Here is a 57,671-nt window from a genome sequence, read left to right as displayed (position 1 = left end):
TTGGTAATGCAGCAGAACATGCATCTGCAATTATTATGGCGTATAAAAATAAAGTGAATATCGCCGTTGAAATTGCAGTAGGTTCTACATTACAAATCGCCATGTTTGTTGCTCCTGTGTTAGTACTTCTTTCGATGTTTTTTGCACAAAAGATGCCGTTAGTATTTACAATACCAGAGCTTGTTTCCATGATTACAGCTGTTTTCTTAACTATTGCTATTTCAAATGATGGGGATACAAACTGGTTTGAAGGAGGCACTTTATTAGCTGCGTATGTCATTATGGGAATTGGTTTTTATTTATTATGAAAAATAGGGATAACAATGTGTTTGAGGGAAAACAATAAATACAGTAATTTATATACCTTTACGTAGGAAGGAGCCTGACAGGTGAAACGAGTGTACAGCATATGTCTTTCAACTATGGTCTCGTTTATTTTATTATTTCCTAACAGTAGTTTTGCAAAGACGACAGTAGAAGTAAAAATGCCTTCATCTGTTTTAAATATTTCAAAAGATAATACATTTCCAAATGATGCACAAGATTTACCACGTTTACAGCCGAGTAAGTTTGCTCAAGAATTATTGAAAACAACAAATATTAAAATTGAAAACCCAGATTTAATTCGAATGTTTAATGAAACGACAATTTCGAATGCACCGCTTGCAGTAGGGTACCGAGCGAAAATTTATTTAGGGCAATGGGCATTAAATTATGAGTCAATAGACACATCGATTAATTGGGAATATAAGCAAGTAAATCGAAATGTATATGATAATCGCGGAGGGGATCGCTTATACCCACTTCGCTATAAGCAAGAAACCCAAAAGACAATCGAAGGTGATTTAACAGCAGATATGAAAGATACTACAGATGTGAAAAAAATGATGCTTCTAAAAGCGCTTGAAAAAGTACAATTGCCACTTTCATTTAAAACAACCATTGGTTATGGTACCGGACATGAGCGTGTTTATAATATTAGTCCAAGTCAACTTGGATATTTATATGCGTATACACCAGCAGTAAATGAAAAAGGAAAAGTAACATTTGGAGAAGTCTACCTTGTGTTAAAAGGGAATCAAAAAAAGCTTGTCGTGAAAAATATTACATCTCAAGGAATCGGAGCTGCAATTCCAATTCATGATCATTTATTTTTTAAATTTGTTTCTTCATCGCATGCACAATGAAATAAAAAACGTCAGCCTATAAGCTGACGTTTTTTATTTATAACATAATGTTTGATGTTTTTGATAAGAAATCTTCTTTTGGATAGTAGCTGTTTTTTACAAGAACATTCGGTCCAAGGCATTTCACAGCAGGACAATGGCAACTTAATGATTTTGCTGTTTTTGAGTCACACCATTTGTCGTAAGCTTCTTGTAGTGTATTTGTTTGTACATTACCTAGAAGCGGGACATCACCGAAGTCGGTCACGATAATATTTCCATCGAAAATATTTACGTTCAAACGAGAACGACCATCTGGATCATTGCGGACAGTTACATTTTTACTTTCATGTAATTTCGTTAGTGTAGCTAAATCGTGTTCATTATCGCTACATGCATAGAAAGGTAATGTTCCGAATAACATCCACACATTTTTATCACGGATCTCTAATAAATGTTCAACTGCATTTCGAATTTCTTCTTTTGTTAAAATTTCAAGTGTGCTAGCGAAGTCACTCGGATACATCGGGTGCACTTCATGACGTTTACAGCCCATTTCTTCAACGATTTGACGGTGAATATGTTCAATATGTGGTAGAGTTCGTTTGTTTAACATAGTTTCGGCTGATACGAGTACACCTGCCTCTGATAGAGCTTTACTATTTGTAATCATTCTTTCAAATAATTTAGCGCGCTGTTCATAAGTAGGCTTACGCTCCATCATTGCAAATCCGCCTTCAACGAAGTCATCGATTGTTCCCCAGTTATGTGAAATGTGCAATACATCTAAGTAGGGAATAATTTGTTCGTAACGCGCTAAATCTATAGTTAAGTTTGAGTTAATTTGAGTGCGAACGCCTCGTTCATGGGCGTATTTTAAGAGTGGTGTTACATAGTTGTCGACGGATTTTTTTGAAAGCATAGGTTCTCCGCCTGTAATACTTAAAGAACGTAAATGAGGAATCTCATCTAATCGTTTTAATAAAAGCTCCATCGGAAGCGGGTTTGGATCTTTCGGCTGTAATGTGTAACCAACAGCGCAATGCTCGCAACGCATATTGCATAACGTCGTCGTTGTAAACTCAACGTTTGTTAATAGTAGTTTGCCGTACTCTTCAAGGTCCATATACGCTTCCCATGGATCGTAAGAAGGAGTAATCGGCTTCATTATTTGTGATATCGTCATATGAAATACTCCTTTGACTATTGAAATAACAATTTGTCCATTCTCTATAATAGAAGAATATGTGCTTTTTATAAAGTGAAACTTTTTTGTGAAAAAAGAGAGAGGGCTTACATTATAATGAATTACTGCGACAAAATTGATGAAATTACATGCCCATAGCAATCATTTTTGCGGTATAATAAAAGCAACTCGAATTAAAAGGAGAGTGCCTTCATGGGAAAAGCAATTCAAGGTAAAGATTCACAACTAGTATATTTGAAAGAACGTTTAAATATGTTCATTGAAGTAATTGATACGATTGAACCAGAAGAGGTAGAATTAGAAGATGTAGATCGTCTTCTTGCAATGTTAGATGAATTAGAACTGAAATGTGAGCAATTTAAAAAAGACGAATAATATATTAAAAAGGCTGCCACTACAAAATTGGCAGCCTTTTTCTGTACGGATAATAGAAGGAATATAGAAAAAAAGGTATAATCAAGTTGTGAAAAATTTCATTTAACCTTTAATGGCGTGAAATAAAGTGAAACTTTACTCAGTGGGGAGTTCATTCCCCACTGAGTATTAGCCTTCACCAATCGGGCGTTTACGGGCAGTTGATCTCCAACCTAACTTCTTTGCTCCACCTGAATTTTGAGGTGGGAGTCTTACTGCCCGCAAATAGCGGGATAAATAAACAGCTGAAGAGTATAACAATGGAATTTTCATTTCATAACGTTTTGGTAGCGTTCACAATTGAGGGGGAAGTAACAATGGAAAAGCTTCAAGAAAGCATGTATCAACTAATTGTTGAAACGTCAACGAACTTACCGAAAGATGTTCGTCGCGCAATTCAACAAGCGAAAGAACGAGAAAATGCAGGGACTCGTTCAGCGATGGCACTTGGCACAATTACGAATAACATTAAAATGGCAGATGATAATATCTCGCCAATTTGCCAAGATACAGGGATGCCAACGTTTAAAATTTATACACCAGTTGGTGTGAATCAATTAAAACTGAAGGAAGCTATCTATAGTGCGCTTGAGCGGGCGACAAAAGATGGTAAACTTCGTCCAAACTCTGTTGATTCTCTTTTTGGAGACAATAGCGGAAACAATTTAGGACCAGGTACACCTGTTATTAAGTTTGAACAATGGGAAAAAGATTACATTGATGCACGTTTAATTTTAAAGGGCGGCGGTTGTGAGAATAAAAATATTCAATATAGCCTGCCTTGTGAAATAGAAGGACTTGGACGAGCTGGGCGTGATTTAGAAGGAATTCGTAAATGCCTTCTTCATGCAGTATATCAAGCGCAAGGTCAAGGGTGTAGCGCAGGAGTAATCGGCGTCGGTATCGGGGGAGACCGCACATCAGGTTACGAATTAGCAAAAAATCAATTATTCCGTACATTAGATGATGTAAATTCAGTTCCAGAATTACAAAAGCTTGAAGAGTACGTATTAGAGAATGCAAATAAGCTTGGCATTGGTACGATGGGATTTGGCGGAGAAACAACTTTATTAGGTTGCAAAGTTGGAGTATATAATCGTTTGCCAGCAAGCTTCTACGTATCTGTTGCATATAATTGTTGGGCATATCGTCGTCTTGGTGTAACAATTCATCCTGAAACAGGTGAAATTATGGATTGGTTGTACCAGGAAGGTGAAGATACACTTCAGCAAGATGCTGCGCAAGAACAAACAGAGCAGCGTGAAATCGTATTACAAGCTCCAATTACAGAAGAGCAAATTCGTGAACTTCGTGTTGGTGATGTTGTTACAATTAACGGCATGATGTATACAGGACGTGATGCGATTCATAAACATTTAATGGATAACGATTGTCCAGTAGATTTAAAGGGACAAATTATTTATCATTGTGGTCCAGTTGTAGTGAAAGATGAAAATGATAATTGGCAAATTAAAGCGGCAGGTCCAACGACAAGTATTCGTGAAGAGCCATATCAAGGCGACATTATGAAAAAGTTCGGTATTCGTGCTGTAATTGGTAAAGGCGGTATGGGTGCTAAAACATTAGCAGCTTTAGAAGAACACGGTGGTGTGTACTTAAATGCAATTGGTGGTGCAGCGCAATATTATGCTGAATGTATTAAAGAAGTGAAAGATGTTGATTTCTTACAATTCGGTATCCCAGAGGCAATGTGGCATTTACGTATCGATGGTTTTAAAGCAGTTGTAACGATGGATTCTCATGGTAAAAGTTTACATGCTGATGTTGATAAAACATCACTTGAAAAATTGGCGAGCTTTAAAGAACCTGTATTTAAGTAAAGAGAAGTGCATCTCGAATTATTCGAGGTGCATTTTTTGGCATATATAGAAAAACATGTTCAGCATGAAAGAAAGCAGGGAAACAGAAACTACAGGTACGATTATATATGGAAAGGAGACTATTTATGAAATATAAATGGTTATATATAGGTCTCATTTTTTCAATTATGATGGCACTTGTTCCAGTTTCAACATTTGCTTATACGAATACATCACATAGCTGGGGAATCCCACGTCCTAAAAATGAAACGGTGCCAGATGCAGGGAAACTATATACAGAATTACTACAAAAAAATGGTGGGTTTTATTTAGGAGATACGAAGAAAAAAGATATTTATTTAACATTTGATAATGGATACGAAAATGGATATACAGGAAAGATTTTAGATGTATTAAAGGAGAAAAAAGTACCAGCAACTTTCTTTGTGACGGGACATTATATAAAAACACAAAAAGATTTATTATTAAGAATGAAAAATGAAGGACATATTATTGGTAATCATTCTTGGAGTCATCCAGATTTTACAACAGTAAATGATGCAAAACTTCGTGAAGAATTAACGAGCGTAACGGAAGAGATTAAAAAAGTAACAGGGCAAAAAGAAGTGAAATATGTACGCCCTCCGCGAGGTGTATTTAGCGAAAGAACGTTAGCTCTTACGAAAGAAATGGGATATCATAACGTGTTTTGGTCGCTTGCGTTTCTTGATTGGAAAGTAGATCAGCAAAGAGGATGGCAATACGCTCATAATAATGTAATGACTATGATTCATCCAGGATCTGTTTTGTTACTTCATGCAATATCAAAAGATAATGCAGAAGCACTTGCGAAAATCATTGATGATTTGCGCGAGAAAGGGTATCATTTTAAAAGCCTAGATGATTTAGTAAAAAGCAATCAACCGTAAGCATGTATGCTTGCGGTTTTCTCATGCTATAATGATGTGTAAAAAGGATGGGGAAACGTATGTGGAGCGAACATGTTACGTTAGAATATCCGTACCATTTTGAGGAAGTACTAAAGCGTTTATCTTTCGACCCGTTAAACGTCATTCAATTAGACGAGAAAGTAATTTATGTCCCGCTTTTTATAGACGAAGAACAGATTGTTGTTCGTTTGCAAGGGATTGGTACTGTTCAAAATCCACAGTTTTGGATCTCTAGTCAGGCAGGAGATCAAGAGAAAGTAATGAAACGAATGAGGTCCATTTTTCACTGGAATGAACCGTTTCAAAATATACAAAATCATTTTTTAAACACATCATTACGTCCACTATTTGAAACATATGCTTATACTCCAATTATTTTAGAATTCGATTATTTCGCTTGTCTTCTTCGCTGTATTATTCATCAACAAATAAATTTGAAATTTGCTACTGTGCTAACAGATCAATTTGTAAAACGATATGGGACAGAGAAGAACGGCGTTTTCTTTTTCCCAACACCAGAAAGAGTAGCGAACATTTCAATAGAAGAATTGAGAGAGCAGAAGTTTAGTCAGCGAAAAGCCGAATATATAGTAGGATTAGCAAAACATGTTGTAGGCGGTACATTAGATTTAGCAAGGATAGAAAACGAAACAGAAGAAGAAGTATCAGCACAATTGTTACCAATAAGGGGTATTGGAGCATGGACAGTGCAAAACTTTTTAATGTTTGGGCTTGGTCGGAAAAATATGTTTCCAAAAGCAGACATTGGAATTCAGCGCGCAGTACAAGGTGTATTTCAATTAGATAATAAGCCTGATGATGCATTTTTAGAAAAAGTGAAACAAGAGTGTGAACCATATTGCAGTTATGCAGCGTTATATTTATGGAAAAGTATAGAGTAGAGGTGTAATAATGATACAAGAGCAACAAGAGAGTAAGTTGGAAGTTGGTCAAACGTTTCCTGTGACAATTAAACGTCTTGGGATTAACGGAGAAGGCGTTGGTTATTTTAAGAGACAAGTTGTTTTCATTCCAGGGGCATTACCAGGAGAAGAAGTTGTTGCTGAAGCAACGAAAATTCAGCGTGGCTTCGCTGAAGCGAAAGTGAAAAAAGTTCGTAAATCATCACCACATCGTGTGAAAGCACCATGTTCAGTATATGAGGAGTGTGGTGGCTGTCAATTGCAGCATCTAGATTATAAAGAACAATTAAATCAAAAGCGTGATATCGTTGTACAAGCATTCGAGAAGTATATGAATGACAGTCTAGAAGAGAAAATTCGCCCGACGCTTGGTATGGAAAATCCATGGCATTATCGTAATAAAAGTCAATTGCAAGTGGGGCGTAAAGACGAAAAGGTTATTACAGGGTTATATAAGCAAAACTCACATCAGTTAATTGATATTTCTCATTGCATGATTCAACATAAAGCAACGAATGAAGCGACAAAAGTTGTAAGACGTATATTAGAAAAATTAAATGTTTCTATTTACAATGAGAAAAAACAAAAAGGTTTAGTACGCACAATTGTGACACGTACTGCAGTTCAAACAGGGGAAGTGCAAGTCACACTTATTACAACAAAAGAAGAATTACCAAATAAAGATCAATTTATCGCAGAAGTACAAAAACAAATGCCAAGTGTTAAATCAATTATGCAAAACGTAAACTGGCGTAAAACATCTGTTATTTTCGGTGATAAAACATTTAAATTAGCTGGAAAAGAAGTAATTCAAGAAACACTAGGTGATTTATCATTTGAATTATCAGCACGCGCATTCTTCCAATTAAATCCAGAACAAACGGTTGTTTTATACGATGAAGCGAAAAAAGCAGCTGCTTTAACAGGAAACGAGAAGATTGTGGATGCGTATTGCGGTGTCGGTACGATTGGACTTTGGCTTGCGAATGATGCAGCGGAAGTACGTGGTATGGATGTAATTCCAGAAGCGATTGAAGATGCAAAGAAAAATGCAAAACGCCACGGATTCACAAATGCAAAGTATGAAGCTGGTAAAGCGGAACAATGGTTACCAAAATGGGTGAAAGAAGGCTGGAGTCCAGATGTCATTGTTGTCGATCCACCGCGTACAGGTTGCGATGATAAATTACTTGAAACGATTTTAAAAGTGAAACCGAAACAAGTTGTTTACGTGTCTTGTAATCCATCCTCATTAGCACGTGATGTGCAAACATTAATGAAGAGTTATGAAGTGGAGTATGTGCAACCAGTTGATATGTTCCCACATACAGCTCATGTAGAAAATGTAGTGAAACTTGTTAGAAAGTAACATTCAATAAGGATATGTCCCTCACAAAGCAGGAGCTATGTGAGGGTATATTTTATTTAGCGAATGGAAGTAAGGAGAATACGATGAACAATTATAAATTGACGATTCAATATGACGGTGCGCGTTATAAAGGGTGGCAACGTCTTGGGAATAATGACAATACGATTCAAGGGAAAATCGAAAGTATAATATCTGAAATGGTCGGAAAAGAAACTGAAATTATCGGCTGTAGTAGAACGGATGCTGGTGTACACGCTTTGAACCAAGTAGCTAACTTTCAAAGTGATGAGAAGTTAGTAGAACATAAAGTGAAAAAGTATTTAAATCAATATTTACCAAATGATATTAGTATTACGAGTGTAGAAGAAGTACCAGATCGTTTCCATGCTCGTTACAATTCTAAAGCAAAAACATATCTTTATAAAATTTGGAATGAAGAGCATACGAACCCATTTATGCGTAAATACAGCATGCACGTGAATAAACAATTAAATGTGAAAAGCATGAAAGAAGCTGCGAAACATTTAATTGGTTCACATGACTTCACTGCTTTTTCAAATGCAAAGTCTAAGAAAAAATCTATGGTTCGAGAAGTGTATACACTTGATGTTTCAGAAGAATCAGGATTTGTACAAATTAGAGTAAGTGGTAACGGATTCCTTCATAACATGGTGCGGAAAATTGTTGGAGCATTAATTGAAGTTGGATTAGGACAATTAGAGGCGGACGCAATTCCAAACATTTTAGAGGAAAAACAACGTAATCAAATTAATTGTCTTGCTGAGGCGAGTGGATTGTACTTGGAGAAGATTGAGTTTTAGAAAAGATATGAATAAGAAAAAAGCACTCATTTGAGTGCTTCTTCTTTTATGCTGATGCAGTAGTCTTATCTTTTCGGAAAATCCCCATTAATCCGCCGATTAATAATAAAACACCTGGTAATAAGTAAACAATAGAAATACAAATAAATCCACCAATGGCAGCGATAGTCATCATAATGCCACCTACTTTAGCTTTGCTCTTAACCATAACACATCCAACAATCCCCAATATTGAAAGAGCTACAGCAGCCCAGCCTAATCCAATAATTTGATTAGCTCCGTCAGCTTCAACTGCTGCTCCTATGCCTCCGATAAATAAAGCAATGAATGCACATAAAATCCCGAATATACCACCAATTAATCCTAATACAAATTCTGCTGTTCTTTTCATAGTAACCGCCTTTTAGAAAATATTTATTAGCTTTTTCATCCAACTCACAATTTGTTAGTTCAACAAAATGAACTACATGTTATTAACATAAGTGAAGTTTATATAAACAATCTTCAAAGATGTTGAAATGTCAGATTTAGAACTTACATGATAACAAATATAATGAAAACAAAATGTCGAAATTTGTCGATTTTACTAAAGTACATTTTTTCAGTATATAACTAATTTTGAGTTAAATTTCAAATCATTGAGATAAAGAGAGTAGAATGAAAAAACACGAGAGCGGTAACCGTCTCGTGTTTTTTATGATAATTAACTTTGTTCGTTTAAGAAGATTTTTCTCTTTTCATACGTAGCTTCAAATTCCAAAAAGCAGCAAGCATAATAGCTGCAAAGGAGCCGCTAATTGTGGCTAATAGCTTTGCATAAGGAAAGCTGCTCATATCAATGAATAGCATTATACATAGAATGGTAGGGAAAAGACCTAAGTAGTGTAATAACTTCAACTTCTTATCATTACTCATATACATTGCCCCTCTCTAGCATATTATACGTTTATTATGACATATTTTACCAGTTTCTTTACACTTGGAGAAAGATTCATTTCATATGTGTAAGTGCAATTTTTTAATTCGATATTGTAAGTTTTGTCTACTCAATCCTAAAAATTTTGCGGCTTGTGAGATATTACCTTTATTTTCTTTAAGAATTTGATGGATATATTTCTTTTCCATTTCTTCGATTATACGTTTTAAATTTTGTGGCGTATCAGTATTGTGACTAGTTAGTGGAGTCTGCATATTGAGTTCCTTTTTTGCTAGTTCGCGAAAGTGCGTTGGCATATGGAACGCTGTAATGATATCTTCATCTTCTATTAAGTTCATGGATCCTTCAATTATATGTTCTAGTTCTCTCACATTACCAGGCCAATCGTATTTATAGAAGAAGTTATTTACGTTTAAATCTACATCTTTTACGCTAAGATCAAATTGGATATTGTATTTTTCAATAAAGTGTTGAACAAGATATGCAATATCTTCTTTTCGTTCCCGTAAAGGTGGAAGACATAAAGTAACAACGCTTAATCGGTAATATAAGTCTTGCCTTAATCGATTGTACGCTATGGCTTCAAGAGGGTCTTCATTAATAGTTGCTATAATACGAACATCAATTTCTTTTTCTTGCGCGCCCCCAATTCTTCGTATTGTTTTTTCTTGTATAGCACGCAATAATTTAGCTTGAAGTGCTGGGCTTAATGAGTTGATTTCATCTAATAATAAAGTTCCCCCATTTGCCTCTTCAAATAAACCAGGTTTATCTATTGCTCCTGTAAAAGCACCTCGATTCGTACCAAATAGTAGGCTTTCCATTAAGGTTTCTGGTATGGCGGCACAGTTTTGCGAAATAAATGTCTTTGTTGAACGCTGGCTTTCATTATGGATGCTTTGCGCAAATAGCTCTTTACCAGTCCCTGTTTCTCCGACAATAAGTATGGAGGAGGATGTACGTATTACTCTCTTTGCTTCTGCAATGACCGATTGAATAGCTCTAGAATCACCAATTATGTGATCAAAGGTAAACTTAGTATTTTGTTTTCGAGAAAGGTTCGTTTTCATTGTTTGCTTTAAATGACCAATCTCTTTTGAAATTTCAATAGCGCCTTTAATTTTTCCATTTTCTATTATAGGAAAAGTATCGTTAATCGTCGTAATTTCTTGTCCTTTATTGTTAAAATAAGTTTGTTTTATATTTTTGTTTGTTTTTCCAAGTTTTAACGCCTCTATAAGAGTACTATTTTTATTTTCTTCGAATGCAAATACTTCTAAAGGATTTTTATCTAGCACATCTAAGCGGTCCATTGATTCAATTTCCATCATTTTGCGGTTATAGATAATCGTTTTACTTTCCTCATTAATAATATGAATCCCGATATCGAGTTCATTGAGTAAAGTTTCATATAGCATATTCATTTCAATAATCTTTTTAAAATTGATTTCTTCTGTATGCATGCATTATCTTCTCCTCGTTATACCCTAATGAAGACTGACTTTTTATAATTTTATTAAAATTCTTATAAAATCGCAAAATTTTTTTGCTATTTTCTGCTTAAAACTTTTCAAATGATAGAAAAATTTTGCGGTTATGCCGTTTTTTTTTGTGCGAAATCCTAATTTTACATAGATATTGAGGTTGGTACGTATCTTGCATGAATAGTAGTTGAAATCTCTAAATTTAAAGAGTAGGGGGATTATGAATCTTTATAGGTTATGCAACGTTTCAGTGCCAATTAATAAAAGGGGGAGTTTATAAAGTGAAGACGGTTATAGAAGGCGTGTATAGTCCTTGTTACGGGAAAGTAGAGAAATTATTTGTTACTGAAAGTTCTTACGTATATGAGTGGGAAAAATTAGCGTTAATTGAAACGATAGATAAACAGAAAGTAGAAATTAAAGTGGGAATCAGTGGTTATATTGAATCATTAGAAGTGGTAGAAGGACAAGCTATCGCTGATCAAAAATTATTAATAACAGTGAGGGATGACCTTTTAATAACAGGTAGTGATTAATAGTAGTAATATGTATTTTGCACTTTTTAATAATTATTTTTACTATGAAGGGTTTTAAAAACGCTTACATTAAAAGGGTTTACTAAGTGAAAAGGGGGGATTTATATGATGGATCAAAACCAGGGATTAAAAAGGGAATTGAAAAGTCGGCACATATTTATGATTGCACTCGGAGGGGTTATTGGTACTGGGCTTTTTTTAGGATCCAGTTATACAATTCATGAAGCTGGACCTGGAGGAGCGATTGTAGCGTATCTTGTCGGTGGATTTGTTATGTATTTAACGATGCTCTGTCTTGGGGAGTTAGCAGTCGCGATGCCGGATGCAGGATCGTATCAAACATATGCTACAAAACATATTTCACCTGCAGCGGGTTATGTAGTGGGATGGATGTCGTGGCTAAACTGGACGGCTACGATAGGCATTGAACTAATTGCAGTTAGTATTTTGATGAAACGATGGTTTCCTGATGTACCGTCATGGATTTGGTGTGTAGTGTTCGCAGTGTTGCTCTTTGCTATTAATGCATTATCTTCAAGAAGTTTTGCGGAAGTTGAATTCTGGTTTGCAAGTATTAAAGTAATTACAATCATTGCATTTATTATTTTGGGCGGGGCAGCAATGTTTGGTTTTCTAGATATGAAAGGAAATGAACCAGCGCCGATGTTTTCTAGCTTTACTGATTATGGTGGATTGTTCCCAAATGGATTATCAGCCATTTTAATTACGATGATTGCAGTTAATTTTTCCTTCCAAGGAACAGAACTAGTTGGTATTGCAGCTGGTGAGAGTGAAAATCCAGAGAAAACTATCCCGAAGGCAATTAATAATACAGTTTGGCGCATACTTATTTTCTTTGTACTATCTATTTTTATTCTTGCGGGACTATTTCCTTGGCAGCAAGCAGGAGTTATAGAAAGTCCATTCGTAGTTGTATTTGATAAAATTGGTATTCCTTATGCGGCTGATATTATAAATTTCGTTATTATTACAGCGGTACTATCAGTTGCGAATTCAGGATTATATGCAACTTCCCGTATGCTATGGTCTATGTCTAATCAAGGAATGATTAGCCCGATTTTTGGTAAGTTATCTAAAAACGGTGTTCCTATTTATGCATTGATTGTAAGTACGTTTGTAGGGTGTCTCTCATTACTATCAGGTATTTATGCGGAAGATACAGTTTATTTATGGCTTCTTTCTATTGCTGGGTTTGGAGCGATATTAGTTTGGGCATCTATTGCTTTATCTAACCTATTAGCTAGAAGGAAATACGTGAAGCAAGGGGGAGATATTAAGGATTTGAAATTTAAAACACCACTGTATCCATTTGTTCCAATTCTTGCTTTAGTATTAAATTTAACAGTAATTGTAGCTATGGCTTTTATTCCAGAACAAAGAATGGCATTATATTGTGGTATTCCATTTATGATCGTTTGTTTACTGTTTTACCGTGCTACAAGAAGTAAGAAAAGTAAAATAGAACATATCGAAAAGATGAATACAACAGAATTAGAAAGTTTATAGTTGAAATTTAATTTATAATAACAAGGAATTTAGAGACTGTAGAATTGTAAACAGTCTCTTTTTTTGTAAAAATAAAGCTGGAAACATACTACGTATGCAAAGGGGAATTAGCAATGAATCAAGAAGTTTCACAGCTATTAAAACAGATTGATTTACGAAAAGACGAGCTACTAGAACTTACAAAAGCTTTAATTCGCTTTGAAACACCAGCACCACCAGCAAGAAATACAAATGAGGCGCAAGAATTTGTGGCAGAGTTTCTAAAAAAACGAAATTTTAGTATTGATAAGTGGGATGTATATCCGAATGATCCGAATGTTGTTGGAGTGAAAAAAGGGATAGCAAGTGAGTCACATAAAAGTCTCATTATTAATGGACATATAGATGTTGCAGAAGTATCAAAGGACGAGCCGTGGGAAACAAATCCATTTGAGCCGTTTATAAAAGATGGTTGGTTAGTTGGGAGAGGCGCGGCAGATATGAAAGGTGGACTAGCTGGAGCCTTATTTGCTATTCAGCTTTTAGAAGAAGTGGGAATTGAATTACCTGGAGATTTAATTTTTCAATCGGTAATTGGCGAAGAAGTAGGAGAAGCAGGGACACTTCAATGTTGTAAGCGTGGTTATGATGCTGATTTTGCAGTAGTAGTTGATACAAGTAATTTACATATGCAAGGGCAGGGAGGCGTAATTACTGGATGGATTACAGTGAAAAGCCCGCAAACGTTTCATGATGCAACACGTAGACAAATGATTCATGCTGGAGGCCGTTTGTTTGGCGCAAGTGCGATTGAGAAAATGATGAAGATTGTCCAAAGCTTACAAGAATTAGAGCGTCATTGGGCAGTCATGAAAACATATGAAGGCTATCCATCTGGAACAACAACAATTAATCCAGCTGTTATTGAAGGAGGACGTCATGCGGCATTTATTGCGGATGAGTGCCGATTGTGGATAACCGTACATTTTTATCCAAATGAAACGCATGAACAAATAATAGAAGAAATAGAAGAGTATTTAGGAAAAGTGGCAGCAGCAGATCCATGGTTAAGCGAGAACCCACCACAATTTAAGTGGGGCGGAGAATCAATGATTGTGGATCGTGGCGAAATTTTTCCTTCTTTAGAAGTAGATAGCGAACATGTTGCTGTAAAAACGCTAAGTTCAGTACATGAATCTATTTTATCTAAAAATGCAATTTTAAATATGTCAGCAACGGTAACTGATGGCGGATGGTTTAGTGAGTTTAACATTCCAGCTGTTATTTACGGACCAGGTACATTAGAAGAAGCTCATTCAATAAATGAGAAAGTTGAAGTTGAGCAGTTAATTGAATTTACAAAAGTAATAACAGCGTTCATATATGAATGGTGTCATACAAAAAAATAGATTAGTATGTTGAAATTGTACAGGTATGTACTTGTACGCTTTTTTAGTGAACTATTTCAGAGTTGAACATAAACAACTGAAATAGTTCTTTATTTTTCTATGTTTTTCGTTTTATTTCAATTAATTTCTCTTTAGCTAATTCAACGGCAATCGCATCATCTAAATAGCCGATTGGAAAAAGATAATCGGGGATAATGTCTGTTGATAAAATGAAATATAGTAAGGCACCCCCAATAATTGCACGCTCTTCGGTTGAAATGGTTTCTGTACAAAATTGTTGGTACATATTTGTTAATTGCTCAATGAAAGGACCAGCACTATCAATTTGTTCTATTTTACTTTTGAAACTCTCGTGAATACGTTTTTCGCCTTCTGTAGTTTGAGCATAGCGCTCGTAATTTTCAAGTTCTTGTTTCACACGAGTTGTTGTGTATTCGAAGTCGAATAGGTTAGAGGATTGTAATGTTTGCTGAATTGTATCGAGAGATGTGTACATATCTGCTTTTTCCTTATTTATGTGTGGAGAGTCAGGGTACATTTCATCAAGTAATAATTGCGGTGGAACTTGTAGACAGTTTGCGAATTTTTGTAAATGGTTTTGCTTCGGTTGTTGTTTGCCATTAATTATTCTTGAAATTGTTGCAGGATCAATATTTGTAAGTGTTCCTAGTTGGCGCATAGATAGAGCGCGCTCCTTTAACAGTTTCTTTATTAATTTACCGAGCCGCTCATTTGGATTTTCATTGGGCATAATGTAGGCACTCCTTTTCTATTGTCTATCGTTGAAAAAATGTTGAGCATTTATTACAAGTATATGAAACAGACAGGCACAGTTGCTCAACATTTTCATAATATGCAATGAAAAGTGAGAAAAGGGGTGACTGCATGATGAGTACGGCAGGTTTATTTTCAATTTTTTTAATCGGGATTGCGTCTAATTTAGATAATGCAGGTGTTGGGATTGCATATGGCATTCGTAAAATTCGAATTTCGTGGCTTAACAATTTTATCATCGCATTTTTTGGATTTTTATTTACTTTACTAGCTGGATTTTTTGGGAATTGGATCGCATTATTTATTTCAGAGTTCACAGCAAACATTATTGGAGCAATCGTTTTAGGAATAATCGGGGTGTTTATTTTATGTCAGCCTTTCTTGAGTCAAAAAGATACCGTAGAATCTAAAGATAGTAGTGTACTTATGGGGGTTTTACGTGATCCAGAAAAAGCAGATTTTGATGGTTCTAAAACAATTAGTTTTTCTGAAGCAATTGTTTTAGGAGTTGCATTGTCCATAAACAATATTGCAGGTGGATTTGATGCTGGAGTAACAAATTTAAATCTTTGGCTTACGGCATGTATTTCTGGAGTTTTTAGTTTTATTTGTATTAGTGGTTTTACGTATGTTGGTAAAAGATTTTTAGCTGAATACTTAGGGAAATGGGCAACTATAATTGCAGGTGTGTTATTAATTCTTATTGGAATTGATCAATTGTTGTAAGAATGATAGGGAAAACAGTATTCGAGTATTTCCTTGGAAATACACTAAGAAATTGCATATATCGACGTGAAATCTTTTCACGGTAATGAAAGATTGTAAGTATTATACAAATCTTTGTGTGTAAAAAGGTTTAAAAAAGTAAAAGCACCTGCATAGGTGCTTTTTAGCGTATATCTTCAATTAGTTGTGCACATTCATCATCATGCATACTGTACTCACTTAAAACTTGAATACAAAGCCATTTCAGTTCTTCGATACTATGCTCAAGTTCTTCGGGAAGTACATGGTAAATGTCTTCAAGTCCCATTCCGAAATGAATAAGTTCTAGTACTTGATCATCGATGTTCCGATCCATTAATAGTTCAAGCACTTCTAAATTGAATATGTATCGGTGAGCTTCATCGAGTGAAACAACTTTTAGTTTCAAACTTTCTACAATACTCAATATGAAAAGAAGAATTGTTTTTTCGAGAACAGGTTGTTTCTCCATTTGAAATATGAGTTTCATCTTTTACACCTCCACATACAGCGCTAGGTTGTACTATATTATTCAGGAGGGGGGAGCAAATATGCATAATAAAGAGAACTTTTATTACTGTTTTTTGAAGTGTGTTGATGCCTAGTAGAACGGATTTTTGTGAAATAAAAAATCCTGCCAATATAGCAGGATAACTTCTAAATTAAAACATACTCCAACCTTCTTGGGCAGAAAGTAATTCAAGAATTTTAAAACCAGCGATACTATTTCCGTTTGCATCTAAAGCTGGTCCGAAAATACCGATTCCCATTTCGCCTTTTACGCAGCCGAAAATTCCGCCCGCTACACCACTTTTTGCAGGGATTCCAACACGAATTGCAAATTCACCAGATTCATTATACATCCCGCAAGTAACCATAAATGTTTTACAAATTTTCGTAATATGTTTAGGGATGATCTGTTTCTTTTTATAAGGATCATATCCATCCATTGCAAAGATTAAACCAATACGTGCTAGATCGATACAGTTAACCTCAATTGCACATTGACGCGTATATAAATCCATAAGTTCTTCAATATCGTTATCGATGATGCCATTTTGTTTCATATAGTAACAAAGTGAACGGTTTAAGTAAGCTGTTTCTAATTCAGAAGTGGCAACTTTAGAAGAATAACTAATAGTAGGATTGTCTGTTATATCACGCACAAATTGAAGAATGCGTTCCATCTTCTCCTCGTTATCATTACCAGCTAGCATACTTGTAATAGCTAATGCACCCGCATTAATCATTGGATTAAGAGGCTTGGAAGAACTTGTCGTTTCAAGCTTAATAATAGAATTAAATGGGTCACCAGTTGGTTCCATTCCAACTTTAGAAAATACATATTCTTCACCACGGTCTAAAAGGGCAAGGGCAAGTGTAATTACTTTAGAAATACTTTGAAGAGTAAATAGTGTTTGTGAGTTACCAGCATGGATATATGCTGTTTCTTTATGAAAAATAGCAATCCCTAGATCATCTGGATTTGCATTTCCTAGTTCGGGGATATAAGTAGCAAGTTTTCCTTTTTTCGTATATGGTTTTACTTGTTCTAACAACTGCTGTAAGTTGTTTGTTTCAATGCACTGCATAGTACCAACGCTCCTATTTCGAATTAACTAAGTTTACTTTTCCCGATATGCTCGGAAATAAATAATAACATGAAAAAGTGGAATGATAAAACGAAAGTTGAATGTTCTATAGTGAGTCTTCAGTTTCGATTATTCCGTGTTATATAAAAGGAAAATTTTCCTTTTATATAACAGTTTGGAAATAGGAGATTTATCCATAAAAAGTTCGGAAATAAAAACTACACATCTATACAACTATATGTTATTATGGTTATGTAAATAGAAAGCGTTTTCTAAGGCGTACTTATAATGATAACGATTTCATAAATTTGATAGGGGGAATTAAAATGTTGCAGTTTTTACAACGTATTGGTAAAGCGTTAATGCTTCCAATCGCAGTGCTACCAGCAGCAGGATTATTGCTTCGTTTAGGGCAAGAAGATGTATTTAATATTCCTGTTATGGCACAGGCCGGTGCAGCAATTTTTGATAATTTAGCACTTATTTTTGCAATTGGTGTTGCAATAGGTTTGTCTATTGATGGTAGTGGAGCAGCAGGACTTGCTGGGGCAATTGGATATCTTGTTTTACAAAATACAACAAACGCTCTAAGTAAGGCATATTCAGCAGCAGAGCTGAATGATAAATTGAAAAGTGTTCAGGATTTAGTCGGTTCAGCAGATCCAACTAAATTAGCAGATACAATGACAAAAGTTTCAAAAGCAGCGGCGTTAACGCCAAAAATAAATATGGCCATACTCGGTGGTATTATTGCTGGGGTTGTTGCTGGATTACTATACAACAAATTCCATAAGATTAAACTACCAGAATGGTTAGGATTCTTTGCTGGAAAACGTTTCGTACCAATCATTACTTCAATTGTAATGCTTCTGTTAGGATTAGTATTCGGTCAAATTTGGCCAACAATTCAAAGTGGTATTGATTCAGTAGCACACGGTATCGTAAACTTAGGTTCAGTTGGTGCTGGTTTATTCGGATTATTAAACCGTTTATTAATTCCAATCGGTTTACACCACGTAATGAATACATACTTCTGGTTTGTACTTGGTGACTTTACAAACGCAGCTGGTGATATCGTTCATGGTGATATTGCACGCTTCTTCGCAAAAGATCCATCAGCAGGTATGTTTATGACTGGTTTCTTCCCAATCATGATGTTCGGTTTACCGGCAGCATGTTTCGCAATGATTGCGGCTGCGAAACCAGAAAAACGTAAAATGGTTACAGGTATGTTAGGTGGCCTAGCATTAACTTCATTCTTAACTGGTATTACAGAACCAATTGAATTCTCATTCATGTTCTTATCTCCAGTACTATATGGTATTCATGCAGTATTAACAGGTCTTTCTTTATTCATTACAACAACACTTGGCATTCATGATGGTTTCTCATTTAGTGCCGGTGCAATCGATTACGTTTTAAACTTCGGTATTGCAACAAAACCTGTATTATTAGCAGGAGTCGGTTTAATTTATGCAGCAATTTATTTTGCAGTATTCTACTTCTTAATTAAGAAGTTCGACTTGAAAACTCCTGGTCGTGAAGATGACGATGAGTTAGCTGAAGAGGGTGATGCACCAGTTGCAGGTTCAATTGGTGAAACTTACGTAGCAGCTTTAGGCGGAAAAGAAAACTTAGCAGTTATTGATAACTGTGCAACGCGTTTACGCTTACAAGTGAAAGATGCAAGTTTAGTAAATGAACCAGCATTAAAACGCGCAGGTGCAAAAGGCGTTATGAAATTAAGTAACACAAGTGTACAAGTTATCGTAGGTACAAATGTTGAATCTGTTGCCGATGATATGAAAAAACACGTATAAATAGTTAGATAAGAGGATATCCAAAAAGATTGATAACACCAGTCTTTTACAGGATATCCTCTTTTATTATGTTGAAATTTTAAAGGGAATCTTACTTTTGTAAATTTTCTTTTTCTTTTTTATACATATAGGTTGGTAATATGTTCAGCGCGTGATAAAGTAGGGATGACATAGAATGGAATGTCTATAATCTACTGAAATGATTTGGAGAAAGTCTTGTGTAGATGAATTAAATTATCGGTAAATAAGGGGAAAAAGGTAATCATGGATCAGGAAAAAAATACTGTTAATGGGAAAGTACGTCGTCCGATTGTATACATAAAAAGAACAATCATTCTCGTCCTACTATTTTCACTTGTATATTTCATGTATACAAAAATTGTTGCGCATAATAAAAAAGAGGAAACTTTAAAAGCAGCAGCAGAAATGAAGAAGCAAGAAGAGATAAAAAAGCAAGAAGAGATAAAAAAGATAGAAGAAGTGAAAAGGCAAGAAGCTGAAAAACAAAGAAAACAAAAAGAACAGGAAGAACAGATAAAACAGGCGCAAGTTATAGAGAAACCTGCTGAGGGACCGCCTCAAGAAATTAATGAAAACGCTCAATTGGATCAATATTTACAGAGCATGGGATTTAGTGGGACAGCTGTTATTGTGAAGAATGGGAAAGTTCTTGTGAATAAAGGATACGGCATGGCTAATAAAGAGAAGCAAGTGCCGAATAATTCAGAGACGACCTTTTATATTGGTTCTATTTCAAAAGCATTTGTGGCGACTGCTATTATGCAACTCAAAGATCAAAATAAGTTACAAGTAGAGGATACAGTTGCAAAGTATATTCCAGACTTTCCGCAAGGTAATAGCATTCAGTTAAAACATTTATTAACACATACATCAGGGATTCCAGAGTATGAGCAGGGAAAAGAAGATATTTCTCATGAAGAGTTGATAAAACGAATAGGAAACCAAAAGCGTATTGCAGGACCAGGAGAGAAATGGAAGTATTCAGATTCGAACTACTCTATACTTGCCTACATTGCTGAGAAGGTAAGTGGACAGTCACTCGAAGAATATATAAAACAACATATTTTTGCGACTGCGGGTATGAAACATTCTGGTTTCGGTACAGCGTTGGAACAAACAAGATTCCCATCAACGGGTTATAAAATAGTGAATAACAATATGACAACACCTAATATTCCGAGCATGTCACAACTATATGGTTGTGGTGATATATATACGAGCGCGCATGATTTATATTTATTTAATGAAGCACTCTTTTCTGGAAAATTAATTTCAAAAGAGAGTTATAATCAAATGTTTACAGCCGTGAAAAAGGATTATGGATTTGGCTGGTATGTAGATCCAGGAAGCTATTCAAATCACGGTGTAATGCCAGGTTGGAATTGCTTAAATGGTTTTAGTAAAAATGGTAGTGTATATGTGGTTTTATTATCTAACATTCAAAATAACATTAAATCATTTGGTAAAGTGAATAACGACATTTATACGATGTTACGAAATATAGAAGTGTAAAAGACTGTCCTTTTGGATAGTTTTTTTTGCATTGAGGAAATATATGTGCGGTGCGATAATGAAATAAATGGAAAAGGGGGAGGTTTATGAATATACATAAGCATCATGCACGCAATGCGAAACGAACTTTGTTTATAGCTATCATTGTATGGATTATCGTTGTAATTGGATTAGTTATGGAATATAAAAAAGGAACAATATTCACTTCAGATAAAGAAATTCTGAAATTAATAGGTATTTTGCTACCAGCGTTTGGATTACTAATATATAGTTTTATAGAAAAACGAAGAGCAAAAATGCTTAGACAGGATAATTGTAATATAGGGAGCTCTAGATTATTTGAACAACAAAAGTTCGTTGTTCGTAGAGAGGTAGGGGTATTTCAAGTAATAACGTACTTTGGATTAGATGGCAGTGCAGTAGGGTTTTTAAAAGAAGAGTATAATTCCGTTATTCAAAGTATATGGAAAGGTGCACTTTCTTTTCTTTTTAAGGGACTACATAAGCAACAATTTTATTTATATAATCAATCGGGAGAAAGGTTGCTGCGTGTTCAAAAGAAGATGGGCGTGCGTAACTTCTATATATTTTATAGTGTAAATGGAAAGAAAATTGGAGAGTTGAAACAAGTACTAAGTTTAACAAAATGGGAATGGATATTTTTAGAGATGAATGGTAAGGAAATTGGTAAAGTGACTGGGGACTTTTCAGCAACAATGCAGAAAATAGATTGGCAAGATGGAACACATATTGATGTGAAAGAAGATGGTATTCCGTTAGAAGCTGCAAAATATTTTTCGGCAAGTGGTGGATCCCTTGTTGCAGCTTCTATATCCGGACAAGCAGAATTATCAAGAGCGGTGTATTACGGCGTAGCTGCCATTGTGACAATTAAAAATTAAAGATTAGCAAAGAGATAGATGGGAAACCATCTATCTTTTTTTATGCTCTGAAACAATTATTTCTTTTAGAAAATGTATGTCTTACCTATCACAAAAAAAGCCTGCTTTGTATAGATTAAGATGTATGGATGTAAATTTTTATACTTTAAAAATAATAGGAGGAGAAGCATATGTGTCTGTTCAGAAAATATTGGCATAAATTATCCAGACTGTTTAATAGACAATTAGGCTATTTTTTAGATGACAAGTTACTGCCTGCTGTGGAACGACTTTTATTTTCGCAAAACTTTGCAAAGTTTATTCAAAGAAATTCTAAGCAAGCTACGGAAGAGTTTATAGAATCAAGTCAATTTCAATCTATTATTTGTAACATTTTAAAAGAATGCAATACATCACCATTTAAAGAAATTGCAAAGCAATATTTAGGTAAAAACGTAGAAATTACTGTGACAGTTGGACAGTTAACAGGTGTTATTGTAGCCGTTGGTGACGATTTCTTAACGCTGCAAGAGGGAATAGGAACAGAAGTTTTATTACCATTTACAAGTATTATATCAATGAAAGAAGCGTAAGAAAGGAGACTTATATATGTTATTTACTGATGAATTGCGTAAGCATGTTGGTGAATTAGTGCAAGTTGTGACAGCGGCCGAAATTGTTGCAGGCATTCTTTTATCTGTGACGGACGGGGCAGTAAGTGTTCGTACAGCTCCTTCTTATGGACCACCGGAAGATGTACTTGTGCGTATTCCTATTATTTCTTATGTTCGCTTGGAAGGGTAAGAGTGATACAAGTATGAAAGTATCAGTTGTTATTCCAGCGCATAATGAAGCAAGTACTTTATCTCAAGTTTTAGTAGAAGTAGAGAAGCTCGAACCATATGAAATTATCGTAGTAGATAATGGGTCAACAGATGGGACGAAAGAAATAGCATTACAACATCGTTGCCACGTGATTTATTATAAACATTCTCTTGGCAATGATGTTGGACGGGCAATTGGAGCTAGGGAAGTAAAAGGTGACATCGTATTATTTTTAGATGGTGATATTGTCATTGATAATGTAGAGCTACAACGTTTCGTGAAAGGAATTCAGCAGGGTCATCAAATCGTTGTGAATAATTTAACATGGTCTGTGTATTTAAAGATGAGACCACATTATACAACAGTTGGAAAATGTATGTTGAATCGTTATTTGAATAAAAAAGAGCTTGTTGTTGGTTCTTTAATCGCAATTCCACATGCGATGAGTAGGGAAGTTATTCAGAAGCTTGGGTGGTGGAACTTAGCAGATCCAGCACTATTTCAAGCGATGGCTATGTCTAGAGGAGTAGATATTGTCGATATGGCTTCGGTTGATGTAATTCATACAAATAAAGTTCGTCCTGTGCATACTGGTACATCACCTGGTTCTCCTTATCCGAAAGCGACTAGTCGCATTATGGGTGATCATTTACGTGCTTTGCAATACGTAATCGAAACATATGGTAAACGTGGCGGTTTTTCGGAGGGAAACAGGGATAGAGAGTTTATAGGGAAGTATAAGCTAGTTTTATTACAAAAGGAAAAAGCGAAATACAGTGCTATTATACCCGTATCAGAAGAAAAAATGACTATAAGATCTGTCATACAGGAAGTGAAAAAAGCAGGTGTAGATGAAATTATAGTTGTTGCGAATGGAGCAGATGCCGAGACAATTAAACAAGCAAAGCTAGAGAATGTTATTGTAGTTGAATTCGCGAAGGCACTTGGACATAATGTAGCACGAGCGATAGGGGCTATGCATGCTACGGCAGATATTTGTTTATTTGTTGATGGCGATTTTGTTATTCCGGCAAAAAAGCTAATTCCATTTTTGCATGCTATTGAAGACGGAAATGATGTGGCGTTAAATGATTTGCAATGTTTGTTAGATATGTTTCACCCGGCAGATCCAATTAGTATGGGCAAATATTTCGTGAATTTGGTAGCGAAACGACCAGATTTATGGAACAACTCATTGACGGCAGTGCCACATGCTATGCATAAAAAGGTAATAGAGAAAATTGGATATGATTCTCTTATCATTCCACCACTAGCTCAAATGAAAGCTATTTTAGAAGAATGTTCTATTACAGCAGTGGAATTCGTAGATGTTATAAAAACAAATCGAGTACGTCCAGAGCAACATGGGTTTGTAAATGGACGAATTCCTGCATTCGATCGTATTTTCGGTGATCAGCTTGAGGCGATTGCTTATTTATTACAACATACGAATGGGCGCGGGAGTTTTACAGACGGAGAAAGGGATAGAGATATAATACTACAATTGAGAAGGGAAGAAGAAAATATAGATGAATGCTAGTAGTAAAGTAACCATTATTGGATTAGGATATGTTGGCCTTCCTTTAGCGGTCCTTTTTGCAGAAAGAGGACATGCTGTACTTGGATTAGATAAAGATACTAGGAAGATAGAATCAATAATTAAAGGAGAAAGTTATATTCCTGATGTTTCTTCTAAAGTATTACAAGGCTTAATAAACGAAAGAAGATTAATAGTGAATACACCAGATAAAGGTGTTGCGGATTTTAAGCGTAGCGATTATGTTATTGTGACCGTGCCAACCCCAATTAATGAGCAGAAAGAACCAGATTTAAGTGCCCTCATTTCAGCCTCCCATTATATACAACAAAACCTTCAAAAAGGACAAACCTTCATTTTTGAAAGCTCCACATATCCAGGTACACTGGAGGAAGTTATCATTCCGATTATTTCTCAAACAGGTAAAAAGGTAGGAGAAGATTATTATATTGGCTATTCACCAGAGCGAATTGACCCAGCGAATAGCCAGTATTCAGTCGAAACAATTCCAAAAGTTATTAGTGGACAAACCGAGCAGTGTAAACAAAAAGTACAGGATTTGTATAGCACTATATTTGATGTAATCGTTCCAGTTAGCTCCCCAAAAGTAGCCGAGATGTGTAAGCTATTTGAAAATATTCAGCGCTTAGTTAATATTTCATTAGTAAATGAGCTAAATATACTTTGTGAAAGTTTGAATATTAATTTTTATGAGGCACTTGAAGCAGCATCTACAAAACCATTTGGATTTACTCCGTATTGGCCAGGACCAGGAATAGGGGGACATTGTATACCGGTAGACCCTTTATATTTTCAATGGAGAATAAAAAAGAATGGAGCAATTAGTCAATTAATTGAGGCAGCACATGTAATTAATGAAGAAATGCCAGCGAAAATAATCGGGAAAGTAAAAGGTGTGGTGCAATCACCCGCAACGGTTTTAATAGTAGGGATTGCATATAAGAAAGATGTAAATGATTTGAGAGAATCACCGGCGTTGCCAATTATTCAATTATTAATAAAAGAAGGATACAAGATAGAATATCATGATCCGTATATTTCTACAGCGAAAATTGGAGATACACTATATCAATCTGTTCCATTAGATGAACAAAGAATTAAACAAGCAGATTGTATTTTAATTGTAACGGATCACTCTAGTATCGATTGGAATCTTTTTAAAGGAATTGAGCGATTAATAGATACACGTGGAATCGTAAAGAAGGTGAGTGTATGAGTGAAAAATGTTTAATTACAGGTGGAGCAGGATTTATTGGTTCGCATTTAGCTGAAGAGTTGGTGAAAAGAGGTTATGAAGTTACTATTGTGGATAACTTCTATAAAGGAAAAAATAAATATCATAATGAGTTAATGAAAGAGCTCCGGGTTATTCCAATAAGCGTTTTAGATAAAAATTCAATTTATGAATTAGTGAATCAACATGATGTGGTGTTTCATTTAGCTGCAATTTTGGGAGTCAAAACTACAATGGAAAAAAGTGTAGAGCTTATTGAAACAAATTTCGATGGAACGAGAAATATTTTACAAGCAGCGTTAAAAGGGAAGAAGAAAGTAGTATTTGCATCTACTTCTGAAGTATATGGAAAGGGAGAGCCGCCATTCTCTGAAGAAGGAGATCGTTTATACGGTGCAACTTCCAAAATACGTTGGAGTTATGCAATTTGTAAAACGTTAGAGGAAACATTATGTTTAGGGTACGCATTAGAAGGTTTACCTGTAACGATTGTTCGGTATTTTAATATTTATGGTCCAAGAGCGAAAGATGGTCCGTACGCAGGAGTAATTCCACGATTTATTCGTGCGGCTTTGCAAGGTGACGATATTCTCGTGTATGGAGATGGAAAGCAGACACGCTGCTTTACGTATGTAAGTGATGCGGTCGAGGCAACAATTCGTGCAATGGATGAGAAGGTAAATGGTGAAATTATTAATATAGGTTCTGAGAATGAAAAAAATATAAGGGTAGTAGCGGAAGATATAAAAAAATTAACGAAGTCTATTTCCAAAATTGTGCACGTTCCATTTGAGGAAGTATATCCACATGGATTTGAAGAGATTCCAAATAGAAGACCAGACGTAACGAAATTAAGAGAACTTGTTCAGTTTCAAGCGAAAGTAACGTGGGAACAAGGATTGAAAGAAACTATTAAATGGTTTCGTGAAGAAAACAATGGCTAAGTCGTTATCAGTTATTATTCCCGTATGTAATGAAGTGGATACGATTTCAGATGTGGTTCAATCGGTAAAACCATTGAATCCAGTAGAGATTATTGTAGTAGCAAATGGTTGTAATGATGGTACAGAAGCGATTGCTGAGAGCTTAGGATGTACAGTAATCCAGTATAAAGAGTCACTTGGTAACGACGTTGGACGCGCAGTTGGTGCAAAACATGCGATAGGTGATGTATTACTGTTTGTAGATGGAGATTTTGCTATTCAAACTTCAAAATTACAATTATTCCTTAATCCGATTTTACATGATCAGGCGGACATCGTTTTAAATAATGTAGACGCATTATTTTTAAAGAAACAAAAACCGCACTCCGTGACAGTATGGCGCCAAATATTAAATGCAATGTTAGAGCGTGAAGAATTAAAAATTGATTCTTTATTATCTGTACCTCATGCGCTGACGAAGGAAGTTGTGCAAAGTATTGGATACGAATGTTTTGTTAATCCTATTGTGGCTCATCTACGCCTAGCACAAAGTAAATGGAGAATTAGTCGTCATTGTGCAATTGACGTTATTACGCCAAATAAATTTCGTCCATTCGAGCATGCTGCATATGGCACGGATCTTTCTCAATCTGAAAAACGAATGATAGGTGATCATATAGAAGCTGTAGCAGAGCGGATATTAGGCAGCGATGGGCGCGGAGGATATTATGATGGAAATAGGAAAAGAGAGAGTGTCTATCATACTCTAAATTTTGAAGATTTTTATCAAGGATGGGGCGTTACATCTAAGTTGTATAAAGGAGAGCAATTATCGGTAATTATTCCTGTGCAAAATGAAGAGAAAACAATTGGAAACCTTATAGAAGAGCTTCGCAAAATTGAAGCTTTTGAAATCATCGTTGTTGTAAATGGTTCGTCCGATAAAACGGCAACAATTGCAAAAGACAAGGGAGCAACAACAATTGTGTATAAAGAAGCACTTGGAAACGATGTGGGGCGTTCGCTTGGAACTTATTTTGCAAAAGGAGAAATTGTTTTATTTATAGACGGTGATTTTGTTATTCCAGCTAGTGAGCTATATCCCTTTGCAAAAGCTATTGCAGATGGAACGGATGTCGCATTAAATGATTTAAATCATTATTTAGATTTGAGAGTACCACTTCATCTTGTAACAGCATTTAAATATGCATTAAATTTAGCTTGTGATAGAAAAGATTTAGGAGTAGGCTCTCTTATTGCTGTACCTAATGCGTTTAGCCGTACATGTTTGCAAGCAATTGGGTATAGATCTTTACTGTCACCTTGCGTAGCGCAAGTGAAAGCTATTCTTTCAGGATTCGAAATCGCATGTGTAAGTCGTGTTGAGGTCGATAAGATGAACCGTATTCGTCCCAGTGAACATTTTGCAAAAATAGGTCATCCTCCAGCTGTCCTTCGAATTATAGGTGATCATATAGAAGGGTTAGAGCAATTAATTGTATTGGAAGGTAGTCGTGGTGGATTCTATGATGGGAATAGAAAAAGAGATGTTTTAGAGTAGTAACAAAAAAAGTGTACAACGTATGTACACTTTTTTGCTCTGTTATAAAAACTATAACAGATTAGGAGATAAGAGTATTACAGATCTACAATGGGTATCGTTCTTATATTACAAAATAGGACTCGTATATAAGAATACCAAAAAAATACAATTAAAGAAAGGGTTAATTATAAAGAGTTTTATATGAAGTTAACACTATGTATACAGTGGTTTGCTCAATGTTTCACAAACATGTCACAACTATTTCGTTCACTTTCGAAAAAAAGTAGTATTCTAAGTGTGTAAGCTGTTATATAAAAAAACGTAGTCCTGTACTAATCAAAAATGGAGGAGATTAGGATGACTCAAGTATTAGAAAATGTAAAAAACGCGTGGGAAAACTTTAAAGGTGAAAAATGGAAAGCAGAGATTGATGTTCGCGATTTCATTTTAAATAATGTAAACGTTTACGAGGGAGAAGACTCTTTCTTAGCGGAAGCAACTGAAGAAACGAAAAAACTTTGGGATCAAGTAATGGATTTAACAACAAAGGAACGTGAAAACGGTGGCGTTCTTGATATGGATACAAAAATTGTTTCTTCTATTACATCACATGAACCAGGATATTTAAATAAAGATATTGAAAAAGTGGTCGGTTTCCAAACTGATAAACCATTTAAACGTTCTTTACAACCATATGGTGGTATTCGTATGGCGGAACAAGCGTGTGAAGCGTATGGATATGAAATGGATAAAGAACTTAGCAGTATTTTCAGAGACTGGCGTAAAACTCATAATCAAGGTGTATTTGATGCATACACACCAGAAATGAAAGCGGCTCGTAAATCAGGTGTTATTACTGGTCTTCCAGATGCATATGGACGTGGACGTATTATCGGTGACTATCGCCGCGTAGCGCTATATGGTATAGATCATTTAATTGAAGCGAAAAAAGCTGATTATAATTTAACTGGTGGTGTAATGAGCGAAGATACAATGCGTTTACGCGAAGAATTATCTGAGCAAATGCGTGCACTTCAAGAGTTAAAACAGATGGCTGCTTCTCATGGATTCGATATTTCTAAGCCAGCTACAAATGCACAAGAGGCTTTCCAATGGTTATACTTTGCTTATCTTGCAGCAATTAAAGAGCAAAACGGGGCAGCAATGAGCCTTGGACGTACCTCTACATTCTTAGATGTTTACATTGAAAGAGATTTAGCAAATGGTACTTTAACAGAAGAAGCAGCACAAGAAATTGTGGATCACTTCATTATGAAATTACGTCTTGTGAAATTTGCAAGAACACCTGATTACAATGAACTATTCTCTGGAGATCCAACTTGGGTAACTGAATCTATCGGTGGTATGGCGTTAGATGGTCGTCCGTTAGTAACAAAAAACTCATTCCGTTTCTTGCATACATTAGATAATTTAGGACCAGCTCCAGAACCAAACTTAACAGTTCTTTGGTCTAAACAATTACCAGAGAACTTTAAAAACTACTGTGCGAAAATGTCTATTAAAACATCAGCAATTCAATACGAAAATGATGACATTATGCGTCCTGACTACGGTGATGACTACGGTATTGCTTGTTGTGTATCAGCAATGAGAATCGGTAAACAAATGCAGTTCTTCGGAGCACGTGCAAACTTAGCGAAAGCATTACTATATGCGGTTAACGGTGGTAAAGATGAAAAGTCAAAAGCACAAGTTGGTCCTGAATACGCACCAATTACTTCTGAAGTATTAGATTATGAAGAAGTTATGCGTAAATTCGATATGACAATGGAATGGTTAGCTGGTCTATACTTAAATACATTAAATGTAATTCACTATATGCACGATAAATATAGCTATGAACGTATTGAAATGGCACTTCATGATACAAATGTTCTTCGTACAATGGCAACAGGTATCGCTGGATTATCTGTAGTAGCAGATTCTTTAAGTGCAATTAAATATGCACAAGTAAAACCAATTCGTGATGAAAATGGTATTGCAGTTGATTTCGAAATTGAGGGAGATTTCCCTAAATACGGTAACAATGATGATCGTGTAGATGAAATTGCAGTAAATCTTGTGAAAACATTTATGAACAAGCTTCGCAAACATAAAACATACCGTAATTCTGTTCATACAATGTCAATCTTAACAATCACATCTAACGTTGTATACGGTAAGAAAACTGGTAACACTCCAGATGGACGTCGTACTGGAGAACCATTTGCACCGGGCGCAAACCCAATGCATGGCCGTGATACAAAAGGTGCATTAGCATCATTATTATCTGTAGCTAAATTACCATATGAAGATGCACAAGATGGTATTTCAAATACATTCTCTATTATTCCAAAAGCACTTGGTAAAGAAGATGATGTACAAGTACGCAACTTAGTATCTATGCTTGATGGATATGCAATAAAAGAAGGACACCACTTAAATATTAACGTATTTAACCGTGAAACATTAATGGATGCAATGGAGCATCCTGAAAAATATCCACAATTAACAATTCGTGTATCTGGTTACGCTGTTAACTTTATTAAATTAACTCGTGAACAACAAATTGATGTAATAAACCGTACAATGCATGAAAGCATGTAAGTGAAAAAAGTGTCCCTCCGCTTTTAATATATAGCGGAGGGAGGCTGTTTCAATAAAGGAGGAAGTAACATGGTAAAAGGAAGAATACATTCTGTAGAGTCTTGTGGTACTGTTGATGGCCCAGGGATTCGTTATGTCATATTTACACAAGGGTGTTTATTACGTTGTCAATATTGTCATAATGCTGATACATGGGAAATCGGTAAAGGTAAAGAAATAACAGTTGAAGAAGTGATGCAGGATGTGACATGTTACCTTCCATTTATTGAAGCTTCTGGAGGCGGTATAACAGTTAGCGGTGGAGAGCCACTATTACAGCTAGACTTCTTAACCCAGTTGTTTAAAAAGTGCAAAGAAGCTGGTATCCATACAACAATCGATTCTTCTGGCGGTTGTTATTCTGAAGAACCAGAATTCCAAAATAAGCTAGATATTTTAATGGAGTATACAGATTTAGTTTTATTGGATTTGAAGCATATTGATTCAAAGAAACATCGTAAATTAACAGGGAAACCAAATGAACACATTTTACAATTTGCTCGTTATTTATCGGATAGAAAGAAACCAATTTGGGTAAGACATGTATTGGTTCCCGGTGTTACCGATGGTGAAGAGGATTTACAAAAATTATCAAACTTTATTCAAAGTCTATCTAATGTTAAGAAAGTGGAAGTGCTGCCATATCATAAGCTCGGTGTTTATAAATGGGAGGCACTTGGACATAAGTATCCACTTGCGGATGTGAATCCACCGACAGAAGAAAATGTTGAACATGCAAAACATATTTTACAAGCAGTCTAACCTAAACATTTGGTTAGGCTTTTTGTTTCTTCATAATAAAATCTAGAGTATATATTTAGAAAAGAGTATACTGAAAAGGGAATATCCATATTTTTGTAAAGAATAAGCGGAGAAATTTACATAATTGTAAAGGGAAATCAAAATAGTAAAAAGAATTAAGAAGTAAAAGAGTGAGTATTATGGAATATAGAACATTTGTAAGTTATTGCGAAAGCTCTTATAGGAAAGTATAATGTAAAGATATGAGCACAGATAGGATTAAGGGGTCAATCTTATATGCTTTGCATATCCACGACAGATACATAGCTAACAGGAAAGTATTAGAATCCGAGTATGTAGTTTTTAAGGAAAATGTTTTTCCTATTGTCGTATATGCAATATGGAGAAACAAAAAGCTAGGAGTGGATTTGTTTGATAAAAAACCCCAAGGTTTTAATATTAACTGCACATTACGGTAACGGTCATGTGCAAGTGGCAAAAACATTAGAACAAACATTTCGCCAAAAAGGAATCGAAGATGTAATTGTATGCGACTTGTTTGGAGAATCACATCCAGTTATAACCGATATTACAAAATATTTATATTTAAAAAGCTATACGGTAGGAAAAGAATTATATCGTTTGTTTTATTATGGTGTAGAGAAAATTTACGATAAAAAAATAGCATCTTGGTATGCGAATTTTGGGAGAAAGCGTTTGAAGACGCTATTACAGGTGGAGAAACCGGATATTGTTATTAATACCTTTCCAATCATCGCTGTACCAGAATTGAAAAAGCAAATAGGTATTTCTATTCCTGTTTATAACGTATTAACGGATTTTTGCGTGCATAAAATATGGATCCATCGAGAAGTAGATCGTTATTTTGTAGCAACCGATCATGTGAAAAAAGTGATGGTTGATATCGGTGTACCTGCAGAACAAATTGTTGAAACAGGGATTCCGATTCGTAGCAGTTTTGAGCTAAAGATAAATCCAGCAATTATATATAATAAATATCAGTTATGTAAGGATAAAAAGATGTTACTAATTGTAGCAGGTGCTCATGGTGTGCTAGGGAGTGTAAAAGAGCTATGCCAGTCATTTATGTCAGTACCAAACTTACAAGTAGTTGTCGTTTGTGGGAAAAACGAAGCTTTAAAGCAGGATTTAATGGAACTACAGGAACAAAGTTCTGATGCTTTAAAAGTATTTGGTTATGTTGAAAACATTGATGAATTGTTCCGTGTTACTTCTTGTATGATTACGAAGCCAGGTGGTATTACATTAAGCGAAGCAGCAGCATTACAAGTACCTGTCATTTTATATAAACCTGTCCCAGGACAAGAGAATGAAAATGCGTTGTATTTTGAAAAACAAGGGGCTGCAGTTGTAATTCGTGATGATAGTGAAGTTTTTGCAAAAACAGAGGCGTTATTACAAGATGATATGAAGCTTCTTCAGATGAAAGAAGCAATGAAAAGTATTTATCGTCCTGAGCCAGCTGGTCATATTGTGGATACAATTTTGGCAGAAAATCATGCAGAGCCGAATCATATACCTATTAAATCACCAGTTCTTGCCGAATCTTTTACTTAATATGAAACCCTCTTTTAAGCATTTAAAGAGGGTTTTTTTTATTGTTGTAAAAAAAATAAACGTGAATTATTAACTTATCCCGCAAAAGCCCGATTGGTGAGGGCTAATAATCAGTGGGGATAAACAAAACTCCGACTGATTAAAGTTGTACTTTATCCACAAAGGATTGCGCTTCTATTAGACAGTAAAGTCGAAATATTAACAACTATATCCACATAGTCCACAATTTTTAGAAAATTATCCACAATTCTCACGTTTAGAATTCATTTAAATAAATGAATTCGTAAAATACTTTTGTAATTTATGCACAATTCTACGGTTTTTGTGGATAAGGTTGTCCACAAAAAAGGTTCCTTATAAATAAGGAACCTTTTTTGCTAATTCATTGGAAAATCTTATGTAATGAAACTGAATAATTAGGGGGGAAACCTTCTAATTATTCAGTTTCACTTTAAATACTTTTTGAGCGATAGCCCGCTGCACGATCTGCTTTTCGAAATTCTCGCTGATAGAGAACTTCTTGTGTACTAGATAATGTGTTTTTTGCTTTATCACGTTTCTTTTTATCCATTACAAATCACCTCGTGTCCTAAAGTCACTATCTATCGTTTCCAAAGACATGGGGTGATATACATATATGTCAAACTAGCAATGATTAATTATCATTTCTGAATTTTTAGATTACGCCTCTTTTAATTGGTGTGCTTCTTGGAATGTTGTATCGCGCATTGTTGCAAGTGTATACTGATCTTTTGGAATTTCATATAAATTATATACTTCTTCATGCGCGTTAATTTCATCATAAACGGCTTTTCTTGTTTCGTTTGCTAGATTTACATATTGTAGTTTTTCGGCAGCTTTAATAGACCGAATATTTATTTTACGAATACGCATAAAAATCGTTTCAATATCTAATTCATAGAAAAGTTCGCTAAAAAATGAATCTTTCGCCAATTTATTATATCCTTTACCATGATATGGTTTGCCAAGCCAAGTTCCGAGGAATCCAGCTTTTTCTTGCACATCAAATAAAGTAATTGTGCCGATGGGGTTACCCCATTCATCTAAAATTGTGCGTGAGATTAATTCTCCACGCTCTTCGGCTTCGATTGTTTGTTTCGTTAAAAATAAATATTCTTCATAAGAATAGGCCTTTTGACGCACAAAAGGGAAGACAGCAGGATCCACCATTAATTCGTATAGAACGTGGCTGTCGTGTAAGTCGCGTTTTTTCAACACACTAACTCCTCCTCACACGAGGGTAGCATGACGAAAAAGCACCCACCCTCGAAATTTTTATATCAATCTTTAAAAAATTTCGGGGTGGGAATCGAACCCACTAGAACCAGTTTCTAACGCTGGTGGCGCACCATTTGCCTTCCCCATTCATCAATTTGAAAATGATAATCACGACACAAATTGATTATGGTTTCATTCAGTTTATAATCGTATAATACTGTATCTAGTCAAAAAAATAAACTAGTTTTTTTTATTTTTTTTGTAAATTATTTTTCCGTCAATCATAGTGAGTACAGGCTTGGCTAAATAATGGAAAGGATGATGTGTCCATAACACGAGGTCAGCATCTTTTCCAACTTCAATGCTTCCAATTCTATCCTCCAAACGTAAATTTCGAGCTGGGAAAATAGTGATTCCTTCCAACGCTGTTTTCTCATCTAATCCTTCTCTTACTGCAATAGCAGCGCAAACATTTAAATATTGAATTGGTGTATAAGGGTGGTCGGTTGTAATAGAAACTTCTACTCCATTTTTCGATAAAATATGATAAGTATCCCACGTTTTGTTTTTTAATTCGATTTTCGAACGTCGTGTAAGAGTAGGTCCAACTGAAACTTTTAAATTGTGTTTCGAAAGCTCTTCAACAATAAAGTGTCCTTCTGTACAATGTTCAATACGTAAATCAAGATTGAATTCTGTCGCAAAGCGTAAAGCTGAAGTGATATCATCTGCGCGGTGAGCGTGGATACGTACCGGTATTTCTCGGCGGAGTGCTTTTAAAATAGGTAGCATTCGAAAATCAGCTTCATGCCCGTAGTGTTGTGCGTCGTAGAATGATTCACGAAGTAAACCCATAATTCCCATACGTGTTATTGATTCTTTTGTGCCGTTGCTATGGAACTTTTTAGGATTTTCTCCAAAGGCAATTTTTAAACCAGCAGGTTCCTGAATAATCATATGATCAATACAAGTTCCAGCAGTTTTTATTACACAAGTAGTACCGCCGATAATGTTTTGGCTTCCAGGCATCACGTGAACAGTCGTAACACCATTTTGTACAGCGTCTTGAAATGCAATATCAAAAGGATGGATCCCGTCTAAAGAACGGATATGTGGTGTTGAAACTTCGGATGTTTCATTTGCATCATTACCAGCCCAACCAGTCCCTTCATCGTAGAGGCCAAGGTGAGTATGAACATCAATAAATCCAGGCAAGAGATGAAGAGCTCGTGCATCTATAACGGTCATATCCTGAGTAGTATCGATATGAGGTTTGACCGCGGCAATGCGTTCTCCTATAACGAGTACATCTCCTTGAAACTTTTGGGATGTAATAGGATATACAATGGCTTGTTTGAGCAATATTTTCATAGATACCTCATTTCTGTTACTTTACAAGGTTAATGGAATTTAAGGGAAAGTAACTGAAAGGTTATTTGTGTAATAATGCTCCGGATGCTAGAAAATGAAAGTTTTGAAAGGGGCCCCTGTAAAACTGTGTTTTAGAAGTACTATATTGTATGCGAAAGTATATTTTGTAATGCATGGTCTATTGCCGGAAATGTGTATTGATACCCATGTTCAATGGCTTTACTAGGTAATACATGTTGTCCTTCTAGTACGAGTATACTCATCTCACCTAATAAAGTGTGAAGCATAAATGAAGGGACAGGTAACCAATGAGGTTTTTTCATTATAGTTGCAATGTTTTCGCCAAATTCCTTCATTCTTATAGGTAGGGGAGCTGTAATGTTAAGAGGTCCATCAATTTCTTCTTTGTGTATGATGAAATCAATTAGGCGAACTACATCGTCTATATGAATCCATGATAACCATTGGTTTCCAGATCCGATTGTACCTCCGATATAGAATTGATAAGGGAGTAGCATTTTTGGAAGAGCTCCTCCGTCTGCGCCTAATACAACTCCAAGTCTTGCGTAGATTGTTCGTATTCCAAGAGAACGTGCTTTAGATGCTTCTTGTTCCCATGAATATACTGTATTTGCTAAAAAGTCACTTCCAGGAATCTCATGCTGTTCTGTAAATGACTCAGTTTCAGACGTTCCATAGTATCCAATAGCACTCGCGTTAATAAATGTATTTGGTTTTGTACCAAGTGTCTGCAATTGTTTAATGAGCCCTTTTGTTGTTTGAATTCGACTGTTTAAAATGGAGTCCTTTTGTTTCTTTGTCCATCTACTATTAATAGACTCTCCAGCTAGATTAATAACTACATCAATAGAAGAGAGGGGAAAGGTTTGTAAATCTGGTGTCCATTGTACATACCGAAGGTTAGGGTGGGAAGTTTCAGTAGTTTCGTTTCGAGTAAGAATGGAAACATTATATCCTTTTTGAATAAAAAAAGTAGAAAGGTATGTACCGATAAAGCCAGTACCACCAGAAATTGCGATTCTCACAATTATTTCCTCCTCATTATATATATTCTTGAAAAGCAAAAACGTTCCTTGACTATGGTGAACTACCCACCACTTAGTATCTCTTACGAGCTTACCCCGAAGTGGGGGCCTCTCGGTTCATCGCACACAACCTGAACATTACATTATTATTATTATCTACTTTCATTGTTATACCAAACTTTACCTCTTATAAGAATGATTATATCAGAGGCGAAATAAAGAAGAAAACCAAATTTCTGACTACGCCAAACCGAAATTCATCCCCCACCTACCGCTAGACTATCGTCTTTCACACGCCCCAGGAAGGAGACTTCTTTCGGATAATACGTTAAAATAATAGAGAGGTGAGAGTATGGCTGTCATTACAAAAATAGAAGTGCAAAAACGATCGAAAGAACGATTTAATATTTATATTGATAAAGGTCAAGGTGAAGAATACGGATTTAGTGTGGATCAAGTAATCTTAATGAAACATGGATTACAAAAAGGCTTAGAAATTGATGAAATGGCGTTAGGAAATATTTTATACAATGAAGAGGTACAAAAAGCATATTTACAAGCAATTTCCTATTTATCCTATCAAATGAGAACGAAACAAGAAATAGAAGATTTCTTACGAAAAAAAGAAGTGGGACAGGCCGTCATCTCTGAAGTCGTTTCGAAATTATTACATGATCGATATATTAATGATAAAGAGTACGCTGTTTTATATACGAGAACGCAAAGTAATGTGAATCGAAAGGGTCCAACTGTTATTAAAAGAGAGTTATTAAATAAAGGTGTTCAGGATCTAATTATTACGCATAGTTTACAAGAATATCCGAAGGAAAAGCAAATTGAGAATGCTTTAATTCTTATAGAAAAGAAGAAAAAATCTTATCAAAAGCATTCCTTTTTACAAATGAAGCTAAAGTTAGACGAAATGCTCGTTCGTAAAGGATATTCTAGAGATGTGATTCAAATTTGTTTGGAAGAATTGAAAGACGAAAAAGATGACGAACAGCAACAAGAAGCGTTACACTATCATGGGAATAAATATTATGAGAAATATAAGAAGTATGATGGTTGGACATTCGAAAATAAGGTGAAGCAAGCGTTATATCGAAAAGGATTCTCTATTGATGAGATAGATATATTTTTACAAATGAAACGTGAAGAGGGATGAGGAAATAAGATGGGTATGCCAAAACGCTACAGTGAAATGACACCACATGAGCTAAGGGAAGAAATTGGGGTTTTGAAGGAGCAAGCAGTAAAGGCTGAGCAACTTGGAATTGTAAATGAATTCGATGTATTAATGAGAAAAATGGCTATGGCTCGTGCTTATATGATAGATATAAATAAATTCCATATTGGTGAGACATATGAATTAGTAGAAGAACCTGGTGTGGTATTTAAAATTACGTATTTCAATGGGGTATTTGCTTGGGGATATAAGCAAAATGATAAGGAAGAAATTGGAATACCGATTTCCCTATTGCAAGAAAAATAAAAACCAGAGAGTGAATCTCTCTCTGGTTTTTATCTTTGGTAGGCGTTAAAGGAGATAGGAGATTCTAAAATTGGCGTTTTTTACATTCGTTTGCCAATATAATGAGAGACTGGGTTTGTTGCGTCTGTCCGTTAACTTGCGCTTTCGCATGTTTCGGACGAGTCCACGTATGGTTAAATAATTCAGAACGACTATCTAAACGATCACGGTAGCTCATCTTTATCACCTCGTGTAGGAATTTAATTTGTACTACTCTTCCTGCTGATTTGCAGCACGCATACGTTCTTGTGGGTGCGTGTTAATTGTGCCGTTAGGTCGTTTCGAAGCGAAGCGTGATTTCGCTTTCGGTTGACCGTCGATTTTGCTGTTGTTTTTTGACTCAGACCAAAATTCGGCTTGTCTACCCATTAAGAACGCCCCCTCATTATCAGTTGATACCTCTTTAAGAAGTATCACTTATAGAATGTGCAAAATAGAAGAAACTATCCTTTAGAAATTAAGGGAATAAATAGGTAAAAGGAGAATAGAACATGAATGATATTTATGAAACATTAACGAAAGAATTATTAGATAAAAATGACAACCTTTCTTACGCACAAGCTCGTGCATGGGTTGAATTACTGTGGGAAGACTTCCGAACAACTTATGCTAAATCAGGTCGTTACCAAGGTGAGGAAATGACTGAACAAGTGGTACGAACATGGGTTAATAATCATGGAGGGCGCCTTCATGAAATGCGTACAAATAATCCGAAGTATAGCCATTTAATCAATCAAGAAGATCATTTGAAACATTAAAAAAAGCGACGTAGGTCGCTTTTTTTAATGTGGAAGCAATTCCAGTTTCTTTCGAAGTTTCTCTTCGCTGAAAATCCATCCTGTATATGAACTAATAATATTCAAATTTTGATCGAGCTGAACGATTGCGACGAATGGATAATAATCTTTACTTCGATACCGCAAATCAATAAAGCGAACTTCATAATAGTTATCATAATCGAAAATATCCCAGCGATATACAGGCGAGAAAGATAAGAAAGCAGATATATTTTCATCTCGCACAGCAGCTTGCATAATGGCGGTATTCGGGAACGGTACGCGATCGAATTTGTCATATACAAGGATGTTACCGCGGTGCCATCTTGCGACGTAGTAATGTTCAGTTGTAACGACGGCTAAATGATAATGATAAAACTTGTAAGAAGGAGAGATAATTACTTTCTCTACATTTTTGAAACGTTTGTATACTACACTTTTGATATTTCGATGCATCATAATGCGGCCAATGTAGTAAACAAACATTAATATATACGCTGCTAAAGCAGTATAGCCTTTATGTGCTCCGACAAGCATACAGGCGATAGCTAGTATATGGATAAAGAAAATGACAGTATCAAACGTATTAATTATGCCGAGCGCTACCCATTTTTTTGTGAAGGGCCTTAATGCCTGTGTACCATAGGCATTGAAAATATCCACAAAGACATGAAGAAAGACGGCAATAAATGACCAAAGTAGCAGATGCAGATAGGGAGCGTCTGAAAAGAAGGCGAAAGAGATGCCACTTATAAGGAGTGACCATAGGATCACTGCAGGGATGGAATGAGTAATCCCGCGATGATTTCTTATATATTTAGCGTTATTACGCAATTTTAAAACTGTATCGATGTCAGGAATATTGGAACCGGCAATTGTTGCAAGCATTACTGCTTGTGGCCCAATATCACTTTGTGCTATAGCTGGATCTAATGTTGCCAAACTGCCTAAAGTAACGCCCATAACAAGGTGAGTGGCTGTGTCCATAGAAATCCACCTCCGTTTTTTATTAATGTAACTCTTTTTATTCGATACCTCAAGTCCTTTGCCTTCTATTTCCTATGTCATCTTACTTAAATTTTTTCCTAAAATCTTTATAATAGTACGTATATGCAAAAAAATGAGGGGGATCAAGTTTGACACTTGAAATATTAAATGAGTTTAACATAGAACAGTTTCAAAATGATTTAATTGGTTGGTTTGAAAAAGAACAACGTGATTTACCGTGGCGAAAAAATAAAGATCCATACCGTGTTTGGGTTTCAGAAATTATGTTACAGCAAACAAGGGTAGAGGCTGTAAAACCATATTACGCAAATTTTATGGGGAAGTTTCCTACGCTTGAAGCGCTAGCAACTGCCGATGATGAAGAAGTATTAAAAGCATGGGAAGGCTTAGGTTATTATTCTAGAGCACGAAATTTACATGCTGCAGTAAAAGAGGTAAAAGAAGTATACGGCGGGACAGTACCGAGCGATGTAAAGAAAATTGAAAAATTAAAAGGAGTGGGACCATATACAAAAGGTGCCATTTTAAGCATTGCATATGGAATACCAGAGCCAGCGGTTGATGGAAATGTTATGCGCGTATTATCTCGTATTTTATCAGTGTGGGATGATATTGCAAAACCGAAAACGAGAAAAGTTTTTGAAGAGATTGTGCGTGAAATTATTTCTATAGAAAATCCATCTTATTTTAACCAAGGTTTGATGGAATTAGGGGCATTAATTTGTATACCGAAAAATCCATCTTGTTTACTTTGTCCTGTACGTGAACATTGCAGAGGGTATGCTGAAGGTGTTCAAAAAGAACTACCAGTGAAGAGTAAAGCGAAAGCACCTACAATGGTACCGCTCGTTGCAGGAGTACTTCAAACTGAAGATGGCCGTTACGTAATTAATAAACGCCCAAGTACGGGATTACTGGCTAATATGTGGGAGTTCCCGAATATTGAACTAAGTGAAGGTATTCGTAATCAAAAACAACAGCTTACGGATTATATGAAGGAGAGCTTTGATCTCTCTGTTTCTATTGATGAATACGCGATGAATGTACAACATACTTTTACACATCGTACTTGGGATATATTTATATTTTACGGAAAAGTAACAGGTAATATTGTCGAAACGGATACATTAAAGTTTGTGTCGAAAGAAGCGTTTGAACAGTTACCTTTCTCGAAATCACATCGTACAATTTACGAAAAGTGTGTTGAGAAAATTACAATGCAGTAAAGTGAAACTTTAATCAGTGGGGGTTTTCTTCATCCCCCACTGATTATTAGCCTTCACCAATCGGGCTTTTATGGGCAGCAGGGCTCCCACCTACCTTCTTTGCTTTCGCTGCATTTTGAGGTGGGGTCTTACTGCCCGGCAAATAGCGGGATAAATAATAAAAAACGTGTTCCAGAACTTTGGAACACGTTTTTTATATTGAAAATAAATTTGTATTTTGAGATTGAAAATCCACGCGTTTATAATCCGCCCCGTGACTCGATTTCTTTCACAACTTCTTTATAAATCGTTTGGCCCTCTACATTTAGATAAGGCATAATTTGCTGAAATGAATGATGAAAATAAGCTAATTCATCCGCTTTCCATTCATTTTTGGAAATCATAGTTAGCTCAGTCATATCACGTCCAGTATACATATTCCCACCTCCATCATATGTAGTTTGAATGAGTGATAAGAGATATATGCGTGAATTTTTTAAAAGAAAATTAAGGATAACTTCTAAGTGAATTGGTTACATTATTGATTGTGGAGGTGAGAAAGATGAGTAAAAAACAACAAGGTTATAATAAGGCAACTTCTGGTGCTAGCATTCAAAGTACAAATGCTAGCTATGGTACAGAGTTTGCAACTGAAACGAATGTACAAGCAGTAAAACAAGCAAACGCACAATCAGAGGCACAGAAAGCACAAGCTTCTGGTGCTCAAAGTGCAAATGCTAGTTATGGTACAGAGTTTGCAACTGAAACAGATGTGCATGCAGTGAAAAAACAAAATGCACAATCAGCTGCAAAACAATCACAATCTTCTAGTTCAAACGAGTAATGAAAGAAAAACACTTCTCCAATTCGAGAGAAGTGTTTTCTTTGTGTGCGTGTCACTGTAATGAAAATAAAGGGAACGACATAACTTCTAATAAGTCAACAAATGTAGTCAAAGGAGAAAGAAGTTCACGATTAGAAATATGTAATAGGAATTATAAATGGCGAATGAATCAAAAAGGGGGTAAGTGATGAACGATTTTGATAAGTTGGTAGGAGAGCAGTTGGAAACGATGGATGAGCTTTTAAAGTTACAATCACATTTAGAGAAGTATCAGCAAATTGAAATGAGTGGAAGGGATACGTGCGATAAAAAAGAATTGCATTTTATCCGTCAAGAAATATACAGAACAGAAATAGCATTAAAACTTTTACATGAAAAATTTGAACAGCAAACGAATAATGTGATTCAATCTTTTGAAACCGAAAAAATAATTTGAAATTAAGGGTGAGATATGTTGTTGATTTTAGGGAAAAGTCCTTTCTTAAACAGAGATGAGGGGGACTTTTCTTTTTGTTATATCTTCGTTTAATCTTCTAAAATACGTATTGCTAATTCATAGGAAATGTTCCTTAGTTAAAAGGGTTAGTGATGTGGTATTCAATAATACAAACTTCATTATATTCCTCATGAAAACAAGTGTCCTATCGCTTTAGTTTTAAAATTTTGACAAAAAAGTTATAATAGAAAAAAAGTGAATGCAGTTCAAGGGGTAGTTAAGACAACTTAAGAATGGCATTTGCAGTTGAAAGAAGGGAGCATATATGGGATTTCCCAAAGAAGGAGAAAAGGTACAAATACATAGTTATAAACATAATGGCGCCATTCATAGAATGTGGGAAGAGACAACGATTTTAAAAGGGACGCAGAGTCTTGTGATCGGAGCGAATGATCGTACAGTAGTTACTGAATCAGATGGCCGAACATGGGTTACTCGCGAACCTGCGATTTGTTACTTCCATGCTAATTATTGGTTTAATGTAATTGGAATGCTGAGAGAAGAAGGAGTATATTATTATTGTAATTTAAGTTCTCCTTTTGCATATGACTCTGAAGCATTAAAGTATATTGATTACGACTTAGACATTAAAGTGTATCCAGATATGACATATACACTTTTAGATGAAGATGAGTATGAGAAGCATAGTCAAATCATGCAGTATCCACCTGTTATTGATACAATTTTAAAACGAAATGTAGCGCATTTAACACAGTGGATTCATCAAAGGAAAGGTCCATTCGCACCGGATTTCGTAGATATGTGGTACGAAAGATATTTAATGTACAGAAATTAAAACAAACCTGCAGGGAATTTCCCGGCAGGTTTGTCCTATTAGAGGGGGGATTATGTGCAAGGTATAAAAAGATATTTACAATTTGTTAAACCATATCGATGGCTTATTGCTATTACAATTATTATTGGTCTTGTGAAGTTCGGTATCCCGCTTATTATGCCATGGTTATTAAAGTATATTATTGATGATGTTATTCAAGGCACGGGATCGCTTCAAGAAAAAACGTCTCAATTAATAACCGCAATTGGGATTGCTTTTTTTATTTTTGCAGTAGTAAGACCGCCGATAGAATATTATCGTCAATATTTCGCACAGCGCATTGCCAATACAATACTATATGATTTACGAAAATACATTTTTGGGCACTTGCAAAAATTGAGCTTACGTTATTATTCGAACACAAAAACAGGGGAGCTTATTTCACGTGTAATCCATGATGTAGAACAAACGAAGGACTTTGTAATTACTGGTCTTATGAATGTCTGGTTAGATACTGCAACAATTGTTATTGCCATTATCGTTATGTTTTCTATGAATATAAAATTAACCTTTGTTGCTTTATTAATTTTACCTATTTATGTAGTTGCAGTGAAATATTTTTTCGGGCGCCTTCGAAAATTGACGAAAGAGCGCTCGCAAGCGTTAGCAACTATGCAAGGGTATTTACATGAACGTATTCAAGGAATGCAAGTGACACGTAGTTTTGCATTAGAAGAGTATGAAAGAGGACAGTTTGAAAAGAGAAATAATGAATTTTTAACGAAAGCACTAACTCATACGAGTTGGACGGCGAGAACGTTTTCAGTAGTGAATACGTTAACGGATTTAGGGCCGTTACTTGTTATTGGTTTTGCGGCATATGAGGTAATTCAAGGGTCGTTAACACTGGGTACGATGGTTGCTTTTGTTGGATATATGGATAGTTTATATAGTCCGCTTCGTCGCCTTGTTAATTCATCTACAACATTAACACAGTCCTTCGCCTCGATGGATCGAGTGTTTGAATTGTTGGATGAAAAATACGATATTGTTAATGTGCCAAATGCGGTGCAAACGAAAAGGCTAGATGGGGAAGTTATATTTGATAATGTTTCTTTTCGTTATAATGCGGATGAAAAAGAAATATTGCATAATCTGTCATTAACTATGCGCCCGGGAGAGAAGGTTGCGCTTGTAGGGGCAAGTGGAGGAGGAAAGTCATCTCTTGCTAGTTTAATTCCGCGTTTTTACGATGTTTCTGAAGGTGCAGTTTATATAGACGGGATAGATGTAAGAAAGTATAATATGAGAAATTTACGTAGTCATATTGGAATTGTGCTACAAGATAATTTATTATTTAGCGATACAATCGGGGCTAATATTTTATATGGCAATCCGAAAGCTACAGAGGCGGAAGTGATTTCAGCTGCCAAAGCTGCACAAATTCATAATTTTATTACAGAGTTGCCAGAGGGCTATGATACTGTCGTTGGGGAACGTGGTGTGAAATTATCTGGTGGACAAAGACAGCGTGTAGCAATCGCACGGGTTTTTCTAAAGAATCCGTCTTTACTTATATTAGATGAAGCAACTTCCGCTTTAGATTTAGAAAATGAACGATATATTCAAGAGGCACTGCAAACGTTAGCTGCAGATCGGACAACAATTATTATTGCACATCGATTAGCGACGATTACGCATGTTGATACAATTATTTATGTTGAAGATGGTGAAATAAAAGAAAAGGGTTCTCATGAAGAGTTAATGAAAAAGAGGGGATTTTATTACAATCTATATCAACTTCAGCATATAACAGAAACAGCTCCTTTAGCGTAAAAGGAGCTGTTTTTTATTCGTCTTCTTTTTTATCTTCGATTTGGAGTTCGCTTTCTGGTTTATGGTATGTGTAGAAGCTATCCACAAGTAAATCTAAATGCTCTACTTCCTCACTGTAGTTAATAATTGAAGAAATAAGAGGGAAGAGGTGTAACCATATTTTATATGCTTCCTCATCGTCCTTATTTTGATAATCCATAAAGATATCAATCAATTCTTGTTTACCTGTTTCAACTTCATCAAGCATCTCAACGGATTGTTGTTTCTTTGCTTTACCAATAAATTTTAATAACACTTGTTCGTGATAATGCGTCAATGAATCAAGTTCGTTTTGAATAGATTCCTGAAACTCTTCTGGCATATAGCGCAGTTCATTTTCGGTGCGATGTAATGATTTTAACGTGCTTAAAGCGCGGCTTGTTGTCGCTAACATTTGTCTGAATAAAACGAGCTTACGAATTTTCGCGAATTGTATTTTTTTCGTATAGCTTCTTTCTTCTTTATACAGCAAATAGTAATGATTTAGTTTAATCATTTTTTCTTTCATGCGATCAATATCGGTTTTTAGCGTTGTAAAATCAGAAGCTTGCCTACTGTTCATACGAATCCATTTAACAATTTCCTCTGTATTATCAACGATGCGATGGTAAAGTTTTGTTTCATATTTTGGCGGCATAAATACTAAATTTACAAGAGAAGCCGCAATAATTCCAATCATAATCGTCGCGAATCGAAGTAAGGCAAAATTAAAGAAATCTTCGCCTTGATACTCCATAATGGCGATAACTGTTACTAAAGCGAGTGATATTGTTTTTTCTAAGCGTAATTGCAAAGTAAGAGCAATTACTAATATACACGTTAATCCAATAATAAAAGGATTATGTCCAAAAGCAGTAGCAAATACGATAGCGAATACAGCACCAATTACGTTTGCTTGAATTTGCTCAAGAGCAGTTAAATACGAGCGGTATACAGACGGTTGAACAGCAAAGATAGCTGAGATTCCCGCAAATACAGGACTCGGTAATTGAAGTAAAATACAAGCAAATAAAGCTAATGTAATGGCAATACCCGTTTTTAAAATGCGAGCACCAAGTTTCATACCCTTATTGATATCCTTTCTCTTGTCATAATGAATGTACAACATGATACTATACATTCATTACAATATGTTAGCAAGTGATATTTTAGTGACGTTAAAAAGTTTAATAAATAAATTACAATCAATTTATAATTTCTCCAAATTCTCTTTAAACATCTATTCTTTAATAAAAAAACCTGCTGAATTTCAGCAGGTTTCAAATTGTTATTCTAGATTACTATGCGATGCTCGCTTCGTCAATTTTTTTATGAAAATAAATATTGTACATGTCATTCAGTTGAAATAGATGGATCCGCCTGTTCTTTTTTTGGGATAATTTCATAGAAGTGAAGCTGGATATCATCTAATAATGGTGTTAACAAAGCGACTTCTTCATATTGTTCGTGCTCATTTAATACACGAATGTAGTCTAATAATAATTCATTCACATCTTGCAAACCATTTTTACTAATTGGCTGCAATGTTACATTTGCACCTTTAGCAATTCTTCTTTTTAAAGCGTGTTCTGTTAAACCTAAGTTTGGATCATGATGTAAATAAACAACGCCACCAGTCATACCGGCACAAATCCATGGACCAGGATCTCCTAAAACAAGAGCGCGACCATTTGTCATATATTCAAAAGCAAATCCTTTTATATTAGAATATACTCCGATATTTCCTTGTTCTTTTTCGCGGAGTGGTTTTGTAATTCTGCCGCCAATTATCATATCTGCTCCAGAAAGGCGAATGCCAGCACGAGCATCAGCGTTACCTTGCACGTATAATGCACCTTTTTGAGCGCCGTATCCAAATCCTTTTCCGACAGAACCGTTATAATATGTTCCATCTGTTCCTTTTGCTTTCGTTATATAAATGCCACCGCCAAATGAAGTTTTTCCAATTCCATCTTGCGCGCCACCATTTACGTGTATAAATAAGTTCTCACTATTGTACGCGCCTAATCCGTTTCCGGGAACAGAACCGTTTGTATACTTTAATGTAAGTGGTTCAAGATGAGTGTTTTCATATAATTTACTACGAATACGATAACAGGATTCTAGACCGCCCATTACGCGTTGCTCTACGCCGACGCTTACTAATTCTTTTGACTGGAGAGAATTTGTTGTTTCAAATTGTTTTTCTTGTACAGATGCCGTTATTTTCACAGATGAATCTTCTATCGTGTGTATTAAATTACGTAAGTCTAATAAGTCTTTGCCTCGAGTTTGTTCTAATAAATCTGATCGTCCGATAATATCTTGCAAGTTTGTGTAACCGAGCTGTCCTGTTAAACGTTTCAATTCTGTACCGAAAGTAGTGAATAGGCTTAATAGCCCTGTAACTGCGCTTTCTAATTCACGTGGAACGAAACGGCGCAGTCCATGTTCTTTCGCTTGAGCTTCAGATTCAATTTGTGTTGCAATTCCGACGTGGCACGTATCAAGATGACAACCACGGCAAGTTGTACAGCCGATTGCAATCATTGATAATGTGCCAAATCCGATTCGGTTTGCTCCGAGGAGCATGATTTTTAAGGCGTCATTTACACTTCGAATACCGCCATCTGCCCAAATCTCTACTTTATGTCTCATATTTGCTTCTAGTAACGCATTGTGAGCAGCTTTAACACCAATCTCTACAGGAAGACCAACATGTTGCAATGCGTGAATACGCGCAGCACCTGTTCCGCCATCAAATCCACTAATGTTAATAAAGTCAGCGCCAGCTTTTGCGATACCAACAGCAATTGTTCCGATGTTAGGAACGACAGGAACTTTTACAGCTACTTTTGCAAGATGATTAGCCGTTTTAATTTCTGTAATCATTTGAGCTAAGTCTTCAATTGAATAAATATCATGGTTGTTAGAAGGTGAAATTAAATCCGAACCAATTGTAGCATTACGTGCTTCCGCAATTTTGGCAGTCACTTTTGAACCAGGTAAATGTCCACCTTCACCAGGCTTCGCTCCTTGACCTATTTTAATTTCAATTAAATTTGATGAATTTAGTAGTTCAGCGTTTACTCCAAATCGGCCAGATGCAACTTGTTGTCCGCGTGTATGTGGGTACTTACCAATCATATCTTTAATTTCGCCGCCTTCACCGTTCAAACTAATCATATTTAGCTGATCGGCAGCTTCTGCATACGCGCGAAAGGCAATTTCATTTTGAGAACCAAATGACATAGAACTAATAATAAATGGTAAATCATGATTGTGAATGCCGATGGACACTTCTTCAGTCGGAACTACATGCTGTGCTTGTTTTGTTTGAACAAGGTGCCTGATTGCGATGGGAGTGTTTTCTTCTAATTCACTTAACTTGTCGCGGTAATCATCATAAGAGTTTCCTTTTGCAACATCACCAATTGCTTTCCAAATCCGCGGGAATATATGAAATGATTTTCGCATTCTAACTTTTGGATTGTTAAAATCCTCAGCTCGAATTTTTGCATCTTCAGCAAGTGATTCAAGTGAAAAAGCTAAATTATTTGAACCGCAGAAGTTTGTAATTTGTAATATATTTGCGATTTCCTCATGTAATCCAATAGAGGAGAAGAGGCGACCGTAACCGCGTAATTCATGAATTCCAATCGTTGAAATTACTTTCTCTAGTCCTTTATTAAGTGCGGTATACAAATTAGTAATTGGTACTTTTGTTTCATCATTTACCGTTGCGAACAATAAATATGGATTAATACCATCTGCCCCTAATCCGTATAGCGTGACGATATCGTGTAAGGAGCGAAGGGCACCGGAACGTATAACGAGAGAGCATTTCCGGCGTAATTTATTTTTAGTTAATGCTTGATGTACTTTGGCAGTAACTAAATGTGGGTCAATCCATAACAGTTCATTTTGATGAGATTTAGCATCATCTAATAATAGTAGGGAAGCACCATTTTTAACGGCTGCTATCGCTTCGGAACTAATTCGATTTAATGCGATTTGTAGAGTTTCTGATGGACTAAATGTAACAGAAATTGTAGAGACAGAGCTATGAGTAATGAATAGCTGTATAAGTTGTTCGTACGTAATCGTGTGTAAGTCTGCCGCGATAGATTGAGCTAAATTCCCTTCTAAAATAATGGGTGAAAGCATCTCGATTACAAATGGTTGTTTAGAGTTATCTAATAAACCCGGACGCTCTCCGAGTACAGTACGTGTGGAGAAGTGTTCAACTTCTCGATCGCGATCGATTGCTGGATTTGTAACAACGGCTACACTTTCCTTAATGAAATCAGCAATATTTCGTCTATCTGTATCAAGTGCGGCAAGTGGTGAGTCATGCCCAAGTGAACGAATTGGTTCGACGCCTTTTGTCGCCATTTGTTCAAGGAGCTGAATATGTTCTCGATCCCAGCCGAAAGCGACGTATTGATTCGTTTCAACTTGAACCGAATCACATAATCCCTCAGTTTCTTTCGTTTCAGGGATAGATAAGTTTACATGATAATTGGTAACATCGATTCGTTTCTTAAAACGGTTATATACTTCAATTTGATAATTGTCGTATTCATAGAGAACGAGCTCATCTTGTTGATTCCATTTTAATCCAACTTTTTCTCCAGGAGCGAGTGGTTTCGGCTCTGCTACATATTCAGTTGGTGATACAACTCCAGGTTCAGAAGAGAAAATATAGGAGCTCTCTGTCTCTACTTTCCAAACTGGGCGTAATCCAAGGGAATCGACACTGAAAACAGCTTCATCTTTATAACGTGAAATAATACCAGCTGGACCTTGTGCGAAATGCCCCCAAGCCTCACGTATATAAGTGTATAAGTTTTGTAAGTTTGTTTCGTAAAGCTTTATTTCATTAATAATTGGTGGAAATAATATATCCATTGCTTCAAATAAACTGTAGTTATACTGAACGAGAAGGGTTTCTAAGGTGCGGTTTAAATCTTGGGAATCACTGCCCCCGGCAGTAAGTGGTACATTAATCATTTCAGCTTGATCGCGTAATTTTGCAATCGTGTTAATTTCGCCATTATGTCCGAGAATGCTAAATGGTTGTACACGAAAAAAATTAGATAACGTATTAGTAGAATAGCGATTATGTCCTAGTGTCATAGTTGAAGCAATAAGTGGGTGTTGTAAATCATTGTAATAAGCAACGAGTGTATCGCCAGCACCGAGAACTTTATATACAACATGTTCATGACTTAATGAGGCAACATGAATTGCTTCATTTTCTTCGATTTTTATTGTTACAGAAAATAATGTTTGTTCAATATTTTTAACTTCACTTTCGGCGATAAGGGCAATTTGCCAAAATAAAGGTTCTTCTTGTTTACCAAGAGGACCGAGTGCATCTGAGTTTATTACATCATCATTTTCGAGAACAATTGTAAAGCTTTCATTGTTTAGTTGCGTACGAATGTAATCTTTTAACTCGGCAATGTTTTCTTTTTTATTTAGAAAAAAATGTCCAACGATAAAGTGGGGATGATCCACAATCGTTGGATTATATCCGCTACTTTTCAGTTTTTCATTCCAAAGTGCTTTTGGCATGTCGATATGAATTCCGATACCATCTCCTTCTCCGTTAATGAAACCAGCTCTATGATTCATTTTGACTAGAGATTGTATACAAAGATCGATGTTTTCTTTTGTAGGAATTCTTCGTTTTTCCATAACGGAAACGATTCCACACGCATCATGTTCTGCATTTTTATAATTCCGAAATAAAGACGGTGTCCATTTATTTTTTTTATTGAGCATCCGTCAATCCCCCCTCTGGAAAATGAATTTTGAATAATCTTACTATTTAAGGCGTGAACTGCCTTGTATACATGGATAGTAAAGATATAAAAGGATATAAAACAGATAATTATGAATAATTATACTATTAATGAGGGATTTATGAAATAGAAAAAAGGAAAAAAGAAAGATGGGCTTTCTTTTTTCCTTTTGTAATGAAGAGATTATTTATTGTTCGCTAGGGTAGAAAATGCTCTGCCAACAGCTTCAATTGTATATTCAATATCTTCTTTTGTATGTTCTGTCGTTAAGAACCATGCTTCATATTTAGAAGGTGCTAAATTAATACCTTCTTGAAGCATCAGCTTGAAGAATCTACCGAACATTTCACCATCTGTATTTTTGGCTGCATCGTAATCTTCAATTGTATTTGTCGTGAAGTATACAGTTAATGCACCCTTTAGACGGTTTACTGTAATATCGATGTTATGTTTTGTAGCTTGATCTAAAATTCCTTTTTCAAGCATTGCGCCAAGTGCATCTAATTTCTCGTATACGCCTTCTTGTTGAAGTACTTCTAGACAGGCAATCCCTGATGCCATAGAAGCAGGGTTCCCAGCCATTGTACCAGCTTGGTATGCAGGGCCGAGCGGTGCAACTTGTTCCATAATTTCTTTCTTACCACCGTAAGCACCAATTGGAAGTCCACCGCCGATAACTTTACCAAGTGCTGTTAAATCTGGGGTTACGCCAAGTAAGTCTTGAGCGCCGCCATACATAAAGCGGAAAGCAGTAATAACTTCATCATAAATTACTAGTGCACCAGCTTCGTGAACGAGTTCATTAACTTTTTCAAGGAAGCCAGGTTTTGGCTCAACAATACCGAAGTTTCCAACGATTGGCTCTACAAGGATAGCTGCTACTTCGTGTCCCCATTTATCTAACGCTTCTTTTAAAGTTTCTACATTATTAAATGGAACAGTAATAACTTCTTGAGCGATACTTTGTGGCACACCAGCTGAATCAGGAATTCCAAGAGTAGAAGGACCAGAGCCAGCTGCTACAAGTACTAAATCGGAATGACCGTGGTAACAACCAGCGAATTTCATAATTTTTGTGCGGCCAGTGTAAGCACGAGCAACACGAATGGTTGTCATAACGGATTCTGTACCAGAGTTCACGAAGCGAACTTTATCTAAAGCGGGCATTGCTTCTTTTAACATTTTTGCGAATTTTACTTCTAGTGCTGTTGGAGTACCGTATAGTACGCCGTTTTCAGCCGCTGTTTTAATTGCTTCTGTTACGTGTGGGTGAGCATGTCCAGTAATAATAGGGCCATACGCTGCTAAATAGTCGATATATTTATTTCCATCTACATCCCAGAAATAAGCACCTTTTCCGCGTTCCATTGCAACAGGAGAACCGCCTCCAACTGCTTTAAAAGAACGGGAAGGACTATTAACACCACCAACGATATGTTCTAAAGCTTCTTTATGTAACGCTTCTGATTTTGTGAAATTCACTACAATTCATCTCCTTACAAAAATCTATGTATTATTCTAACATGTTTTTTGAAAAGACGTATTGTTTGTGATAGAAGGAGCAGTTGGGTAAACTATTCGTTGTGACATTTAGGAAGGGGGTCCGATTATGAAATCGGTAATTGAGGTACAAGGGTTACGTAAAGAGTTTACAGCTTATTCAAGTCGTCCGGGCTTAAAGGGTGCATTTCGCGATTTATTAAATCGTAATTATAAAATAGTACCAGCAGTAAATGATGTTTCTTTTACTGTAAAGCAAGGTGAAATGGTTGGTTATATTGGTGAAAATGGTGCTGGTAAATCAACGACAATTAAAATGCTGACGGGGATTTTGACTCCGACATCAGGGCAAATTACAGTGAACGGAATGAACCCACACAAACAGAGAGAAGAATTTGTAAGAACAATCGGTGTTGTGTTTGGTCAGCGTTCTCAGCTTTGGTGGGATATCGCTGTACAAGAATCATTTCGTTTATTGAAGAAAGTGTACGGTGTATCGGATGCTCAGTATAAGGAACATATGGAACATGTTATTGAAACGTTAGATATTGGTCCTTTGTTAGATAAACCTGTACGGAAATTATCTCTTGGTCAAAGAATGCGTTGTGAATTAGCAGCGGCGTTAATTCATAATCCGCCGTTATTATTTTTAGATGAGCCAACAATTGGACTAGATGTTCTTGTGAAATTGAAAATACGAGAATTCTTAAAAGAGATGAATGAACGTTATAAAACAACAATTTTGTTAACAACACATGATATTACTGATATTGAAGCTTTATGTGAGCGCGTTATTATGCTTGATGAAGGAAGTATTATGTATGATGGATCTTTAGGTAACCTTCGCACGCAGTGGGGAGCGGAGAAGGAAATACATTTTCAGTTTGTTGCTCCGGTTTCATACCAGGCGTTATCAATGGTTATGCCTGATAGTCATGTCGTTTGGTCAAAAGCAAAAGAGGAAAATGCGTGGGTTGCAAAAATACCGAATGAAGAAGTTATCATTTCTATGCTGATTTCTAAAGTGGTACAAGCTTTTCAAATTAAAGATTTAAAAATTAACGAAGTGTCTACAGAGGAAATTATTCGTAACATTTATGAAGAAGGTATTATGCATGGGTAAGTATATTGAAATGATTCGGATTCGCTTTTTAATGATGCTTGCCTATCGTACAAATTATTACAGCGGGATTTTAATTTATACGATTAATATCGGTGCGTATTATTTTTTGTGGCAAGCGATTTATAGCGGGAAAGAGAACATTGAAGGTTTATCTATTTCACAAATGACTACTTATATTGCGATCGCATGGATGGCACGTGCTTTTTATTTTAATAATATAGATAGAGAAATTGCGATGGAAATTCAGGAAGGACGTGTGGCGGTAGAGCTAATTCGTCCGTATAACTATTTAGGTATGAAAGTTATGCAAGGTCTTGGAGAAGGGATATTTCGTTTTGCTTTCTTTTCAATTCCAGGTATGGTTATTGTTACGTTATTATTTTCATTACAAATTACAACGAATTTTCAAACATGGTTATATTTCTTCTTATCTTTAATATTTAGTTTTATCATTAATACACAAATAAATTTAATGACAGGGATGCTTACATTCTTCTTATTTAATAATAGTGGAATTATGTATGCGAAACGTGTCGTGATTGATTTATTTTCTGGTTTATTATTACCGATTAGTTTTTATCCGTTATGGGCCCAAAAAACAATGATGTTTTTACCGTTTCAAGCAATTAGTTATATTCCGAGTATGATTTTCTCTGAAGGTATACAAGGAAGTAAGTTATATGAAGCTTTATTATTTCAAGTGATGTGGGCAATTATACTTATTATTCCAATTGTACTCATGTGGAAAACGGCGAGAAAACGTCTAATTGTACAAGGGGGATGATGAGATGATATATATAAAATTGTTTTTGCAATATGCAAGTCAATATATAAAAACAAAATTGGAGTATCGTGGCGATTTTATCGTCGGATTACTTTCAGATTTATCACTACAAGCTGTTAATTTAATCTTCATTCTCGTTGTGTTTGGGCATACTCAAGTACTAAAAGGGTGGAGCCGAGAAGAAGTAATCTTTATCTATGGGTTCTTTTTAGTACCGTTTGCCATTTTTTCAGCTTTCTTTAATATATGGGACTTTAATGATCGTTACATTATTAAAGGAGAAATGGACCGTATATTAACGAGACCGATTCATAGTTTATTTCAAATTATATTAGAAAGAATGGAACTTGAATCTTTAATTGGAGCTATTACGGGGATTATTGTGATGGGTTATGCAGCAATGGAGCTGCAACTATCTTTTTACTGGTATGATTTCTTCTTATTCCTACTTATGGCAGGGGGAGGAGCACTTGTGTACGGCGGGATATTTGTTACGCTTGCAAGTCTTGGCTTTTGGTCGGATGCGAAAAGTTCCATTATGCCGCTTATGTATAACATAGGGAATTATGGACGCTACCCTGTTGATATTTATAACCGTGTTATTCGCTTTGTTTTAACGTTTGTTTTACCGTTTGCATTTGTTGGGGTATATCCAGCAGCATACTTTTTAAGAAAAACAGAGTGGAATAGCTATGCTTTCGCAACACCAATTGTTGGTGTTATCTGTTTTACTATTGCAATTACCCTCTGGAATCAAGGGGTTAAACGATATCGTGGTGCGGGAAATTAATTATAGAAGCTTGTTCGTTTCTAAGGGATAAATCCGCTATAGTCCTCATACATATAAAATGAGGTGGAGGACATGTTATGGGGATTTATTCTATTAATTGCGGCAATCGCTATTTTGAGAAGTGTCCAATTATTATGGAGTTCATATTCAAATTCCAATCGTTTCTTTTCGCTGTATAATTTAGCTACGTTGTTTTTAATTTATACAACGGTACTGATTGCGTTTGGATTAAGTTATGTTGTGCTAGAGGAAATGGGTTTTGCGGTTTTAAAAGAAGATGGGGATAGGCTAAGTGCTCATTCCTTTCAACTCGTTGAAATATGTTTATATTTTAGCGCGGTTACTTTATTGTCCGTTGGATATGGTGATATAGCTCCGATTGGAATCGGAAGATGGATTGCAATTGGAGAAGCATTAATTGGATATACATTACCGTTTGCTTTTGTGGTAAGGACTGTAATGGACAATGAAAAATAAGGTAGCATTTGTTATAGTAATAGAAAAGAAAAGGAGTGATAACAATGATCACAGTAGGAGAAATAGCACCGGAATTCACATTAGAGGGAAGTACCGGAGAACAAATTCGCTTAGCTGACTTCCGAGGTAAAAATGTAGTTTTATATTTTTACCCGAAAGATATGACTCCAGGGTGTACAACCGAAGCATGTGATTTTCGTGATGCATATGGATTATTCCAAGAGAAGGACACGGTCATCCTTGGCGTAAGTCCTGATTCGGTGAACAGACATATGAAATTCATCGAGAAGCATGAGCTTCCATTTGTACTTTTAGTAGATGAAGATCACAAAGTAGCAGAATTGTACGATGTTTGGAAGTTGAAAAAGAACTTTGGAAAAGAGTACATGGGAATCGAGCGTTCTACATTCCTTATCAATAAAGATGGTGAACTTGTAAAAGAATGGCGTAAAGTGAAAGTGAAAGGACATATTGAGGACGTTCTTTCTTATATAAAATAAATCTATATTAATGTGGAAAAAAATACATATGTAAGGCATGCGTCTATACATATTTTCTTGCGATACATAAAGTGAAAGTGTAGGGCATACCTCCTCAGATGATAGTATTCCAAGTGCGATTATGTCGCACTTTTTTCTATGTGAATGTATAGGAAATACGGGAAGTTACATAAGAATAAGGCTATATACAAAAATAAACCACATACTTATAGTAGAAATATTGACGATTTATAAGAAAAGGAGTACACTCTTTATAAGAATTATAAAATAATAATCCGTATAGAATCGGGGTGCATGACGGTGGTCAAAGAAGAATTAAAAGAAGCGCTAGAAATGCTGAAAAATACGGGTGTACGCATTACTCCACAGCGTCATGCTATTTTAGAGTACCTTGTGGAATCTATGACGCACCCAACAGCGGATGACATTTATAAAGCATTAGAAGGTAAGTTTCCAAATATGAGTGTTGCAACTGTCTATAATAACTTACGTGTGTTTAAAGAAGTTGGACTTGTAAAGGAATTAACTTATGGGGACGCTTCAAGTAGATTTGATTATGTTACAAGTCAACATTATCATGTGATTTGCGAAAAATGTGGTAAGATTGTTGATTTTCCTTATGGAGGTTTGGAACAGCTTGAAGAGGAAGCTGCGAAAACGACAGGATTCATTATTAATAGTCATCGCTTAGAAATTTATGGCGTTTGTCCAGAGTGTCATAAGGCGTAATATATAATAAAGAAAGAGGGTGACGATTAAGTCACCCTCTTTCTTTATTATATAGGGATGAAAAAATACTAAAGTGAAAGTACGTGTTATCCTTTATAGCTTTTTTTATTGTATTTCTCATTAAATTCTTTTCCTTCTAAACTCGGATCCAGTGTTAAAGGTTGGTTGCAATGCATGCATGCGTCGACACGACCAAGCATTTTTGTTGGCTTATCGCAGCTTGGACAAATAATTTGTACAGTCTTAGTAGATAACATACCAATCCAAAAATAAACGACAGTACTAGCGATAACAGCTAAAAAGCCAACCATCATAAATGTTGTCATAATAATAATGTTGTCACGGAAAAAGACTCCTAAGTATGCAATGAAGAGGCCGATAAATACTAAACTTAATGCGAAGGTCCGAATTTTATTGATTTTGTTCGAATATTTAATGCTCATTCTCACCACGCTCCTATAATAATAATATAACATAAAATTTAGAATTTTCACTCGTTCAGAAACGTGATAAAGCGATAAGATATGAAATGTGGAGTATGATGAAGAATGAAGGGAGGCTATAATGATTTTTGAAACGAGTTTTTTAACATTTAACGGGATGTGAAATTTTTTTATAAAAAGTATTGACCCTACATATACTGCATGATATATTAATAAACGTCGCTGATGCGGAAACGCAGTGAACGACAAAAAAAGAAACTTGAAAAACTTAGTTGACATCGGAATACGAAGATGTTAACATAAGAAAGTCGCAATTGAGCGGCGAAGTAGTTCTTTGAAAACTGAACGAAACAAACAACGTGAACGTCAATTTTTATTTTTAGATGCTAGACAAACTAACTTTATTGGAGAGTTT

At 35.7% G+C, this 57,671-nt stretch carries 58 protein-coding genes (1 of these 58 running past the window's edge); 38 read left to right on the top strand and 20 right to left on the bottom strand.

The genetic code is table 11. The features are described from left to right. On the top strand, nt 1-308 hold the 3' portion of the coding sequence (gene cax, locus MR155_RS24585; protein ID WP_113937971.1) for a calcium/proton exchanger. It extends 748 nt beyond the left edge of the window; only the last 308 of its 1,056 coding nucleotides appear in the window; the start codon falls outside the window, past its left edge; its stop codon occupies nt 306-308. An 81-nt stretch (nt 309-389) separates the two neighbouring features. Next, nucleotides 390-1,187, top strand: coding sequence for a YfkD famly protein (locus tag MR155_RS24580; RefSeq protein ID WP_002091172.1), 798 nt, complete (start codon nt 390-392; stop codon nt 1,185-1,187). Nucleotides 1,188-1,224: 37 nt separating this feature from the next. On the opposite strand, the gene yfkAB is transcribed toward MR155_RS24580, so the two are convergent. Continuing rightward, nucleotides 1,225-2,352 carry a radical SAM/CxCxxxxC motif protein YfkAB gene (gene yfkAB, locus MR155_RS24575; RefSeq protein ID WP_242311322.1) on the bottom strand — a complete coding sequence of 376 codons (1,128 nt, stop codon included), beginning with the start codon at nt 2,350-2,352 and terminating at the stop codon, nt 1,225-1,227. 213 nt (nt 2,353-2,565) lie between these two features. On the opposite strand from yfkAB, the gene MR155_RS24570 reads away from it, so the two are divergent. Further along, on the top strand, nt 2,566-2,748 hold the full coding sequence (locus tag MR155_RS24570) for an SE1561 family protein (RefSeq protein WP_002010264.1): 183 nt from the start codon (nt 2,566-2,568) through the stop codon (nt 2,746-2,748). A gap of 168 nt (nt 2,749-2,916) precedes the next feature. Here the strand turns inward: MR155_RS24570 and MR155_RS24565 are convergent, their stop codons facing one another. Further along, entirely contained in the window at nt 2,917-3,060 is a 144-nt protein-coding gene (locus MR155_RS24565) for a hypothetical protein (protein WP_242311321.1), read from the bottom strand. Between the two features lie 44 nt (nt 3,061-3,104). On the opposite strand from MR155_RS24565, the gene fumA reads away from it, so the two are divergent. From fumA to truA, 5 genes are all read left to right on the top strand, one after another. Then, nucleotides 3,105-4,628 (top strand): class I fumarate hydratase, encoded by a 1,524-nt coding sequence (gene fumA / locus MR155_RS24560; RefSeq protein ID WP_087945984.1) that lies wholly within the window; start codon nt 3,105-3,107, stop codon nt 4,626-4,628. A gap of 125 nt (nt 4,629-4,753) precedes the next feature. After that, the gene (pdaA, locus tag MR155_RS24555) at nt 4,754-5,536 is read left to right on the top strand and encodes a delta-lactam-biosynthetic de-N-acetylase (RefSeq protein ID WP_002091167.1); all 783 of its coding nucleotides are present in this window, start codon (nt 4,754-4,756) and stop codon (nt 5,534-5,536) included. A gap of 59 nt (nt 5,537-5,595) precedes the next feature. Further along, a complete protein-coding gene (locus tag MR155_RS24550) occupies nt 5,596-6,459 on the top strand; it encodes a DNA-3-methyladenine glycosylase family protein (protein ID WP_242311320.1) in 864 nt (287 codons plus the stop codon). Nucleotides 6,460-6,469: 10 nt separating this feature from the next. Further along, entirely contained in the window at nt 6,470-7,849 is a 1,380-nt protein-coding gene (gene rlmD, locus MR155_RS24545; RefSeq protein WP_016103455.1) for a 23S rRNA (uracil(1939)-C(5))-methyltransferase RlmD, read from the top strand. Nucleotides 7,850-7,932: 83 nt separating this feature from the next. Then, nucleotides 7,933-8,670 carry a tRNA pseudouridine(38-40) synthase TruA gene (truA, locus tag MR155_RS24540; protein WP_113937968.1) on the top strand — a complete coding sequence of 246 codons (738 nt, stop codon included), beginning with the start codon at nt 7,933-7,935 and terminating at the stop codon, nt 8,668-8,670. A gap of 46 nt (nt 8,671-8,716) precedes the next feature. Here the strand turns inward: truA and MR155_RS24535 are convergent, their stop codons facing one another. From MR155_RS24535 to MR155_RS24525, 3 genes are all read right to left on the bottom strand, one after another. Continuing rightward, a complete protein-coding gene (locus MR155_RS24535; RefSeq protein WP_002091161.1) occupies nt 8,717-9,061 on the bottom strand; it encodes a DUF4064 domain-containing protein in 345 nt (114 codons plus the stop codon). 326 nt (nt 9,062-9,387) lie between these two features. Continuing rightward, nucleotides 9,388-9,585 carry a hypothetical protein gene (locus tag MR155_RS24530; protein WP_242311319.1) on the bottom strand — a complete coding sequence of 66 codons (198 nt, stop codon included), beginning with the start codon at nt 9,583-9,585 and terminating at the stop codon, nt 9,388-9,390. 81 nt (nt 9,586-9,666) lie between these two features. Then, nucleotides 9,667-11,070: a sigma-54 interaction domain-containing protein gene (locus MR155_RS24525; protein WP_242311318.1), complete on the bottom strand. Its 1,404-nt coding sequence runs from the start codon at nt 11,068-11,070 to the stop codon at nt 9,667-9,669. 302 nt (nt 11,071-11,372) lie between these two features. Here MR155_RS24525 and MR155_RS24520 point away from each other — a divergent pair, with 302 nt between their 5' ends. From MR155_RS24520 to MR155_RS24510, 3 genes are all read left to right on the top strand, one after another. Further along, nucleotides 11,373-11,627 carry a biotin/lipoyl attachment domain-containing protein gene (locus tag MR155_RS24520; RefSeq protein WP_000859494.1) on the top strand — a complete coding sequence of 85 codons (255 nt, stop codon included), beginning with the start codon at nt 11,373-11,375 and terminating at the stop codon, nt 11,625-11,627. Between the two features lie 105 nt (nt 11,628-11,732). Then, on the top strand, nt 11,733-13,154 hold the full coding sequence (locus MR155_RS24515) for an amino acid permease (protein WP_002166992.1): 1,422 nt from the start codon (nt 11,733-11,735) through the stop codon (nt 13,152-13,154). A 113-nt stretch (nt 13,155-13,267) separates the two neighbouring features. After that, nucleotides 13,268-14,542 (top strand): acetylornithine deacetylase, encoded by a 1,275-nt coding sequence (locus MR155_RS24510; RefSeq protein ID WP_242311317.1) that lies wholly within the window; start codon nt 13,268-13,270, stop codon nt 14,540-14,542. 97 nt (nt 14,543-14,639) lie between these two features. Here the strand turns inward: MR155_RS24510 and MR155_RS24505 are convergent, their stop codons facing one another. Then, a complete protein-coding gene (locus tag MR155_RS24505; protein ID WP_002091151.1) occupies nt 14,640-15,293 on the bottom strand; it encodes a helix-turn-helix domain-containing protein in 654 nt (217 codons plus the stop codon). A 137-nt stretch (nt 15,294-15,430) separates the two neighbouring features. Here MR155_RS24505 and ytaF point away from each other — a divergent pair, with 137 nt between their 5' ends. Further along, nucleotides 15,431-16,042, top strand: a complete 612-nt coding sequence (ytaF, locus tag MR155_RS24500) for a sporulation membrane protein YtaF (RefSeq protein WP_002091150.1) — start codon at nt 15,431-15,433, stop codon at nt 16,040-16,042. 163 nt (nt 16,043-16,205) lie between these two features. Here the strand turns inward: ytaF and MR155_RS24495 are convergent, their stop codons facing one another. Together MR155_RS24495 and glsA are read right to left on the bottom strand one after the other, a co-directional pair. After that, nucleotides 16,206-16,550 (bottom strand): DUF3969 family protein, encoded by a 345-nt coding sequence (locus MR155_RS24495; protein WP_002091149.1) that lies wholly within the window; start codon nt 16,548-16,550, stop codon nt 16,206-16,208. Between the two features lie 172 nt (nt 16,551-16,722). Beyond that, nucleotides 16,723-17,652, bottom strand: coding sequence for a glutaminase A (gene glsA, locus MR155_RS24490; RefSeq protein ID WP_002010291.1), 930 nt, complete (start codon nt 17,650-17,652; stop codon nt 16,723-16,725). Nucleotides 17,653-17,978: 326 nt separating this feature from the next. Between glsA and nagE the strand changes: the two genes are divergently transcribed. From nagE to MR155_RS24430, 12 genes are all read left to right on the top strand, one after another. Beyond that, nucleotides 17,979-19,472 (top strand): N-acetylglucosamine-specific PTS transporter subunit IIBC, encoded by a 1,494-nt coding sequence (nagE, locus tag MR155_RS24485; protein ID WP_219300333.1) that lies wholly within the window; start codon nt 17,979-17,981, stop codon nt 19,470-19,472. A 264-nt stretch (nt 19,473-19,736) separates the two neighbouring features. Then, entirely contained in the window at nt 19,737-21,005 is a 1,269-nt protein-coding gene (locus MR155_RS24480) for a serine hydrolase domain-containing protein (RefSeq protein WP_242311316.1), read from the top strand. A gap of 86 nt (nt 21,006-21,091) precedes the next feature. Then, nucleotides 21,092-21,907, top strand: coding sequence for a sugar ABC transporter ATP-binding protein (locus MR155_RS24475; protein WP_219300330.1), 816 nt, complete (start codon nt 21,092-21,094; stop codon nt 21,905-21,907). Nucleotides 21,908-22,077: 170 nt separating this feature from the next. After that, nucleotides 22,078-22,479, top strand: a complete 402-nt coding sequence (locus MR155_RS24470) for an LSm family protein (protein WP_033715617.1) — start codon at nt 22,078-22,080, stop codon at nt 22,477-22,479. A gap of 16 nt (nt 22,480-22,495) precedes the next feature. Beyond that, nucleotides 22,496-22,690 (top strand): LSm family protein, encoded by a 195-nt coding sequence (locus MR155_RS24465; protein ID WP_219300328.1) that lies wholly within the window; start codon nt 22,496-22,498, stop codon nt 22,688-22,690. 13 nt (nt 22,691-22,703) lie between these two features. Next, a complete protein-coding gene (locus MR155_RS24460) occupies nt 22,704-24,251 on the top strand; it encodes a glycosyltransferase family 2 protein (RefSeq protein ID WP_219300326.1) in 1,548 nt (515 codons plus the stop codon). Then, nucleotides 24,241-25,485 carry a nucleotide sugar dehydrogenase gene (locus MR155_RS24455; protein WP_242311315.1) on the top strand — a complete coding sequence of 415 codons (1,245 nt, stop codon included), beginning with the start codon at nt 24,241-24,243 and terminating at the stop codon, nt 25,483-25,485. Before MR155_RS24460 ends, MR155_RS24455 begins: the two co-directional genes overlap by 11 nt. Next, nucleotides 25,482-26,447: an NAD-dependent epimerase/dehydratase family protein gene (locus MR155_RS24450; protein ID WP_002140285.1), complete on the top strand. Its 966-nt coding sequence runs from the start codon at nt 25,482-25,484 to the stop codon at nt 26,445-26,447. The genes MR155_RS24455 and MR155_RS24450 overlap by 4 nt, the downstream gene beginning before the upstream one ends. Continuing rightward, nucleotides 26,440-27,987, top strand: coding sequence for a glycosyltransferase family 2 protein (locus MR155_RS24445; protein ID WP_242311329.1), 1,548 nt, complete (start codon nt 26,440-26,442; stop codon nt 27,985-27,987). The genes MR155_RS24450 and MR155_RS24445 overlap by 8 nt, the downstream gene beginning before the upstream one ends. Nucleotides 27,988-28,326: 339 nt before the next feature. After that, on the top strand, nt 28,327-30,576 hold the full coding sequence (gene pflB / locus MR155_RS24440) for a formate C-acetyltransferase (RefSeq protein ID WP_113937958.1): 2,250 nt from the start codon (nt 28,327-28,329) through the stop codon (nt 30,574-30,576). 69 nt (nt 30,577-30,645) lie between these two features. Then, entirely contained in the window at nt 30,646-31,377 is a 732-nt protein-coding gene (gene pflA / locus MR155_RS24435; RefSeq protein ID WP_002010313.1) for a pyruvate formate-lyase-activating protein, read from the top strand. Nucleotides 31,378-31,788: 411 nt separating this feature from the next. Further along, nucleotides 31,789-32,955, top strand: coding sequence for a diglucosyl diacylglycerol synthase (locus MR155_RS24430; RefSeq protein ID WP_002091130.1), 1,167 nt, complete (start codon nt 31,789-31,791; stop codon nt 32,953-32,955). Nucleotides 32,956-33,406: 451 nt separating this feature from the next. Here MR155_RS24430 and MR155_RS24425 read toward each other — a convergent pair whose 3' ends face one another. The 4 genes from MR155_RS24425 to MR155_RS24410 form a co-directional block, all read right to left on the bottom strand. Beyond that, entirely contained in the window at nt 33,407-33,526 is a 120-nt protein-coding gene (locus MR155_RS24425; protein WP_000358484.1) for a YfhE family protein, read from the bottom strand. Nucleotides 33,527-33,636: 110 nt separating this feature from the next. Continuing rightward, nucleotides 33,637-34,194 (bottom strand): GNAT family N-acetyltransferase, encoded by a 558-nt coding sequence (locus MR155_RS24420; RefSeq protein ID WP_002091129.1) that lies wholly within the window; start codon nt 34,192-34,194, stop codon nt 33,637-33,639. Between the two features lie 240 nt (nt 34,195-34,434). Next, nucleotides 34,435-35,565, bottom strand: a complete 1,131-nt coding sequence (locus tag MR155_RS24415; RefSeq protein ID WP_113937957.1) for an amidohydrolase — start codon at nt 35,563-35,565, stop codon at nt 34,435-34,437. Between the two features lie 140 nt (nt 35,566-35,705). After that, complete coding sequence (locus tag MR155_RS24410) at nt 35,706-36,611, bottom strand: TIGR01777 family oxidoreductase (RefSeq protein ID WP_242311314.1); 906 nt, start codon at nt 36,609-36,611, stop codon at nt 35,706-35,708. A 352-nt stretch (nt 36,612-36,963) separates the two neighbouring features. Between MR155_RS24410 and recX the strand changes: the two genes are divergently transcribed. Beyond that, on the top strand, nt 36,964-37,776 hold the full coding sequence (gene recX / locus MR155_RS24405) for a recombination regulator RecX (protein ID WP_242311313.1): 813 nt from the start codon (nt 36,964-36,966) through the stop codon (nt 37,774-37,776). A gap of 9 nt (nt 37,777-37,785) precedes the next feature. Continuing rightward, nucleotides 37,786-38,103, top strand: a complete 318-nt coding sequence (locus tag MR155_RS24400; protein ID WP_002139556.1) for a YfhH family protein — start codon at nt 37,786-37,788, stop codon at nt 38,101-38,103. Nucleotides 38,104-38,167: 64 nt separating this feature from the next. Here the strand turns inward: MR155_RS24400 and MR155_RS24395 are convergent, their stop codons facing one another. Next, entirely contained in the window at nt 38,168-38,320 is a 153-nt protein-coding gene (locus MR155_RS24395; RefSeq protein WP_000122093.1) for a YpzG family protein, read from the bottom strand. 32 nt (nt 38,321-38,352) lie between these two features. Further along, the gene (locus tag MR155_RS24390) at nt 38,353-38,511 is read right to left on the bottom strand and encodes a small, acid-soluble spore protein K (RefSeq protein ID WP_002010326.1); all 159 of its coding nucleotides are present in this window, start codon (nt 38,509-38,511) and stop codon (nt 38,353-38,355) included. Nucleotides 38,512-38,633: 122 nt separating this feature from the next. Between MR155_RS24390 and MR155_RS24385 the strand changes: the two genes are divergently transcribed. Continuing rightward, entirely contained in the window at nt 38,634-38,900 is a 267-nt protein-coding gene (locus MR155_RS24385; RefSeq protein WP_002010328.1) for a YfhJ family protein, read from the top strand. Nucleotides 38,901-38,924: 24 nt separating this feature from the next. On the opposite strand, the gene MR155_RS24380 is transcribed toward MR155_RS24385, so the two are convergent. Further along, nucleotides 38,925-39,905 (bottom strand): metal-dependent hydrolase, encoded by a 981-nt coding sequence (locus tag MR155_RS24380; RefSeq protein WP_002010329.1) that lies wholly within the window; start codon nt 39,903-39,905, stop codon nt 38,925-38,927. 149 nt (nt 39,906-40,054) lie between these two features. Here MR155_RS24380 and mutY point away from each other — a divergent pair, with 149 nt between their 5' ends. Then, nucleotides 40,055-41,152 (top strand): A/G-specific adenine glycosylase, encoded by a 1,098-nt coding sequence (gene mutY, locus MR155_RS24375; protein WP_002091125.1) that lies wholly within the window; start codon nt 40,055-40,057, stop codon nt 41,150-41,152. A 239-nt stretch (nt 41,153-41,391) separates the two neighbouring features. Here mutY and MR155_RS24370 read toward each other — a convergent pair whose 3' ends face one another. After that, nucleotides 41,392-41,568, bottom strand: coding sequence for a hypothetical protein (locus MR155_RS24370; protein ID WP_181777951.1), 177 nt, complete (start codon nt 41,566-41,568; stop codon nt 41,392-41,394). Nucleotides 41,569-41,693: 125 nt separating this feature from the next. On the opposite strand from MR155_RS24370, the gene MR155_RS24365 reads away from it, so the two are divergent. The 4 genes from MR155_RS24365 (at nt 41,694) to MR155_RS24350 (ending at nt 45,082) form a co-directional block, all read left to right on the top strand. After that, nucleotides 41,694-41,975 carry a gamma-type small acid-soluble spore protein gene (locus MR155_RS24365; protein ID WP_002091122.1) on the top strand — a complete coding sequence of 94 codons (282 nt, stop codon included), beginning with the start codon at nt 41,694-41,696 and terminating at the stop codon, nt 41,973-41,975. Nucleotides 41,976-42,162: 187 nt separating this feature from the next. Then, nucleotides 42,163-42,411, top strand: a complete 249-nt coding sequence (locus MR155_RS24360) for a YgaB family protein (protein WP_002091121.1) — start codon at nt 42,163-42,165, stop codon at nt 42,409-42,411. A gap of 325 nt (nt 42,412-42,736) precedes the next feature. Further along, complete coding sequence (ntdP, locus tag MR155_RS24355) at nt 42,737-43,267, top strand: nucleoside tri-diphosphate phosphatase (protein WP_113937952.1); 531 nt, start codon at nt 42,737-42,739, stop codon at nt 43,265-43,267. 54 nt (nt 43,268-43,321) lie between these two features. Continuing rightward, a complete protein-coding gene (locus MR155_RS24350) occupies nt 43,322-45,082 on the top strand; it encodes an ABC transporter ATP-binding protein (RefSeq protein WP_002091119.1) in 1,761 nt (586 codons plus the stop codon). Nucleotides 45,083-45,095: 13 nt separating this feature from the next. On the opposite strand, the gene MR155_RS24345 is transcribed toward MR155_RS24350, so the two are convergent. From MR155_RS24345 to hemL, 3 genes are all read right to left on the bottom strand, one after another. Beyond that, entirely contained in the window at nt 45,096-46,184 is a 1,089-nt protein-coding gene (locus MR155_RS24345) for an aromatic acid exporter family protein (protein WP_002063696.1), read from the bottom strand. A 269-nt stretch (nt 46,185-46,453) separates the two neighbouring features. Further along, nucleotides 46,454-50,890 (bottom strand): glutamate synthase-related protein, encoded by a 4,437-nt coding sequence (locus tag MR155_RS24340; protein WP_242311312.1) that lies wholly within the window; start codon nt 50,888-50,890, stop codon nt 46,454-46,456. Between the two features lie 203 nt (nt 50,891-51,093). Then, a complete protein-coding gene (gene hemL / locus MR155_RS24335; RefSeq protein WP_002010346.1) occupies nt 51,094-52,392 on the bottom strand; it encodes a glutamate-1-semialdehyde-2,1-aminomutase in 1,299 nt (432 codons plus the stop codon). Between the two features lie 127 nt (nt 52,393-52,519). Between hemL and MR155_RS24330 the strand changes: the two genes are divergently transcribed. The 6 genes from MR155_RS24330 to perR all read left to right on the top strand — a co-directional run bounded on the left by MR155_RS24330 (nt 52,520) and on the right by perR (nt 56,813). Further along, entirely contained in the window at nt 52,520-53,533 is a 1,014-nt protein-coding gene (locus MR155_RS24330; protein WP_113937950.1) for an ABC transporter ATP-binding protein, read from the top strand. Next, entirely contained in the window at nt 53,526-54,317 is a 792-nt protein-coding gene (locus MR155_RS24325; protein ID WP_113937949.1) for an ABC transporter permease, read from the top strand. The genes MR155_RS24330 and MR155_RS24325 overlap by 8 nt, the downstream gene beginning before the upstream one ends. Before the next feature lie 4 nt (nt 54,318-54,321). Further along, nucleotides 54,322-55,107, top strand: a complete 786-nt coding sequence (locus MR155_RS24320; protein WP_113937948.1) for an ABC transporter permease — start codon at nt 54,322-54,324, stop codon at nt 55,105-55,107. 72 nt (nt 55,108-55,179) lie between these two features. Further along, entirely contained in the window at nt 55,180-55,584 is a 405-nt protein-coding gene (locus MR155_RS24315; RefSeq protein WP_002091112.1) for a potassium channel family protein, read from the top strand. Nucleotides 55,585-55,628: 44 nt separating this feature from the next. After that, entirely contained in the window at nt 55,629-56,084 is a 456-nt protein-coding gene (bcp, locus tag MR155_RS24310; protein ID WP_002010353.1) for a thioredoxin-dependent thiol peroxidase, read from the top strand. Nucleotides 56,085-56,384: 300 nt separating this feature from the next. Beyond that, the gene (gene perR / locus MR155_RS24305) at nt 56,385-56,813 is read left to right on the top strand and encodes a peroxide-responsive transcriptional repressor PerR (RefSeq protein ID WP_165762387.1); all 429 of its coding nucleotides are present in this window, start codon (nt 56,385-56,387) and stop codon (nt 56,811-56,813) included. An 86-nt stretch (nt 56,814-56,899) separates the two neighbouring features. Here perR and MR155_RS24300 read toward each other — a convergent pair whose 3' ends face one another. Continuing rightward, on the bottom strand, nt 56,900-57,256 hold the full coding sequence (locus MR155_RS24300; RefSeq protein WP_002063699.1) for a YgzB family protein: 357 nt from the start codon (nt 57,254-57,256) through the stop codon (nt 56,900-56,902). Between the last annotated feature and the right edge of the window lie 415 nt (nt 57,257-57,671).

Source organism: Bacillus cereus group sp. BfR-BA-01331 (assembly GCF_022663915.1).
GTDB lineage: Bacteria > Bacillota > Bacilli > Bacillales > Bacillaceae_G > Bacillus_A > Bacillus_A mycoides.
The sequence above is the reverse complement of the archived record's forward strand: the minus strand, read 5'-3'. Positions and strand labels throughout refer to the sequence as shown.

Bases quoted from the DNA above. Each gene is read 5' to 3' on its own strand.
- yfkAB (WP_242311322.1), bottom strand. From the start codon at position 2,352: ATGACGATATCACAAATAATGAAGCCGATTACTCCTTCTTACGATCCA.
- MR155_RS24570 (WP_002010264.1), top strand. From the start codon at position 2,566: ATGGGAAAAGCAATTCAAGGTAAAGATTCACAACTAGTATATTTGAAA.
- MR155_RS24565 (WP_242311321.1), bottom strand. From the start codon at position 3,060: ATGAAAATTCCATTGTTATACTCTTCAGCTGTTTATTTATCCCGCTAT.
- fumA (WP_087945984.1), top strand. From the start codon at position 3,105: ATGGAAAAGCTTCAAGAAAGCATGTATCAACTAATTGTTGAAACGTCA.
- pdaA (WP_002091167.1), top strand. From the start codon at position 4,754: ATGAAATATAAATGGTTATATATAGGTCTCATTTTTTCAATTATGATG.
- MR155_RS24550 (WP_242311320.1), top strand. From the start codon at position 5,596: ATGTGGAGCGAACATGTTACGTTAGAATATCCGTACCATTTTGAGGAA.
- rlmD (WP_016103455.1), top strand. From the start codon at position 6,470: ATGATACAAGAGCAACAAGAGAGTAAGTTGGAAGTTGGTCAAACGTTT.
- truA (WP_113937968.1), top strand. From the start codon at position 7,933: ATGAACAATTATAAATTGACGATTCAATATGACGGTGCGCGTTATAAA.
- MR155_RS24535 (WP_002091161.1), bottom strand. From the start codon at position 9,061: ATGAAAAGAACAGCAGAATTTGTATTAGGATTAATTGGTGGTATATTC.
- MR155_RS24530 (WP_242311319.1), bottom strand. From the start codon at position 9,585: ATGAGTAATGATAAGAAGTTGAAGTTATTACACTACTTAGGTCTTTTC.
- MR155_RS24525 (WP_242311318.1), bottom strand. From the start codon at position 11,070: ATGCATACAGAAGAAATCAATTTTAAAAAGATTATTGAAATGAATATG.
- MR155_RS24515 (WP_002166992.1), top strand. From the start codon at position 11,733: ATGATGGATCAAAACCAGGGATTAAAAAGGGAATTGAAAAGTCGGCAC.
- MR155_RS24510 (WP_242311317.1), top strand. From the start codon at position 13,268: ATGAATCAAGAAGTTTCACAGCTATTAAAACAGATTGATTTACGAAAA.
- MR155_RS24505 (WP_002091151.1), bottom strand. From the start codon at position 15,293: ATGCCCAATGAAAATCCAAATGAGCGGCTCGGTAAATTAATAAAGAAA.
- ytaF (WP_002091150.1), top strand. From the start codon at position 15,431: ATGAGTACGGCAGGTTTATTTTCAATTTTTTTAATCGGGATTGCGTCT.
- MR155_RS24495 (WP_002091149.1), bottom strand. From the start codon at position 16,550: ATGAAACTCATATTTCAAATGGAGAAACAACCTGTTCTCGAAAAAACA.
- glsA (WP_002010291.1), bottom strand. From the start codon at position 17,652: ATGCAGTGCATTGAAACAAACAACTTACAGCAGTTGTTAGAACAAGTA.
- nagE (WP_219300333.1), top strand. From the start codon at position 17,979: ATGTTGCAGTTTTTACAACGTATTGGTAAAGCGTTAATGCTTCCAATC.
- MR155_RS24480 (WP_242311316.1), top strand. From the start codon at position 19,737: ATGGATCAGGAAAAAAATACTGTTAATGGGAAAGTACGTCGTCCGATT.
- MR155_RS24475 (WP_219300330.1), top strand. From the start codon at position 21,092: ATGAATATACATAAGCATCATGCACGCAATGCGAAACGAACTTTGTTT.
- MR155_RS24470 (WP_033715617.1), top strand. From the start codon at position 22,078: ATGTGTCTGTTCAGAAAATATTGGCATAAATTATCCAGACTGTTTAAT.
- MR155_RS24465 (WP_219300328.1), top strand. From the start codon at position 22,496: ATGTTATTTACTGATGAATTGCGTAAGCATGTTGGTGAATTAGTGCAA.
- MR155_RS24460 (WP_219300326.1), top strand. From the start codon at position 22,704: ATGAAAGTATCAGTTGTTATTCCAGCGCATAATGAAGCAAGTACTTTA.
- MR155_RS24455 (WP_242311315.1), top strand. From the start codon at position 24,241: ATGAATGCTAGTAGTAAAGTAACCATTATTGGATTAGGATATGTTGGC.
- MR155_RS24450 (WP_002140285.1), top strand. From the start codon at position 25,482: ATGAGTGAAAAATGTTTAATTACAGGTGGAGCAGGATTTATTGGTTCG.
- MR155_RS24445 (WP_242311329.1), top strand. From the start codon at position 26,440: ATGGCTAAGTCGTTATCAGTTATTATTCCCGTATGTAATGAAGTGGAT.
- pflB (WP_113937958.1), top strand. From the start codon at position 28,327: ATGACTCAAGTATTAGAAAATGTAAAAAACGCGTGGGAAAACTTTAAA.
- pflA (WP_002010313.1), top strand. From the start codon at position 30,646: ATGGTAAAAGGAAGAATACATTCTGTAGAGTCTTGTGGTACTGTTGAT.
- MR155_RS24425 (WP_000358484.1), bottom strand. From the start codon at position 33,526: ATGGATAAAAAGAAACGTGATAAAGCAAAAAACACATTATCTAGTACA.
- MR155_RS24415 (WP_113937957.1), bottom strand. From the start codon at position 35,565: ATGAAAATATTGCTCAAACAAGCCATTGTATATCCTATTACATCCCAA.
- recX (WP_242311313.1), top strand. From the start codon at position 36,964: ATGGCTGTCATTACAAAAATAGAAGTGCAAAAACGATCGAAAGAACGA.
- MR155_RS24400 (WP_002139556.1), top strand. From the start codon at position 37,786: ATGGGTATGCCAAAACGCTACAGTGAAATGACACCACATGAGCTAAGG.
- MR155_RS24395 (WP_000122093.1), bottom strand. From the start codon at position 38,320: ATGAGCTACCGTGATCGTTTAGATAGTCGTTCTGAATTATTTAACCAT.
- MR155_RS24390 (WP_002010326.1), bottom strand. From the start codon at position 38,511: ATGGGTAGACAAGCCGAATTTTGGTCTGAGTCAAAAAACAACAGCAAA.
- MR155_RS24385 (WP_002010328.1), top strand. From the start codon at position 38,634: ATGAATGATATTTATGAAACATTAACGAAAGAATTATTAGATAAAAAT.
- MR155_RS24380 (WP_002010329.1), bottom strand. From the start codon at position 39,905: ATGGACACAGCCACTCACCTTGTTATGGGCGTTACTTTAGGCAGTTTG.
- MR155_RS24370 (WP_181777951.1), bottom strand. From the start codon at position 41,568: ATGTATACTGGACGTGATATGACTGAGCTAACTATGATTTCCAAAAAT.
- MR155_RS24365 (WP_002091122.1), top strand. From the start codon at position 41,694: ATGAGTAAAAAACAACAAGGTTATAATAAGGCAACTTCTGGTGCTAGC.
- MR155_RS24360 (WP_002091121.1), top strand. From the start codon at position 42,163: ATGAACGATTTTGATAAGTTGGTAGGAGAGCAGTTGGAAACGATGGAT.
- ntdP (WP_113937952.1), top strand. From the start codon at position 42,737: ATGGGATTTCCCAAAGAAGGAGAAAAGGTACAAATACATAGTTATAAA.
- MR155_RS24345 (WP_002063696.1), bottom strand. From the start codon at position 46,184: ATGAAACTTGGTGCTCGCATTTTAAAAACGGGTATTGCCATTACATTA.
- MR155_RS24340 (WP_242311312.1), bottom strand. From the start codon at position 50,890: ATGCTCAATAAAAAAAATAAATGGACACCGTCTTTATTTCGGAATTAT.
- MR155_RS24330 (WP_113937950.1), top strand. From the start codon at position 52,520: ATGAAATCGGTAATTGAGGTACAAGGGTTACGTAAAGAGTTTACAGCT.
- MR155_RS24325 (WP_113937949.1), top strand. From the start codon at position 53,526: ATGGGTAAGTATATTGAAATGATTCGGATTCGCTTTTTAATGATGCTT.
- MR155_RS24320 (WP_113937948.1), top strand. From the start codon at position 54,322: ATGATATATATAAAATTGTTTTTGCAATATGCAAGTCAATATATAAAA.
- MR155_RS24315 (WP_002091112.1), top strand. From the start codon at position 55,180: ATGTTATGGGGATTTATTCTATTAATTGCGGCAATCGCTATTTTGAGA.
- bcp (WP_002010353.1), top strand. From the start codon at position 55,629: ATGATCACAGTAGGAGAAATAGCACCGGAATTCACATTAGAGGGAAGT.
- MR155_RS24300 (WP_002063699.1), bottom strand. From the start codon at position 57,256: ATGAGCATTAAATATTCGAACAAAATCAATAAAATTCGGACCTTCGCA.